At 39.7% G+C, this 57,671-nt stretch carries 44 protein-coding genes, 1 tRNA gene and 1 pseudogene (2 of these 46 cut by a window edge); 28 read left to right on the plus strand and 18 right to left on the minus strand.

Features of this window, described 5'->3' with window-relative positions; translation table 11 throughout:
- Both BLR27_RS09635 and BLR27_RS09640 read right to left on the minus strand, forming a co-directional pair.
- Nucleotides 1–59, minus strand: partial view of a FecR family protein gene (locus tag BLR27_RS09635; protein ID WP_090704272.1) — the 5' end (the start) only. 1,159 nt of this gene lie to the left of the window's left edge; 59 of the gene's 1,218 nt are visible here — the first part of the coding sequence; its start codon is at nucleotides 57–59; its stop codon lies beyond the left edge, outside the window.
- A 109-nt stretch (nucleotides 60–168) separates the two neighbouring features.
- The gene (locus BLR27_RS09640) at nucleotides 169–738 is read right to left on the minus strand and encodes an RNA polymerase sigma factor (RefSeq protein ID WP_090704274.1); all 570 of its coding nucleotides are present in this window, start codon (nucleotides 736–738) and stop codon (nucleotides 169–171) included.
- 354 nt (nucleotides 739–1,092) lie between these two features.
- Between BLR27_RS09640 and BLR27_RS09645 the strand changes: the two genes are divergently transcribed.
- Nucleotides 1,093–2,382, plus strand: coding sequence for an ROK family transcriptional regulator (locus BLR27_RS09645; RefSeq protein ID WP_090704276.1), 1,290 nt, complete (start codon nucleotides 1,093–1,095; stop codon nucleotides 2,380–2,382).
- A gap of 50 nt (nucleotides 2,383–2,432) precedes the next feature.
- Here BLR27_RS09645 and BLR27_RS09650 read toward each other — a convergent pair whose 3' ends face one another.
- The gene (locus tag BLR27_RS09650; protein ID WP_090704278.1) at nucleotides 2,433–3,422 is read right to left on the minus strand and encodes an aspartate-semialdehyde dehydrogenase; all 990 of its coding nucleotides are present in this window, start codon (nucleotides 3,420–3,422) and stop codon (nucleotides 2,433–2,435) included.
- Between the two features lie 228 nt (nucleotides 3,423–3,650).
- Here BLR27_RS09650 and BLR27_RS09655 point away from each other — a divergent pair, with 228 nt between their 5' ends.
- The 4 genes from BLR27_RS09655 (at nucleotide 3,651) to BLR27_RS09670 (ending at nucleotide 14,527) form a co-directional block, all read left to right on the plus strand.
- Nucleotides 3,651–12,056 (plus strand): lamin tail domain-containing protein, encoded by an 8,406-nt coding sequence (locus BLR27_RS09655; protein ID WP_090704281.1) that lies wholly within the window; start codon nucleotides 3,651–3,653, stop codon nucleotides 12,054–12,056.
- Between the two features lie 70 nt (nucleotides 12,057–12,126).
- The gene (locus tag BLR27_RS09660; protein WP_090704283.1) at nucleotides 12,127–13,071 is read left to right on the plus strand and encodes an NAD-dependent epimerase/dehydratase family protein; all 945 of its coding nucleotides are present in this window, start codon (nucleotides 12,127–12,129) and stop codon (nucleotides 13,069–13,071) included.
- A 144-nt stretch (nucleotides 13,072–13,215) separates the two neighbouring features.
- Nucleotides 13,216–13,941: a YebC/PmpR family DNA-binding transcriptional regulator gene (locus BLR27_RS09665; RefSeq protein WP_090704285.1), complete on the plus strand. Its 726-nt coding sequence runs from the start codon at nucleotides 13,216–13,218 to the stop codon at nucleotides 13,939–13,941.
- Between the two features lie 13 nt (nucleotides 13,942–13,954).
- A complete protein-coding gene (locus BLR27_RS09670; protein WP_143007722.1) occupies nucleotides 13,955–14,527 on the plus strand; it encodes a hypothetical protein in 573 nt (190 codons plus the stop codon).
- Here the strand turns inward: BLR27_RS09670 and BLR27_RS09675 are convergent, their stop codons facing one another.
- The 4 genes from BLR27_RS09675 to BLR27_RS09690 form a co-directional block, all read right to left on the minus strand.
- On the minus strand, nucleotides 14,528–15,307 hold the full coding sequence (locus BLR27_RS09675; RefSeq protein WP_090704289.1) for a carboxylesterase family protein: 780 nt from the start codon (nucleotides 15,305–15,307) through the stop codon (nucleotides 14,528–14,530). It lies immediately after the preceding gene.
- A 45-nt stretch (nucleotides 15,308–15,352) separates the two neighbouring features.
- Nucleotides 15,353–15,724 (minus strand): DMT family protein, encoded by a 372-nt coding sequence (locus tag BLR27_RS09680; protein WP_090704291.1) that lies wholly within the window; start codon nucleotides 15,722–15,724, stop codon nucleotides 15,353–15,355.
- Between the two features lie 3 nt (nucleotides 15,725–15,727).
- Complete coding sequence (trhO, locus tag BLR27_RS09685) at nucleotides 15,728–16,681, minus strand: oxygen-dependent tRNA uridine(34) hydroxylase TrhO (RefSeq protein WP_090704294.1); 954 nt, start codon at nucleotides 16,679–16,681, stop codon at nucleotides 15,728–15,730.
- 100 nt (nucleotides 16,682–16,781) lie between these two features.
- Nucleotides 16,782–19,235: a DUF5686 and carboxypeptidase regulatory-like domain-containing protein gene (locus BLR27_RS09690; RefSeq protein ID WP_090704296.1), complete on the minus strand. Its 2,454-nt coding sequence runs from the start codon at nucleotides 19,233–19,235 to the stop codon at nucleotides 16,782–16,784.
- Between the two features lie 132 nt (nucleotides 19,236–19,367).
- Between BLR27_RS09690 and kbl the strand changes: the two genes are divergently transcribed.
- From kbl to BLR27_RS09730, 8 genes are all read left to right on the plus strand, one after another.
- Nucleotides 19,368–20,558, plus strand: coding sequence for a glycine C-acetyltransferase (gene kbl, locus BLR27_RS09695; protein WP_090704298.1), 1,191 nt, complete (start codon nucleotides 19,368–19,370; stop codon nucleotides 20,556–20,558).
- Nucleotides 20,559–20,605: 47 nt separating this feature from the next.
- On the plus strand, nucleotides 20,606–21,640 hold the full coding sequence (gene pheS, locus BLR27_RS09700; protein ID WP_176767660.1) for a phenylalanine--tRNA ligase subunit alpha: 1,035 nt from the start codon (nucleotides 20,606–20,608) through the stop codon (nucleotides 21,638–21,640).
- Nucleotides 21,640–22,056, plus strand: coding sequence for a Rieske (2Fe-2S) protein (locus BLR27_RS09705; protein ID WP_090704301.1), 417 nt, complete (start codon nucleotides 21,640–21,642; stop codon nucleotides 22,054–22,056). Before pheS ends, BLR27_RS09705 begins: the two co-directional genes overlap by 1 nt.
- A gap of 1 nt (nucleotide 22,057) precedes the next feature.
- Entirely contained in the window at nucleotides 22,058–22,633 is a 576-nt protein-coding gene (locus BLR27_RS09710) for a TetR/AcrR family transcriptional regulator (RefSeq protein WP_090704303.1), read from the plus strand.
- 283 nt (nucleotides 22,634–22,916) lie between these two features.
- On the plus strand, nucleotides 22,917–24,356 hold the full coding sequence (rlmD, locus tag BLR27_RS09715; protein ID WP_090704306.1) for a 23S rRNA (uracil(1939)-C(5))-methyltransferase RlmD: 1,440 nt from the start codon (nucleotides 22,917–22,919) through the stop codon (nucleotides 24,354–24,356).
- 30 nt (nucleotides 24,357–24,386) lie between these two features.
- Nucleotides 24,387–24,785 carry a hypothetical protein gene (locus tag BLR27_RS09720; protein WP_090704308.1) on the plus strand — a complete coding sequence of 133 codons (399 nt, stop codon included), beginning with the start codon at nucleotides 24,387–24,389 and terminating at the stop codon, nucleotides 24,783–24,785.
- Between the two features lie 90 nt (nucleotides 24,786–24,875).
- Complete coding sequence (locus BLR27_RS09725; protein ID WP_090704373.1) at nucleotides 24,876–25,385, plus strand: phosphoribosyltransferase family protein; 510 nt, start codon at nucleotides 24,876–24,878, stop codon at nucleotides 25,383–25,385.
- Nucleotides 25,386–25,513: 128 nt separating this feature from the next.
- A complete protein-coding gene (locus tag BLR27_RS09730) occupies nucleotides 25,514–26,605 on the plus strand; it encodes a Fic family protein (RefSeq protein ID WP_090704310.1) in 1,092 nt (363 codons plus the stop codon).
- A gap of 630 nt (nucleotides 26,606–27,235) precedes the next feature.
- Here BLR27_RS09730 and BLR27_RS09735 read toward each other — a convergent pair.
- The 3 genes from BLR27_RS09735 to BLR27_RS09745 all read right to left on the minus strand — a co-directional run bounded on the left by BLR27_RS09735 (nucleotide 27,236) and on the right by BLR27_RS09745 (nucleotide 29,592).
- Nucleotides 27,236–27,739, minus strand: coding sequence for a shikimate kinase (locus BLR27_RS09735; RefSeq protein WP_090704312.1), 504 nt, complete (start codon nucleotides 27,737–27,739; stop codon nucleotides 27,236–27,238).
- An 80-nt stretch (nucleotides 27,740–27,819) separates the two neighbouring features.
- Nucleotides 27,820–28,974 (minus strand): BT_3928 family protein, encoded by a 1,155-nt coding sequence (locus BLR27_RS09740; RefSeq protein ID WP_090704314.1) that lies wholly within the window; start codon nucleotides 28,972–28,974, stop codon nucleotides 27,820–27,822.
- A 66-nt stretch (nucleotides 28,975–29,040) separates the two neighbouring features.
- Nucleotides 29,041–29,592 (minus strand): DUF1599 domain-containing protein, encoded by a 552-nt coding sequence (locus BLR27_RS09745; RefSeq protein ID WP_090704316.1) that lies wholly within the window; start codon nucleotides 29,590–29,592, stop codon nucleotides 29,041–29,043.
- A 54-nt stretch (nucleotides 29,593–29,646) separates the two neighbouring features.
- Between BLR27_RS09745 and folP the strand changes: the two genes are divergently transcribed.
- On the plus strand, nucleotides 29,647–30,519 hold the full coding sequence (folP, locus tag BLR27_RS09750) for a dihydropteroate synthase (protein ID WP_090704318.1): 873 nt from the start codon (nucleotides 29,647–29,649) through the stop codon (nucleotides 30,517–30,519).
- A 27-nt stretch (nucleotides 30,520–30,546) separates the two neighbouring features.
- Nucleotides 30,547–31,338, plus strand: a complete 792-nt coding sequence (gene cdaA / locus BLR27_RS09755; RefSeq protein WP_090704320.1) for a diadenylate cyclase CdaA — start codon at nucleotides 30,547–30,549, stop codon at nucleotides 31,336–31,338.
- A 33-nt stretch (nucleotides 31,339–31,371) separates the two neighbouring features.
- Here cdaA and BLR27_RS09760 read toward each other — a convergent pair whose 3' ends face one another.
- The gene (locus BLR27_RS09760) at nucleotides 31,372–32,643 is read right to left on the minus strand and encodes a metal-dependent hydrolase family protein (RefSeq protein WP_090704322.1); all 1,272 of its coding nucleotides are present in this window, start codon (nucleotides 32,641–32,643) and stop codon (nucleotides 31,372–31,374) included.
- A 100-nt stretch (nucleotides 32,644–32,743) separates the two neighbouring features.
- A complete protein-coding gene (locus BLR27_RS09765) occupies nucleotides 32,744–33,154 on the minus strand; it encodes a BrxA/BrxB family bacilliredoxin (protein WP_090704324.1) in 411 nt (136 codons plus the stop codon).
- Between the two features lie 349 nt (nucleotides 33,155–33,503).
- Here BLR27_RS09765 and ahcY point away from each other — a divergent pair, with 349 nt between their 5' ends.
- From ahcY to BLR27_RS09810, 9 genes and pseudogenes are all read left to right on the plus strand, one after another.
- Nucleotides 33,504–34,820, plus strand: coding sequence for an adenosylhomocysteinase (ahcY, locus tag BLR27_RS09770; protein WP_090704326.1), 1,317 nt, complete (start codon nucleotides 33,504–33,506; stop codon nucleotides 34,818–34,820).
- A gap of 255 nt (nucleotides 34,821–35,075) precedes the next feature.
- A pseudogene (locus tag BLR27_RS18910) lies at nucleotides 35,076–35,345 on the plus strand (four helix bundle protein); the annotation flags it as partial.
- A 77-nt stretch (nucleotides 35,346–35,422) separates the two neighbouring features.
- Nucleotides 35,423–36,142, plus strand: coding sequence for a pyridoxine 5'-phosphate synthase (locus BLR27_RS09780; protein WP_090704330.1), 720 nt, complete (start codon nucleotides 35,423–35,425; stop codon nucleotides 36,140–36,142).
- A gap of 47 nt (nucleotides 36,143–36,189) precedes the next feature.
- Nucleotides 36,190–37,248 (plus strand): tRNA 2-selenouridine(34) synthase MnmH, encoded by a 1,059-nt coding sequence (gene mnmH / locus BLR27_RS09785; RefSeq protein WP_090704332.1) that lies wholly within the window; start codon nucleotides 36,190–36,192, stop codon nucleotides 37,246–37,248.
- A 62-nt stretch (nucleotides 37,249–37,310) separates the two neighbouring features.
- Nucleotides 37,311–38,360 carry a selenide, water dikinase SelD gene (gene selD, locus BLR27_RS09790; protein ID WP_090704334.1) on the plus strand — a complete coding sequence of 350 codons (1,050 nt, stop codon included), beginning with the start codon at nucleotides 37,311–37,313 and terminating at the stop codon, nucleotides 38,358–38,360.
- 85 nt (nucleotides 38,361–38,445) lie between these two features.
- Entirely contained in the window at nucleotides 38,446–39,015 is a 570-nt protein-coding gene (locus BLR27_RS09795; RefSeq protein WP_090704336.1) for a hypothetical protein, read from the plus strand.
- A gap of 150 nt (nucleotides 39,016–39,165) precedes the next feature.
- On the plus strand, nucleotides 39,166–42,048 hold the full coding sequence (gcvP, locus tag BLR27_RS09800; protein ID WP_090704375.1) for an aminomethyl-transferring glycine dehydrogenase: 2,883 nt from the start codon (nucleotides 39,166–39,168) through the stop codon (nucleotides 42,046–42,048).
- A gap of 265 nt (nucleotides 42,049–42,313) precedes the next feature.
- Entirely contained in the window at nucleotides 42,314–44,521 is a 2,208-nt protein-coding gene (locus tag BLR27_RS09805) for an ABC transporter substrate-binding protein (protein ID WP_090704338.1), read from the plus strand.
- Nucleotides 44,522–44,613: 92 nt separating this feature from the next.
- Entirely contained in the window at nucleotides 44,614–45,195 is a 582-nt protein-coding gene (locus BLR27_RS09810) for a YceI family protein (RefSeq protein ID WP_090704341.1), read from the plus strand.
- Nucleotides 45,196–45,337: 142 nt separating this feature from the next.
- On the opposite strand, the gene BLR27_RS09815 is transcribed toward BLR27_RS09810, so the two are convergent.
- Nucleotides 45,338–46,102, minus strand: coding sequence for an MBL fold metallo-hydrolase (locus BLR27_RS09815; RefSeq protein ID WP_090704343.1), 765 nt, complete (start codon nucleotides 46,100–46,102; stop codon nucleotides 45,338–45,340).
- A gap of 57 nt (nucleotides 46,103–46,159) precedes the next feature.
- On the opposite strand from BLR27_RS09815, the gene recJ reads away from it, so the two are divergent.
- From recJ to BLR27_RS09830, 3 genes are read left to right on the plus strand one after another with little or no spacing between them, the layout of a single operon-like run.
- A complete protein-coding gene (recJ, locus tag BLR27_RS09820; RefSeq protein WP_090704345.1) occupies nucleotides 46,160–47,878 on the plus strand; it encodes a single-stranded-DNA-specific exonuclease RecJ in 1,719 nt (572 codons plus the stop codon).
- A complete protein-coding gene (gene lptB / locus BLR27_RS09825; protein ID WP_090704347.1) occupies nucleotides 47,875–48,618 on the plus strand; it encodes an LPS export ABC transporter ATP-binding protein in 744 nt (247 codons plus the stop codon). The genes recJ and lptB overlap by 4 nt, the downstream gene beginning before the upstream one ends.
- Before the next feature lie 14 nt (nucleotides 48,619–48,632).
- The gene (locus BLR27_RS09830) at nucleotides 48,633–50,141 is read left to right on the plus strand and encodes a GH3 auxin-responsive promoter family protein (RefSeq protein ID WP_090704349.1); all 1,509 of its coding nucleotides are present in this window, start codon (nucleotides 48,633–48,635) and stop codon (nucleotides 50,139–50,141) included.
- Nucleotides 50,142–50,699: 558 nt separating this feature from the next.
- Here BLR27_RS09830 and BLR27_RS09835 read toward each other — a convergent pair.
- Together BLR27_RS09835 and BLR27_RS09840 are read right to left on the minus strand one after the other, a co-directional pair.
- Nucleotides 50,700–51,740 carry a TerC family protein gene (locus BLR27_RS09835; RefSeq protein WP_090704350.1) on the minus strand — a complete coding sequence of 347 codons (1,041 nt, stop codon included), beginning with the start codon at nucleotides 51,738–51,740 and terminating at the stop codon, nucleotides 50,700–50,702.
- A gap of 2 nt (nucleotides 51,741–51,742) precedes the next feature.
- Nucleotides 51,743–52,714 carry a polyprenyl synthetase family protein gene (locus BLR27_RS09840; protein WP_090704377.1) on the minus strand — a complete coding sequence of 324 codons (972 nt, stop codon included), beginning with the start codon at nucleotides 52,712–52,714 and terminating at the stop codon, nucleotides 51,743–51,745.
- Nucleotides 52,715–53,025: 311 nt separating this feature from the next.
- Between BLR27_RS09840 and BLR27_RS09845 the strand changes: the two genes are divergently transcribed.
- Nucleotides 53,026–53,112, plus strand: a tRNA-Ser gene (locus BLR27_RS09845).
- A 67-nt stretch (nucleotides 53,113–53,179) separates the two neighbouring features.
- On the opposite strand, the gene hsdR is transcribed toward BLR27_RS09845, so the two are convergent.
- The 3 genes in view from hsdR to BLR27_RS09860 are tightly spaced (each overlapping or abutting the next) and all read right to left on the minus strand, a layout consistent with a single transcriptional unit that may run on beyond the window.
- Nucleotides 53,180–55,549 carry an EcoAI/FtnUII family type I restriction enzme subunit R gene (gene hsdR, locus BLR27_RS09850; protein ID WP_090704352.1) on the minus strand — a complete coding sequence of 790 codons (2,370 nt, stop codon included), beginning with the start codon at nucleotides 55,547–55,549 and terminating at the stop codon, nucleotides 53,180–53,182.
- Nucleotides 55,546–56,760: a restriction endonuclease subunit S gene (locus tag BLR27_RS09855; RefSeq protein WP_090704354.1), complete on the minus strand. Its 1,215-nt coding sequence runs from the start codon at nucleotides 56,758–56,760 to the stop codon at nucleotides 55,546–55,548. The genes hsdR and BLR27_RS09855 overlap by 4 nt, the downstream gene beginning before the upstream one ends.
- Nucleotides 56,757–57,671 carry the 3' portion of a class I SAM-dependent DNA methyltransferase gene (locus BLR27_RS09860; RefSeq protein ID WP_090704356.1) on the minus strand. It continues 540 nt past the right edge of the window, so only the last 915 of its 1,455 coding nucleotides appear in the window; the start codon falls outside the window, past its right edge — the gene reads right to left on this strand; its stop codon occupies nucleotides 56,757–56,759. Before BLR27_RS09860 ends, BLR27_RS09855 begins: the two co-directional genes overlap by 4 nt.

The following is a 57,671-nucleotide window of genomic DNA, read 5'->3' on the forward strand; positions in this document are numbered from 1 at the left end:
CTGCTGATCTCGCCATCAACAAAAAGCCTTAAAAGTTCTTCCAACCTATTTTGATTCATAATTACAATAATCGTGACCAATTGAATTATAGCTAATACACCCAAAAATGAAAAGAGGACTAGTCTATACTTAATTATTTTAAAAGAAATTTCAGAATACGGCTAAAACCTAGAAAAAGAAGATGGTAAATGCCTTATAAAATTGGGTACGGAGAGTTTTTAATGCCGCTACTAAATGGTTCTTAACCGTATTTCTGGATATATTAAGTTCTTCAGCAATTTCATCATAGCTTAACTCCTGATGCCTGCTCATTCGAAATATCAATTGTTGTTGTTTAGGCATTCTGGACAGTACCTGCTCTGTGAATCGGGATAGATCTTCTAATAGGACCTCCTCCTCAGTCTCATTACTAACCTTTTGAACATTAAGCCACATCTTATTCATTGCACACTGGGATGTTGCAACATGACGTAATACGTTCAGAGTCAGTCTGCGGGTAATGGTATAAAGGTATGGAGCAATGGGATATTGACTGTCAAGCTTAGCACGGTTAACCCAAAGACTTAAAAAGGCCTCCTGCACAACCTCCTGACAAGGCTCTTTCTCTTTCAGAAAGCGGTAACTGAAAGCATACAATTTACTGGAATACAAGTCAAAAACAATTCGAAATGCTGATTCATCACCCTCTTTTATTCGGGAAATAAGCTCAAAATCACAGATCTGTCCTTTCTTTTGCATAGGTGTTCAGTACACAACATAAATATAATGTAAATTTTATGTAATAATTGTAATAATCCTATTGCTTTTCCTAACGGCATGATTAATACAATTTCTTAAAAATTTACTGAGCAATATTTATATAAAAAATGAGCAACTACTTTATGTTTCTATTAAATCATAGCCTTAAACAGCGTTTGTTTCATACAGCATTTTTCCAAATCCGGAATGTAAATCCCTCAGATTTACTCAGCAGATAAATCTAATTATGGCATTTTTTAATAAATAAAAATTAGCTTAACTTCCATCCAAAATAAGTTCAAATGTTTTTTTTAACTATTCATAAATATGCTCAAGCACTATATCGGCCATTAAATGAAATCGTTAATTATTGATAAAATACATCTGGACTTATTAAGCAATATTGAAAAAAAGAAGTATCTGCAAAAGGTCAGATTAGTTAAGCTGCTCCATGCGGATGGCGCTAATTCTAATGCAGATATATACAATATCTTAGGGATCAGTTCACCTACCTCATTCACTCTGATTAATGAACTTGTCTCTGAAGGTCTGATTGAAAAAAAAGGCAAAGGCCAATCAATCGGAGGTCGAAAACCAGAATTATATTCTCTTCAGAATAGTTCATTCTTTGTGCTATGCATAAAGATGGAGCAATTCAAAACCGATATCGCCATTCTTGATAACAACAACAATAATATTTCAGGAATAAATAGTCTGCCGCTTCACATTACCAAAGAAAAAGACTCGATCATAGAAATTCATGAATTTGCTGAACAATTAATTCATTCTTCCGGGATCAACAGGAACAAACTGGTCGGGGTTGGAATTAGTATGCCTGGCCTTGTCGATTCAAACACAGGACAAAACTTCACTTATCTTACTTCACCCAAAGAACCCAAAACATTAAAGGATATTTTCGAGGAAAAATTTCAAAAACCAGTTTATATTCAGAATGACGTCAAAACCAATGCTTTAGCAGAGTATCATTACGGACTTGCCAAAAATAAAAAAGACGTACTTGTTCTGCTCATGGACTGGGGAATAGGCTTAGGAATTATCATGGATGGAAAACTGCAAAGCGGAACTTCAGGCTTTGCAGGCGAAATTGGCCATATCCCATTCGTTAGTGACGGTGAACTTTGCCATTGTGGAAAAAGAGGTTGTCTGGAGACTGTAGTATCAGGAATTGCTATGGCAAAAATGGCAAGGGATGGAATCAGATCCGGGCAAGCATCCATTTTAAAGAAACTTTCAGAAGAAGAAATTGAACAGATCGTACCCTTTAATGTTATTGAGGCTGCCAATCAGGGAGATCAATTTGCTATAAATATCTTATCGCAGGTAGGACAGAGCCTGGGAAAGGCAGTGGCAACATTAATTCAACTTTTCAATCCGGAATTGATTATCCTTGGAGGAATAATGGCTCAGGCAAAGCAATATATTTCAATTCCTATGAAACATGCCATCAATACTTATAGCATGGCTCAGGTTAGAGAAAATACAAAAATTGTTCTGTCGGAATTGGGAAATGATGCAGGATTATTAGGTTTAGCCGACATTGTTATGGAAGGCACCTTTAAAAAGCAAATTGAACTGGTATGTCAAAAAAGCACCCTGTCAGACAATTCCAAAAAAGCCTGTTAATAAAAAAGCCCGACGAATTTCGCCGGGCTACATACGATGATCTATAAATATTAGATCAATTTTTTAGCCATAAGGTATTCCGCTATTTGAACGGCATTTGTCGCAGCTCCTTTTCGTAGATTATCTGCAACGATCCAAAGATTCAGTGTTTTGTCCTGAGATTCATCTCTTCTGATTCTACCAACAAAAACTTCATCTTTCTCGTGTGCATCCATTGGCATTGGGTACTTTAAGTTTGCCGGATCATCAACAACAATTATTCCTTCTTCTTTTTCCAGAATTGAACGTACTTCATCCAAATCGAAATCATTTTCAAATTCAATGTTTACAGCCTCAGAATGGCCTCCCATAACCGGGATACGAACAGTTGTGGCAGTAACACGAATTGAATCATCGCCCATGATCTTTTTTGTCTCAAGGATCATTTTCATTTCTTCCTTGGTGTATCCGTTATCCTGAAACACATCGATCTGAGGAATAACATTGAGATCAATCGGATAGGCGTATGCCATTGGTCCGACAATACCTTTGCGCTCGTTCATCATTTGATCCACGGCTTTAACGCCAGTGCCGGTAACAGACTGATAGGTGGAAACAACCACACGTTTAATCTTATATTTATCATGAAGCGGCTTCAAAACCACTACCATTTGTATTGTCGAACAATTCGGATTGGCAATTATCTTATCCTTTGCTGTAAGCTCATTTGCATTTACTTCAGGAACGATTAATTTTTTATCCGGATCCATCCGCCAGGCAGATGAATTATCAATTACTGTTGTTCCAACCTCTGCAAAACGCGGCGCGCTTTCCAGGGAGGTTCCTCCACCGGCAGAAAACAATGCTACATCTGGCTTCATAGCAATAGCATCATCCATGGTCACAACAGTATACTTTTTCCCCTTGAATTCAATCTGTTTACCTGCACTCTTTGCAGAGGCAACCGGGATCAATTCACTAACGGGGAAATTGCGCTCTGCTAAAACTTTTAACATCACCGAACCTACAAGGCCGGTAGCGCCTACTACTGCGACTTTCATTTTTTTAATTGTTTTTTTGAAAAATTTGAACTTTTTTATTTTTTAAACAAATATGAGAAATTGTTTGATCATTTTATTGGTTTAAATAGCCTTATGAGCAAATTCATGTTCCAAATCATGGATTTTAGCAATAATATTACCGTTAACTATATAGAACTTACCGTAAACTCATTCCATTTGAATGTAGGTTTCCAGAATCCTAATTTAATTCTGCTTTAAGGAGCAGAAATGAGAAAGATCTTAATAATAGTACTTCTTTTATACAGCAACTTAGCACATTCCCAACTGAATGATGATTTTAGTGATGGGAATTTTTTATTAAATCCAGTTTGGAGTACCGGGAATAGCGGATCTGATTTTATTATTCTGAATAATCGGCTCAGATCAAATTCCAGCCAGAGCTCTGGCAGCTTTTATATCAGTACACCTAATTCTCTTGCACTAAATTGCAAATGGGAGTTTTGGGTAAACCTTCAATTTAACACTTCAGGAGCAAATTATGCCGACATCTATCTGATTGCAGACAAAGCGGATCTTAAAAGCACTCTGATCAATGGATATTTTATACGAGTTGGGAATACGGATGATGAAATCTGCCTGTATAAACGATCTGGCCTGAGCAACAGCAGTGTCAAGATAATTGATGGTATAAACGGAACAACAAATTTAAGTAATAATACGATCAGAGTGCGTGTTACAAGGAATAACGATGGCCTGTTTAGTCTTGAAAGGGAATTAACAGGAAATAATAGCTCTTATTTTACAGAAGGAACATTTACAGATCTAAGCTTTACAAATTCCTCTTTCTTCGGCATTTACATTCAACAATCTACCTCATCCTTTTTTCAGAAACATTTTTTTGATGATTTCAGTATCGAGCCATTGATATCAGACACAAGTCCGCCGGAGTTAACAAGTGTTTCTGCGATAGATTCAAATATATTGGAGGTGACCTTCAACGAGGAAATGGACAGTATTGGGGTGAAAAATTCGACAAATTTCAGCATAAATAATTTCAATGGCCAGATAGTTAACATACAAACAAGCACTGATCCGGCAAAATTCAGGGTCAAATTAGCCACTGAATTGAATACCGGCACCTACACCCTGACTGTATTAAATGTAAAAGACAAAAACGGAAATCTAATTCAAAGTAAAAACAATGCTTCATTTAGTTACATAAAACCTTATAAGACTAAATTCAGAGATATAATTATCAACGAAATCTTTGCAGATCCCGCACCGCAGATCGATCTGCCATCGGTTGAATATATCGAACTGCTAAATACCACCAATGAAACCATATCAATGCATAACTGGAGACTTAGCGACCCATCAAGTTCAGGGGTTTTAGGAAACATCAGTATTTCTCCCCACTCCTATTTAATTCTTTGTGCAAAGGCGGATACCGCTGAATTTAAGAAATTTGGAAAGGTATTGGGTATCTCACCCTGGCCTTCATTGAACAATTCGGGTGATGTGATTCAAATAAAGGATCAATTCAATCTATTAATCGATTCCATCTCCTATTCAGACAATTGGCACCGTGAATCTTCGAAAAACCAAGGAGGATGGAGCCTCGAACGTATAAGTCCGACAACCGTATGCGAGGGAATTTTCAACTGGACCGGCTCCAAGGACCCTTCAGGCGGCACACCCGGAAAGCAAAGCTCTGTTTTCATTCTCAATTTTGATCAAATGACCTTTAAGACTGATAGTTTAAGCCGTTTATCAGATTCTACAATTCTGATCTATTTAAACAAACCACTCAATATTGGATCAATAATAAATGACCGATTCACTCTGCTCCCAAATGCAGGACAGATCAAAGGGAAAGTAATTAAACCAGAATTGGGACAGATCACATTAACATTCAGCGAAAAATTCAAAGCGGGCACAACTTATCAACTAAGCATAAGCGGAATAAAAGACTGCAGCGGAAATACAATAAACAATACATCTCCCTTCAGTTTTAGTATTCCTGCGCTTCCCGCACCACCACCGGCTCCTCCGGCTCCACCGGTCAGGATTGATACCGCACAGGTATTCATCACCGAAATATTTGCAGATCCATCACCAGAAGTTGGTCTGCCGCTGGTTGAGTTTATTGAATTGTTCAATCCCGGAAAAGACACAATAGATCTGGAAGGATGGAGTATTAATGATCCTCAATCAAAGGGCATCTTGAAAAAACACCTGCTGCCACCAAATCAATATCTTATTCTTTGTCCCGCAGCGGATACAATTCAGTATAAAAGCTTTGGAAGAACATTGGGTATTTCACCATGGCCATCATTGAAAAACAGTGATGATCAGATATCGCTAAAGAGCTTTAAAAACAGAGTTGTTGATTCTATCTCATATTCCGATACCTGGTATGCTGATCCGATGAAGAAACAAGGTGGCTGGAGTCTGGAACGGATTGATCATTTGTCTAAATGTTCGGGGCAATTCATTTGGACTGCTTCAAAAGATCTTTCTGGCGGAACGCCTGGCAAACAAAATAGTATCTATGTTCCCAATTATGATAAATTGATTTTGAAGGCTGATAGTATGAATCGTATGAGCGATTCTACTTTGCTAATATATTTCAATAAACAATTGATTATTAATACCTTAATTAAAGAAAACTTTACATTATCGCCAATTTCAGGTCAGATTAAAGAAATTAACAACAGCGGAGATTTTAGGCTGGTCACATTAAAGTTCAGCGAAAAATTCAAAGCAGGCGCAATTTATCAATTAAGTATTACCGGAATAAAAGATTGCAGTGGAAATACCTTCAGCAGTTCAACTCCATTCAGCTTTAGCATTCCTGCACTTCCGGCACCGCCACCGCCTCCACCGGTCCCACTAATCAGGATTGATACCGCCCGGATATTCATCACCGAAATATTCGCCGATCCATCACCTGAAGTTGGCTTGCCGCTGGTTGAGTTTATTGAATTGTTCAATCCCGGAATGGACACACTTGATCTGGAAGGATGGAGTATCAACGATCCCCAAACAAAAGGCATTTTGAAAAAATACCTGCTGCCGCCGAATCAATATCTGATTCTTTGTCCCGCAGCAGATACACTACAGTATAAAAGCTTCGGAAGAACTTTGGGTATCTCACCCTGGCCATCTTTAAAAAACAGTGATGATCAGATTGTCTTGAAAAGTTTCAAAAACCGAATGATCGATTCGGTCTCTTATTTTGATATCTGGTATGCTGATCCGATAAAGAAACAAGGTGGATGGAGTCTGGAAAGGATCGATCAGTTATCAAAATGCGCAGGGCAGTTCATCTGGACCGCTTCAAAAGATCAGTCTGGCGGAACACCAGGCAAACAAAATAGTATCTATGTTCCCAATTATGACAAATTGATTTTGAAGGCTGATAGCTTGAATCGATTATCAGATTCTACTCTTTTAATCTACTTCAATAAAGCATTGAATAATAGCACATTAACAAAAGAAAGCTTTTCCTTATTACCCATCTCTGGTCAGATCAAAGAAATTAGCAGCAGTGGGGATTTCAGGCTGGTCACATTAAAGTTCAGCGAAAAATTTAAAGCAGGCACAACTTATCAATTAAGTATTAACGGAATAAAAGATTGCAGTGGGAATACCTTCAGTAGTTCAACTCCATTCAGCTTTAGCATTCCTGCGCTTCCTGCACCACCGCCGCCTCTACCAGTTAGAATTGATACCGCCCAACTATTCATCACAGAAATATTTGCCGATCCTTCACCAGAAGTTGGTCTGCCACTGGTTGAGTTCATGGAACTTTTCAATCCCGGTAAAGACACAATTAATCTGGAAGAATGGAGCATTCAAGATCCCCAAACCAAGGGCACTTTAAAAAAATATCTGCTGCCGCCGAATCAATATCTAATTATTTGTCCCGCAGCAGATACAACGCAGTATAAAAGCTTCGGAAGAACTTTAGGGATCTCGCCTTGGCCATCTCTAAACAATAGTTCAGATCAGATCATTTTGAAAAGTTTCAGGAGCCGGACAGTTGATTCTGTCTCTTATTCAGATATCTGGTATGCAGATCCAATTAAGAAACAAGGAGGATGGAGCCTGGAAAGGATCGATCATTTGTCCAAATGCACAGGACCCTACATCTGGACCGCTTCGAAAGATCAGTCTGGTGGAACACCGGGCAAGCAAAATAGCAGCTATGTTGCCAATTATGATAAATTGATTTTGAAGGCTGATAGTATAAACAGAAGTTCAGATACATCAGTTTTTGTTTATTTTAATAAACCAACTGACCCCAATTTGATCAACAAAGAGCAATTTTCTCTTCTTCCAAACTCCGGGCAGGTCAAGCAAATCAGTACTAATGGTGAATCCAAAGGAGTTCAGGTTATATTCAGCGAAAAATTCAAAGCGGGCACAACTTATCAATTGAGCATTACCGGAATAAAAGACTGCAGCGGGAATGCCGTTAGCAATACTTCACCATTCAGTTTTAGTATTCCTGCGCTGCCACCTCCTCCACCGACCCCTCCGGTTCCACCGGTCAGGATTGATACCGCAAAGGTATTCATCACCGAAATATTCGCCGATCCATCTCCCGAAGTTGGCTTGCCACTAGTTGAGTTTATTGAATTGTTCAATCCCGGTAAAGACACAATAGATCTGGAAGGATGGAGTATTAATGATCCGCAATCTAAGGGTATCTTGAAAAAATACCTGCTGCCACCGAATCAATTTCTGATTCTTTGTCCGGCAGCGGATACAACCCAATATAAAAGCTTTGGAAGAACATTGGGTATCTCGCCATGGCCATCATTGAAAAACAGTGATGATCAGATATCGCTAAAGAGCTTTAAAAACAGAGTTGTTGATTCTGTCTCTTATTTTGATTCCTGGTATGCTGATCCTATAAAGAAACAAGGAGGCTGGAGCCTGGAAAGGATAGATCATTTATCCAAATGCTCAGGGCAATTCATCTGGACAGCTTCAATAGATCAGTCTGGCGGAACGCCTGGCGAACAAAATAGTATCTATGTTCCCAATTATGACAAATTGATTTTGAAGGCTGATAGCTTGAATCGATTATCAGATTCTACTCTTTTAGTCTACTTCAATAAAGCATTGAATAATAGCACATTAACAAAAGAAAATTTTTCCCTATTACCCATTTCTGGTCAGATCAAAGAAATTAACAGCAGCGGGAATTTCAAGCAGGTCACTTTAAAATTCAGCCAAAAATTCAAAGTGGGCACAAGCTATCAGTTAAGCATAACAGGAATAAAAGACTGTAGTGGAAACACCTTCAGCAGTTCAACTCCATTCAGCTTTAGCATTCCTACACTTCCGGCACCGCCACCGCCTCCACCGGTTCCACCAATCAGGATTGATACCGCAAAGGTATTCATCACCGAAATATTCGCCGATCCATCTCCCGAAGTTGGCTTGCCACTGGTTGAGTTTATTGAATTGTTCAATCCCGGAAAAGATACACTTGATCTGGAAGGATGGAGTATCAATGATCCGCAATCTAAGGGCATTTTGAAAAAATACCTGCTGCCACCGAATCAATTTCTGATTCTTTGTCCGGCAGCGGATACAACCCAATATAAAAGCTTTGGAAGAACATTGGGTATCTCGCCATGGCCATCATTGAAAAACAGTGATGATCAGATATCGCTAAAGAGCTTTAAAAACAGAGTTGTTGATTCTGTCTCTTATTTTGATTCCTGGTATGCTGATCCGATAAAGAAACAAGGAGGGTGGAGCCTGGAAAGGATAGATCATTTATCCAAATGCTCAGGGCATTTCATCTGGACCGCTTCAAAAGATCAGTCTGGCGGAACGCCAGGTAAACAAAACGCTGCTTTTATTGCCAATTATGATAAATTGATTTTGAAGGCAGATAGCTTGACTCGGTTATCAGATTCTACCTTGCTGATACATTTCAATAAACCACTGATTATTAATATTTTAACTAAAGACAACTTTACCTTATCGCCAATTTCAGGTCAGATCAAAGAAATTAACAGCAGCGGAGATTTCAAGCAGCTCACTCTGAAATTCAGCGAAAAATTTAAAGCAGGCACAATTTATCAATTAAGTATTACCAGAATAAAAGATTGCAGTGGAAATACCTTCAGCAGTTCAACACCCTTCAGTTTTAGTATTCCTGCGCTGCCACCGCCGCCTCCGACCCCACCGGTTCCTCCAGTCAGGATTGATACTGTCCGCGTATTCATCACAGAAATATTCGCTGATCCGTCCCCGGAAGTTGGCTTGCCGCTGGTTGAGTTCATCGAACTTTTCAATCCCGGAACCGATACCCTTGATCTGGAAGGATGGAGTATCAGTGATCCGCAATCTAAGGGCATCTTGAAAAAACACCTGCTGCCACCGAATCAATATCTGATTCTTTGTCCCGCAGCGGATACAATTCAGTATAAAAGCTTTGGAAGAACATTGGGCATTTCACCATGGCCATCTCTAAACAATAGTTCAGATCAGATCGTATTGAAAAGTTTTAAAAACAGGACTGTCGATTCTGTGAACTATTCAGAGAAATGGTACAAAGACCCAAAAAAGCAAAGGGGAGGATGGACACTGGAAAAAATCGATCTCACCAAAAACAAATGCGATGGATTTTATAACTGGGCCTCATCTGCTGATGGCGCTGGCGGTACACCTGGCAGGAAAAACAGCAGGGATTACCCCGGATTTTCGGACCTGGAATTAAAGATCGATTCCGTACATATATTCTCAGAAAATAGTATCGATGTATATTTCAACCGAATCCCAGATACCAGCTATTATAAAGCTTCGAATTTCAGCATCAATAATGGAGCAGAAAATGCTCTGCAAATAAGCATTGATTCTACCTATAAACGTATTCGATTGACCTTTAAACAAAAATTCAGTGAAGGCGAAAAATATATTTTATCAGTCGATTCACTCTTCACCTGTTCAGGAATATCCATTAAAAGGAATGATGCCAGTTCAGCATTCGGGATCGCTTCGATAACAGAGCTCGAATACCCCATTTTGATCAATGAGATCTTTGCAGACCCTTCTCCCGTAATTGGTCTACCAGAAGCAGAATTTATTGAATTATTCAACCCTACTGAAAATATTGTAAAGCTCAAGGGACTATCATTCGGGAAAAATTACACATTTCAATTCGGAGAAATTGCTTCCGGATCATACCTGATACTATGCTCAGAAAAAGACACTCTGGAATTCAAACCTTATGGAAAAGTAATCGGCATACCGGGGTGGTCCAGTCTGAATAATCAGTCGGACACTCTAAGATTAAGAAATAATAAAGGAAGGTTAATTCAGCAGATTAATTATGTTCCGGGCTGGTTCAGAGATTCAGAAAAAAGAAAAGGCGGATATTCCCTTGAATTAATAGATCCAAAATCAATTTGCCCCGACTTTCAGAATTGGATCAGCAGCAGTGATAGCACAGGCGGAACACCTGGAAAGAAAAATTCAATGTTTCAGCAAAATGCTTCAACTGAGCCTTTGAAATTAATAGAAATTGAATTCCTGGATAGCATCAGTATTTCTCTAAGCTTCAACAGGACCATCGATAGTCTAAAAGGAAGTATTCCAATAAATTTCAACTTTAATAATGGCGTAGGAAATCCTGAATATGCTTTACCACAAGCCCCAAATTTCGACAAAGTGGTATTAAAACTTAGAGAACCTCTAACACGTGGACAAACATACCGCATCACGGCAAGTAATATCGGAGATTGCAGAAACATATCGATCACAACAGAATTCAATTTTGCTGAATTTCAGCTAACTCCAAAAATTGAGAAGAATGATGTGATATTAACAGAGATTCTTTTCAATCCCAGGGCAGGCGGGTCAGACTTTGTCGAAATTTACAATAATACCAGCCACTCAATTGATCTCAAAGAGCTTTCACTTGCACGAATCAGTGTTGATACTGTAAATTCTATTCGGGTAATCAGCAGGAAACAATTGCTTTTAGAGTCGGGAAAGTATTTAGCCTTAAGCACAAATCCGGATAATATTAGTAAGGAGTACATAGTAAAAAATAAAAGCGATCTATATAAAATGACCTTATTTCCTGCCTTCAATGATGATTCAGGGAGCGCAGCATTGGTAAGCAATGGAAAACTGATCGACCAGCTGAGCTACAATGAAAAAATGCACTTCCCTCTGATAAAATATGCAGAAGGCATATCCCTGGAGCGCAGTAAATTAAACAAACCAGCCAGTGAATCCGGAAACTTAAGGTCGGCCACTACCGCATCAGGAGGTGCGACTCCTGGTTATCAAAATTCTCAGAATTCCAACGATTTAATAACAAATGAAGATTTCAGTATCGTTTCAAAGACATTTTCACCTGACAATGACGGGTTTGAGGATCTATTTGAAATGAAATACAAATTCTCAACCGCAGGGGAAATTGCCAATATCAGCATCTTTAATGACCAGGGTGTTCTTATAAAGAAGCTTATAAAGAATTTCACGCTTAATTCTGAAGGAACATTCATTTGGGATGGTTTAAATGAGCAAAGCCAGCTAGCCTCTCCTGGAATATATTTGTTGAATGCCGAAATATTTAATCTGGAAGGAAAAATAAAAAGGTATAGAAGAAGCTTTGCACTTGTGTCAAAATTCAATTAAAGAAGCAGGACAAATCAATAAATTCCAATGCCCTCCATAAATTTTTTAACTTTGGGCAAAACCAATTAGAATGCTTGAAAAAATTGTAGTTATTGGCTCCAATGGGCAAATAGGAACAGAATTAGTGACCGAATTAAGGAAGAACTATGGCGATGGGAATGTCATAGCTTGTGATATTCGTCGTCCGGACTATGACATTAAAAATGCAGGTCCCTTTGAATTTGTCAATGTGCTGGAGAAAGATATTCTCAACCAGCTATTCAGAAAACACAAGCCCACTCAGGTTTATCTTTTGGCAGCACTACTTTCTGCAACGGGTGAACAGAATCCCAAATTAGCCTGGGATTTGAATATGAACGGCTTATTGAATGTGCTGGACCTTGCTTTAGAGTATAAGACTGCTCGTCTATACTGGCCTAGTTCTATTGCGGTCTTTGGGCCCAATTCACCAAAAGATAATACTCCGCAGTATTGTATCATGGATCCTAACACAGTTTATGGCATAAGTAAACTGGCCGGTGAACGCTGGTGTGAATATTATTTTCAACGCTATGGACTTGATATCCGCAGCATCAGATATCCCGGATTAATAAGCTGGAAAGCAGCTCCCGGAGGAGGAACTACCGATTATGCCATACATATTTTTCATGAAGCACTGAAAAAAGGCAGTTACCAGAGCTTTCTTTCTGCGGAGACAGAACTTCCAATGATGTATATGGATGATGCGATTCGCGGCACGATCGAATTAATGGATGCTCCGGCAGAAAATATCAGTATCCGTTCATCCTATAATTTAACAGGAATGAGCTTTACCCCTGAAGTATTAGCTGAAGAGATAAAAAAGCATATTCCTGCTTTTAAATTGGGATATACCGAATACGATCAGCGGCAGGCTATTGCAGCAAGCTGGCCCAGGTCTATTGATGACAGCAGGGCACAGTCCGATTGGAATTGGAAACCTGAATTCGATCTTTCGAAAATGACAGCCGACATGCTTAATAATCTAAAAAAGTAATGAAAAAATAAAATCGGGGATAAACCCATTAAGAATTTAAGATGCCCAATGCTAAAAAATCAGAAAAATAGGTGCAGATTCGACAGAAAATAAATAATAAATAAGAAATTCGTTTTTAGAAATAAATTAGAAAATAGTACAATAATGGGAAGAGCATTCGAATTCCGTAAAGAAAGAAAATTCAAACGCTGGGCGAAAATGGCCGTACAGTTTACACGTTTGGGTAAAGAAATTGTAATGGCTGTGAAGGACGGAGGATCAAACCCTGATGCAAACTCACGACTTAGAACTGCCATGCAGAATGCTAAAGCAGTGAATATGCCCAAGCATACCGTTGAAGCAGCTATCAAGAGAGCTACCAATAAGGATGAAAGCAATTATGAGGAGATCGTTTATGAAGGATATGCCCCTCACGGTATTGCAATACTGATAGAAACTGCCACCGACAATACAAACCGGACCGTAGCCAATGTGCGCAGTTATTTCAATAAAACGAATGGCACACTTGGAAAAACAGGCTCTTTAGACTTTATATTCAGCCGCAAATCAGTTTTCCGTTTTGATCCGGGTGAAATGGAAATCGATGAGTTGGAACTTGAATTAATTGATGCAGGCCTTGAAGATCTTTATGTGGAAGTTGATGAAACGGGGAAAGATATTGGTGTGATCCATACTTCATTTGAAGATTTCGGCAAAATGCAGAAAGCACTTGAAGAAAAAGGCATTCCGGTGATCAGTGCGAAACTTGAGCGCATCGCCGAATCAACTTCTGAAGTGACTGAAGAGCAGGCTGCAGATGTTTTTAAGCTGATCGATAAACTCGAAGAAGACGATGATGTACAGGCTGTATATCATAATATGGCCGAATAGTAAACCAAAAAAAATGACTTTTGAAGAATTCCTGATAAAGAAAAAGATCGATCCTGTTCAGCTTAAAAACACTGAACAGGCATTGTTTTCTGAATTCAGCAGTCATTTCAAGGAGATGGGCGAAAAAAGCTTCGACCATAGTAAGAAATTCTGGTTTAATAAACTTCGCCGTGCCAATCCCCTGAAAGAAGTACCAAAACCTGAAACCATTCCGATAGCAGCTCCGGTAAGCAGTACTAATTTAGCTGTAAATACTCCTCCACTAAAAGAGGATCAAATCAAAAAAGAAGTTGTCGTAGGTGAAATAACTAATCCTAAGCCAGCTTTCAAGCCCAGATTCAAAGCAAACATCATTGCTCCTTCAGCTGAACAGCTCGTAGAGCCTGTACCTTCCATTCCAACAGAAGAATCTGAAAAACCAAAGCCTGCTTATAAGCCCCGGTTTAAGGCAGCAATTCCAGCCACTGAAGAACCGAAAGCTGAAAATAAAAAGGAAGATATAACTGAACAAAGCATTCAGCCTAAACCTGTTTATAAGCCCCGATTCAAGGCAGCAATGATCAAAAAAGATTCGGAGCAGGACTAATTATTTTTTAAAAGAAAATAACCAGGACAAGAATTCAGGCTCAGCAAATGCAGAATCCCAACTGTTATGACCAGCTTCAGGATAAACACTGAACTTCACATTTCCATTCAGCCTCTTTAATTCATTGACCACTATTTCTGATTTTTCAATAGGTACGGTCGTGTCTTTGCCACCGTGGAATACCCATAATGGGATCCTTTTATACTTTTTTACATTTTCAACATGATCACCTCCGCAAATAGCAAATGCCGATGCAAAAGCTTTAGGTTTTCTTCTAAGTAACTCAAAAGTGCCCATTGCCCCCATCGAAAGACCACCAACATAAAAACGATCATTATCTGTAAATTTCTCTGACTTAAATTTGCTCAAAAGACCCATGAGTAAGCTCATCGCTTCTCCGGGTTTTCCACCCTTTTGAAAGCCGAAACGATCGTTTGTTTTTCCATCACCGAATTTCACATTTGCCCAAAAGTCGTTCTTCGGACATTGAGGGAAAATAACGATCGCAGGAAAATCCTTCCTGATCTCAGGTTTTAGAAAAAGTTTACTTCCATGCATCAGTTGGGCTTCATTATCGTTTCCACGTTCCCCTGCTCCATGTAAAAAGAACAAGACCGGATATTCCTTTGCAGGATCAAAGTTCTCGGGAAGCAGCATACGATATTGAAGAGTATCCCCTCCTTTTATAAATTGTTCTTTAGTAAACAAAGATTTATCCTGTGCAAAGGATACCTGAAGCATAAAAAATGCAAGTATGAAAAGAGATATTGATTTCTTCATCGAATTAATTTTAAGGAAAAATAGGTTTTTATTAACGGTATCGAACTATTTTTTGAGAAAAACAAAATAAACAGCCAGAATCAGGAAGCCGAAGCCAACGAGATGGTTCCAGGCTATCTTCTCATTTTTGAAAAAAAGCAAGGTAAAAATTAAAAAAATGCCAATTGATAGGGCTTCCTGGATCATTTTAAGTTCTAAAAGGCTAAAGGGACCTCCATTTTCTTTAAATCCATATTTATTAGCGGGCACCTGAAAAGAATACTCGAATAATGCGATTCCCCAGCTGATCAGAATGATAGCAAAAAGTCCAAGGCCTTTGCTCCACTCCATTTCTCTAAACTTCAAATGACCGTACCATGCCAGAGTCATGAAAATATTGGAGACACAAAGCAGAGAAATAGTAAAAAGGGCTCTCAAAAATTAGGCTTTAACTGGCTTTAATTTCTCTTTATTGATTGGCTGAGGGACTTTTACATAGTATCCTGTACCATCATAAACACGAATCCGGGGATGCGACTGACAGATCACAGAGCAAGCTCCGTCGAGTTTTTCACCACACGCATCACATTGAGTAAAATGCTCATTACACTCAGGATTTGCACAATTGATCATTTTGGTGGTATGAGTCCCGCAATTACGGCAGGTAGAAATAACAACAGGATTCACTGAATTGACATCAACTGCTACACGATTATCAAACACATAACATTTGCCCTCAAAGTCTTCTCCTCCGGCTTCCTTACCATATTTAATGATACCTCCATGCAGTTGATAAACATTTTCAAAACCCTCATGCAGCAATAAAGCTGATGCTTTTTCGCATTTAATTCCACCCGTGCAATAGGTGACGATCTTTTTGTTCTTATACTTTGCCAGCTCATTGATCTTTTCCGGAAAATCACGGAAGTTCTCAATGTCAAAAGTTATCGCATTCTTAAATCGTCCTATTGAATGCTCATAATTTGATCTGACATCGACAATGACTATATCGTCATCATCCTTCATTTTAACAAAATCTTCCGGCTCCAGATGTATGCCAGTTTTAAGTTCCGGATCAATAATGCCCGGATCTCTGAGCCCTGAATGCACGATCTCTGCTTTATAACGGCAATGCATTTTTATGAAGGAAGGTTCTTCCACATCATCGATCTTGAAATCAATCTTAGAAAAACGGGGATCCGCATGAAGGGTATCCATATAAATCTTACAGGATTCATCAGTACCGGAAACTGTACCGTTTAGTCCCTCATCTGCAACAATAATTCGCCCGACAAGATTTAAAGATTTACAAAATTGGAGATGGTCTGATGCGAATTGTTCTGCATCGGAAATTCTACTATAACAATAGTAGAGAAGTGTCTGGTATTTGATCATAATTCATTGATACTGTTGCAAACAGCGTTTAATGCGGTGCAAAGATACAGCTAGCGATTAAATAATGCAAGTGCTGTTAAAAACTGAACCAGCCAGAAGCTTAGAAGTTAATTGCGATCCTGAAACCTTTGTCAACTTTTTTTCCATCGGCATAAGACATTCCATATAAAGCCCGCAGGTTCATGAACTGAAGTCCGAAATAAACCTCAGAATAATTATTCAGAGACGGTGTGCTGAGGTAATTAAAACCAGCGATCTCACTTAATTTTAACTTGCGTAAGAGCGGCACCTTATTGGTCATAAAGCCTGAAAAATTATGTTCAAAATGCGCATCAAAATATTGATCAGAAGTGCTGAAATTGTAGTAATCCAGATAGAGAAAATTATTGGCCACAGGGGTATATGATAGTGTTTTATTGCCTTTAAAGTGCTTATAATCTGTAAAATAGAGGCTTTTAGCATTCAGGAACTTGCCTGCTCCGATCCAGAATGATGATTTCCCTAAAAGCCCCAGTTTAATATCCGATTTTGTAAGATCGAATGATATAAGATCATAATCTACATCCGAACCGAATATCCCGCTTATTCCTTTGGTATAATTTATTCCCAGTTGCGGATATTTCGAAGGCCTGAAAAATTTACCCGCCGGATAAGTCGCATAATCATTACTGAAAGCATAGGTCGCTCTAACACCTACCTTAAAGGCCTGGTTTTCCGGAAACATAGGAAGGTCAGAGGCAGGCCGGAGCGGATTGTTTGAAGTAAATACCCTTCTTTTCAGATCTCTCATTGTATAATCTGAAGTATTCTGAAGGGAGCGACGGTTTGCCCAGGATGCTGTAAAACTGGTTTGAACACTTCCAAAAGGCTTTGAAAATGAAAAGTTCAGAAACTTACTCTCATAAAGCTTGAGCAGATTACGCTCATAGAAAAGCGAGTTTATTGAGTTACCTAATTGAGAAATAGTTACATTATTATTCAGGTCTAATACGTCAGTTCCTATATTGAACCCAATTCTTGAACTTTCTAGCGGGATGGTTCCAAAAAAGCTGCCGTATAACTTTTCACTGGATAATCCATATCTCACTTTGCCGGTAAGATTAAGAAACTTATTGGTAAGTGAATCGATCTGTTTTGAATAAGAAGCCTGATAGTTTAACCCAAAGCCTTCCACAGTATTATAAAAAACTGAATTGATCAGTGAGCCAAAACGATAATATTCCTTTTTGAATCTATTCCTTGGAGTATATCCTGATCCAACCAGTAATCTGAAAGGCTTTAATTTATTATTTACCTTATCTATTGAATCGAGATACACTTTCGACTCCCGTTTAGCTGCCAACTCTTCTTTTTTCACATAATCTATTTGCTCTTCATTCGTAAGAGGAATTGGTCGGACCTGTTTCCAATAGGCAGTATCTTTTTTATTAACCTCCCGTGTGATCTTCAATACTTCTATAAAGTCTTTCTTTTTCAGACTGGCTTCCAGATCATAATTTTTAAAGAGTGCTATATAATATCCGGAAAATCGAAAGCCCAGAACCCCACCCGTAAAATCGTATCTGATGGAAGATGGCATCCATACTTTTGAATTTACCGGAATAAATTCCTGCCGTATGTTCAGGGTGTCAACAAAATTGATATTTGCTTCTTTGGTAACATACAGATCTGCACTATGAATCCTCCAGCTATCTTCAAGAATATAGATCAGTCCCCTGAAAACAGGGTCTGCCGCACGTCTGGGTATAAGCTCGATCTTATTCACCATCTCGCCATTTTCTATACTTGTCCCAATCAGCCTGTATTTATAATAAAAAAGGGCATTATCAGCAATCGGTGAAATAAAAGGACGGTTACTCAAGCCTTCCAAATCAAGTTGATTTTCATAAAAATTAATCCTGATATCCGAGGCACGGTTAAAACTAAAGGCACGGTTACTGCCCGATACCTTGGAGGATATCATCTCTTCCCTTAGTTTATCTGGCTGCATGAAGCTGATCTTCGATTCAGACTCAGATAAATAAAGTATACCCTTTCTGTTTGAATCCAAACCCATTTGCTTGCCAATATCATCAATATTGCGACCCAGAAATTTTTTGGGTGCTGATAAGAGCTTCTGTAAACCTTTGATATAGACATCTGCTGTGTATTTATCAGGTTCTGTCAGATGGCGCTTTCGGGTACGGATCGCATTTTTGATCACTTCATAGGCAGGATCATCTGCAAAAGCATTTACAACCACATCATTCAGCTCATAAACTGCCGGATTTAATACAATATCCAAAGTCTGAGCGGCACCTAAATCAAGGTCTCTGCTTTCCTGGCTGAAACCTATTGCTTTAAATATAAGTGTATGCTTCCCGGGAGATAATTTAAGCTGATACTCACCCTCGCTGTTCGCTGAAGTACCACGTGTCGTACTTTTTTCGTAAACGCTGGCAAAAGGAACTGGTAGTCCTCCGGTATCCTTTACAGTACCTTTTAATATGATTGATTGGGAATAGGCATTAAATGAAAAGATCAGAAACAGCAGGCTAAGGTATAGTGATCTCATTTATATTTTTTTGTAAAGATGGAAATAATCTGATTATGGTTGCAATTCAAGTAAAATTTAGAACTTAACATCGACTAGTTTATCAGGAAGTCTTTAGAATTTGTAATTTTACAGATTCTAATCAAGGATATTATGTATAAAACCCTTCAACCGGTATTGGAGAAAGAGCTGGAAGAAATCGAAAAGGCCGGCCTTTATAAGCGTGAACGTATTATTATTACCCCTCAGGGTGCCGAAATAAAGATTCAGGGCGGTCAGGAAGTAATTAATTTTTGTGCGAACAATTACCTGGGCCTGGCATCACACCCAAGAGTGATCGAGGCTGCCAAAAAGACCATGGATTCGCATGGATTCGGAATGGCATCCGTTAGATTCATCTGCGGAACACAGGATATTCATAAGGAACTTGAGGAGAAGATCTCCAAATTTCTTGGAACTGAAGATACGATCCTTTATGCTGCAGCATTTGATGCGAATGGCGGTGTATTCGAACCTCTATTTGATGAGCAGGATGCGATAATTTCTGATTCACTGAACCATGCATCCATAATAGACGGGGTACGCCTTTGTAAGGCTCAGCGCTTCCGTTATATCCATGATGACATGGCGGATCTGGAAGAAAAGTTAAAGGAAACACAAAATTTACGTCATCGCATCATAGTTACTGATGGATCTTTTTCGATGGATGGGACAATTGCCCAACTTGATAAGATCTGCGACCTGGCTGATAAATATCAGGCACTGGTTATGATCGATGAATGCCATTCTTCCGGATTTTTAGGGAAGACAGGTCGCGGAACCCATGAGCACCATAATGTTATTGGACGAGTTGACATCATCACAGGAACACTAGGCAAGGCATTAGGCGGTGCATCCGGAGGTTTTACATCCGGACCCAAAGAAGTGATCAATATTCTCCGCCAGCGTTCAAGGCCATACCTCTTCTCCAATACCCTGGCACCTTCTATTGTCGGCGCTTCCATTGAAGTTCTTGACATGCTGAGCGAAAGCACAGAACTTCGGGATAAGCTGGAAGAAAACACCTTGTATTTCCGTGAAAAAATGACTGCCGCGGGATTTGACATTAAGCCCGGAACACATCCAATCGTTCCAATCATGCTTTATGATGCAAAACTTGCCCAGGATTTTGCCGCGGATCTTCTAAAAGAAGGAATCTACGTTATTGGATTTTATTTCCCTGTCGTACCAAAAGGAAAAGCAAGGATCAGAGTGCAATTATCCGCATCACATAACAGAGAACATTTAGATAAGGCGATCTCCGCATTTACAAAAGTTGGAGTCAAACTGGGTGTAATAAAATAAACAAGAGATAAGAAAAGGGAATTTTCAGCCCTTATATATAAAGTATCATGCAGGAAAAAATCAATCAGTATACCGCAGAAATCAACTCTTTTCAGCCAAAGAACGCAGAAGAACTGGAATCATTCAGAATCCGTTTTTTAGGCACCAAAGGGATCATTAAAGACCTGTTCGAAGAATTCAAAACGGTATCATCTGAAGATAAAAGGGTGTTTGGAAAGGTTTTAAATGAATTCAAACAACTGGCAGAAGCAAAATACCAGACTCTAAAAGAAGGTTCAGAAACAGAGGACTCGGGTTCAAAATCAGAACAGGACCTTACCTTACCGGGCGAAGGATTCGAACTGGGTGCCCGTCATCCTTTATCTCTTGTCAGAAAAGAGATCATTGAGATCTTCAAAAAATTAGGTTTCAATGTAGCTGAAGGACCAGAAGTTGAAGACGACTGGCATAACTTCTCGGCTTTAAACTTTCCGGAGGAGCACCCTGCCAGAGATATGCAGGATACCTTCTTCATAAAAAAAGGTGGAGAAAAAGGTGACATCGCCTTAAGGACACATACCTCCTCGGTTCAGGTTCGCATGATGGAAGCAGGCAAACCTCCTTTCCGTGCTATTATGCCAGGCAGAGTTTACCGAAATGAAGCTATTTCTGCCAGAGCACATTGCTTTTTCCATCAGGTTGAAGGATTGTATATCGATGAAAATGTGTCATTTGCAGACCTGAAACAAACGCTTTTCTATTTCGTTCAGGAGTTATTTGGTGAGGGAACAAAAGTTCGTTTCAGACCAAGTTACTTTCCTTTTACCGAGCCTTCAGCAGAAATGGACATATCCTGCTCCATCTGTAAAGGCGATGGATGCCAGTTTTGTAAACATAGCGGTTGGGTAGAGATTCTGGGTTGCGGAATGGTTGATCCGAATGTTCTTGAAAATACAAATATCGACAGTAAGAAATATACCGGTTATGCTTTCGGAATGGGAATAGAACGGATCACGAATCTGAAATACCAGATAAAAGACCTGAGACTGTTTTCTGAAAATGATATTCGCTTTCTAAAACAATTCCAGTCGGAAATGATCTGATGAGAGTTTACCTGGTCTATATATTCATTCTCAGTACGTTGATATCCTGTAGCAAGGATAACCTGGACAGGATTCCTGATGTGTATGTCAGCTATAAAATTACCCTTCAGGAATTTAATATCAGAAGTCAGAATGGGCTGTTAGTAGTTAATAATCAGGCAAATACAGGGGTTGCCGGACTGATCATATACCGTAGAGCCGATGGCGCTTATGTAGCATATGATCGCTGCAGTTCTGTAGATCCGCAGAAGAGATGTGCCATAGTACCTGACGATCCGAACCTCACTGCGACAGATCCATGCAGTGGCGCAAAGTTCTCCCTGTTTGATGGATCTCCGGTAAAAGCTCCTGCACAGAGAGCCCTGAAAGAATATAAAGTAATTATTACTAATTTTGACCTGATGGTAGTTAATTGAAATGGAAGTAGATAAGATCAAGGAAAGTATTAAAAAAGCTGCGCAGGACCTGTTTCGTAAATATGGCTACCATAAAACCAGTGTCAATGAAATTGCCAAACGTGCCAAAATAGCTAAGGCTACCATTTACAAATACTTTGAAAGTAAAGAGCTGCTCTTACAAGCAATCCTGATGGAATATATTCAGCATAGCGTGCATGAGATCATTCATAACCCTACCGAAGATCTTGATGAAGAAGCATACCTGAGTATGATCATTCTCAAAACCAGCAGACTCTCCTACACGGTTTGCAACGAATTTATCGGATGGGAATTTATCCGTGAATCTGCCAACTCCCAGGAATTTCTAAAAACCCTTTCCGACGATCTTGAAAATCTTTTAGTAGAATCGTTCAATAAAACCCCACTATTTAAAGCAGATGATTACATCGCGCGACTGCGTTTTTTGATCAAAGCAAGTAAAAGTATTGTATTCTCCTTCGCATTTACATCAGTAAGCGATTCGGATGTTCGTAAAAATTTCATATCCTTCCAAAAAGAGATCCTCCCTTATCTGGTTAAAGCTGCAGTAAAATAATTTTATGTCAATTAATTGTTAAACTATTATACCGATTTGGTTTTTGGTATAGATTAATGTATTTTGTGGATTCAGCTAAGAAAATAACCATGAGTCGTGAAATTTCAGAATTATCCAATTTAATTGATGCACTGTTTGAATTTTAAGAATCTGCAGTATTTCAATTAAATTTAATACCAATCCCCCTAAATATCCTGATCAATTTCAGGACATGGCCTTGTTCTGCCCCAATATCTGATCCTTTCCCCCTTTCCTAACATAAAAATATTTAATTTTGCCGCTCATGAAAAAAATTCCGGCCGACAAAAAATTTTTAAATAACATCCAGGTAATTGATATTGCTGAAGAAGGTAAGGGTGTAGGTAAATCAGACGATCTGGTTATCTTCATTGATAAAGCCGTTCCAGGAGATGTGGTAGATGTTGAACTCCTTCGAAGAAAGAAAAAATTCTACGAGGGCAAAATTCAGAAAATAGTAAAACCATCTGAGCATAGAACAGACCCATTTTGCGAGCATTTTGGAGTTTGCGGAGGCTGTAAATGGCAGCATCTTAATTATGATGCACAACTTCTGTTCAAGCAGAAAAGTGTTGTTGATGCATTGCAAAGATTGGCCAAAGTTGATACATCCGGAATAGAACCTATCCTGGGATCAAAGGAAACAAGTTATTACAGAAATAAGCTCGAATATACATTCTCTGATAAGCGCTGGTTAACAGATGGGGACATGCGCAGTGATGAGGAAATGGAAATGAATGCCCTGGGTTATCATATTCCGGGAAGATTTGACAAGATCCTTGATATTCAGCATTGCTATCTGCAGGCAGATCCTTCAAATGATATCAGAAATAAAGTAAGGGAATATGCATTGGCCAATAAGATCTCTTTTTATAATCTGAAAAATCATGAAGGCTCGCTCAGAAATTTAATCATTCGGACTTCCAGCACAGGTGAACTCATGGTGATCGTAGTTTTTGCATATGTTGAAGAAGAGCAGATCGCAGGAATGATGAAATTCATATCCAATGAGTTTAAAAGTCTGAAATCACTGCTTTATATCATTAATCAGAAGAAGAACGACACCATTTTTGATCAGGATATTCATGTTTTCGAAGGTGCTGATCACATATTTGAAAATATGAACGGACTAAAATTCAAGATCGGTCCGAAATCATTTTATCAAACTAATTCAGATCAGGCATTTGAATTGTACAAGATCACCAAAGATTTTGCTGGATTTAAAGGCGATGAACTGGTTTATGACCTATACACCGGCGCCGGTACCATTGCCAACTTTATCGCCGGATCTGTCAGATCAGTGGTCGGAATAGAGTATGTTCCGACGGCTATTGAAGATGCGAAGATCAATTCGGAGATCAATTCCATTAAAAACACCAGTTTCTTTGCCGGTGATATGAAGGATATATTGAATGCCGAATTTATCAATACCCATGGGAAGCCGGATGTGGTGATCACTGATCCGCCGCGCGCAGGTATGCATGCTGATGTTGTGAAGCGCCTTCTTGAAATGGAAGCCGAAAAGATCGTTTACGTGAGCTGTAATGCAGCGACACAAGCACGTGACATCGCATTGATGAAAGATAAATATGAAGTCAGCAGGATTCGTCCCGTTGATATGTTCCCGCATACCCAGCATGTTGAGAATGTGGTATTATTAACCCTGAATCTTAATCAGGTAAAAACAACAGAAACAGCCGAATAATTAATTTAAAGGCCCTTTCAAACCATTGCCATGGAAATAAAAGATCTGCTAAACCCTGATGAAAATTCTGATGGGAATAAAAAGGAAAAAGAAAGTCCGCTGAAAAGCCTCGAGCTCGATTTAAAATTCTACAACGAATCCATCAAGGAGGTTGCTGTTGAGATCATGGTCGAGGGCATTTCAGAATACCCGATCTTCGTTGCCCACCAGCATGAGGTAAAACTGGGTGAGCCTATTCTGGATAGAAATGAACTGAATACAGGCTGGAGCATTCATGCATCAACGGTAGAAGAGTTTGTGGAAAAAGGATTGATACAGGCCGATAAAAAAGATAGGTTTATTAAACAATACAAGGATCCATACGGCTTTATGTGTGTGTTCGTGATCGTTCCCGAGGGAGCAAATTTTATATTCTTTCCCTACCAATAGATACGCTTGCCTGAACTCCCAAATTAATTAGACAGAGAATCGCAGGAATTCAGTTAGAATATGTAATTTAAAATGAAATTTCAGAAGACAATGGCTGGCAAAAAATTACTGATACTCAATAAAAAGCAAATTCAACAACGAATAGATCGTATGGCCTATCAGATCCTGGAAGATAACCTGGGTGAGGAAGAGTTGATCATGGCGGGGATCGTTGATAAGGGTTATGTGATAGCCAAACGTCTTAAAACGGTCCTTGAATCTATTTCTGAAATTAAAGTCACCCTGATGAAGATTGAGATCAACAAAGATATCTCACATCTGGATGCCAATGCAGACCTGGACCTTGATCTGGTATCAAACAAGGTTGTCATATTAGTGGATGATGTTTTAAACAGCGGCCGCGCACTAGCCTACGGACTGGGAGTATTTCTTGATATCCCATTAAAAAAACTAAGAACCCTGGTTTTAATTGACCGCAGCCACCGCAATTTTCCCGTTTCCCCCGATTTTACAGGACTTGAACTTGCAACTATCCTAAAGGAGCATGTAGATGTAGTTCTTGATGAGAAATCGGAAGAGGATGCGGTTTATTTAAGTTAGGCTGAATCAATTTGTCATCTGGTGATTTCTATTATTTAAAAAAGAAATTATCGTTTTGTTATTTGATACTGGCTTGATGAATAGTTTCCAAATGGAATTCACGAACTTGCTGTTAAGGAATACTCAATATGGCTATTATAAAAGATAAAGCATATAATAATTTACCTTTTCTTCCTCCAAAGGAGTCTTCGGTAGAAACAGTTAAGGTTTTAAAACAAGTTAGCAAATCAGCTGTTGCATTGGCTGAATTAAAGGGACTTGCTAAAACATTACCCAATCCGAATATTTTGATAAATGCAGTTGTATTAAAAGAAGCGCAGGCAAGTTCTGAAATTGAAAATGTAATTACAACTCAAGATAAACTATATCAGGCTTTATTCGCAAAATCAGTAAAGCCTGATATTGCAACAAAAGAAGTTTTGCGTTATCGAGAGGCCTTACTAATGGGAACACAACTTATAAAGGAAAGAGGGTTTCTTAATACAAATGGCATTATTGATATTCAAAGTGAATTAGAAGAGAATAATGCTGGTATTCGAAAACTTCCGGGAACAGCTTTAGTAAATGATTTAACCAATGAAATTATTTATACTCCACCGGATAAATACGATACCCTATCTGACTTAATGAAAAATTTAGAAGAATATCTAAATGATGATTCAGATGATATTTCACCACTAATTAAATTAGCCATTCAGCATTACCAATTTGAAAGTATTCATCCATTTTATGACGGGAATGGTAGAACTGGAAGAATAATAAATGTTATTTATTTGATTTTAAAAGGACTTTTAGATGAACCTGTTTTATACTTAAGTTCGTTCATTATAAAAAGGAAAGCTGATTATTATCGGCTTCTCCAAGAGGTTAGGACTAAAAATAATTGGGAAGATTGGATACTATTTATTTTAAAGGGCGTTGAAGAAACAGCAATTGAAACCATCAAACAAATAAATAAAATCAATACAACATTCAGCGAAACACAAAAATTAGTTCAGGAAAAGTTGCCTAAAATTTATTCAAAAGATTTAATTGAGCAATTATATATTCATCCTTATTGCAAAATAGAATTTCTGGTATCCAATCTTAAAATTGAACGCAAAGCAGCTTCTCGTTATTTAGCTAATCTTGAAGAAATAGGCATTCTAAAATCACAACAAAAGGGTAAAGAGACAATTTACATCAATTCAAAACTTTACGATCTGCTTAAAAAAGGATAAAAATAACATGTACCAACTTGTCTCACGACTACGATGTCATGTACCAAAAAATAAATTATTGGTACATGAAAAACAAATATGTAATAAATGGCCTATATGTAAAAAGTGTATCCCAGGAGGCTAAATAGAGTACCTTAAAGACAATTTCCATAAAACAGTTTTATCAAATCCAATTTTTCAAATCTGTTTTCAAAGACAGAGAAGATGTGTTTGCGATTAGTTGTCTATTCCGCTGATGCTGATCAGTGATCTGGAATTTTGAGCACCACTCTGTAAGGTAATTTGCTCTTCCTGAATGGCAGCAAATTTGAAGGCCTTTTTTATATAAAGGCACACATAATCAATTATTCCCTATTGTCCGTGGAGTTTCTACCGATTTTTTTAAATAGATTTATAAGTACAAGAGGTTGGGCTGTTATATAGTTTAGCGAAGCTTGCAATTGATTGTAAGAATAACTCGCACCAGAGCAGGGCCAATGTTTATATGTGTTTTACACATAAATGATAAAAACCCAATGATTATTGAATTGCAATGTAGGCATTATCAACCTGAACTCGATTCTGTCAACCTGAACTCGATTCTGTCAACCTGAACTTGATTCTGTCAACCTGAACTTGATTCAGGTCAGGTCACCCCAAATTCAAATAAAACGCCAACCTCTCTGCAGTCAGATCACTGGCGCTCACTACAAATTTCGACTGGTTATAAAATGGTTCCCGTTCTGCCAGTTTAGTACTGATAAAACCTTCAAGTTCATCACCTTTTAAATGGCGGATCAGAGGGCGGTCGGTCTTTGAATTCTCCAGTCTGTTGGCAAGTGCCTTTGGAGAGAGAGAAAGATAAGCCACCAGACCGTTTTCATTCATCCAGGACATATTATCAGCAAAACATGGCGCTCCGCCACCGGTGGCTATAATTACATTCTCAGGGAATTCAGTTTTCTGTAATACATCTTTTTCCAGATCACGAAAAGCGTTCTCACCATGAAGTTCAAAATACTCAACAATACTCATTCCAACCTTAGATTCAATTAATTTATCTAAATCGATAAAATCATATTTTAAATAGTTAGCTAATTTTTTTCCAATAGTAGTTTTGCCACTACCCATAAATCCAACCAGAAATACCTTCATAAATTACTAATTACAATTTCTAAGCAGAGAAACAGTTCTGCTTTTTGTGTTAAAAAAAACAGCATTTAAGCTGTAAAAAATCAATTATTACCAAAGTATTTGGCAACCAGTTCATCGTAAGATGGTACATTATGAAAATGCCATTTATTGATAACGGTCCCCTGCTTCAATAAAAGCACTCCGGGGTTTGCCCTGACCATGCTCTTCAAGGGGATGCCGTCGGCATAAAAAACCTCCATGACGAGTTTATTCTTTTTACTGAACGATTCAGCATCCTGAGCTGAATTTGAGGTAAGCAGGACCGTACGAATATTATAATTTTCGGCAGCATTGATAGCAAGAGCATTTAAATTTCCAATACCTGTTGCATCGGTTTTGGCAAGATCATACGCAACGATAACCAGATTATAGTATGGATTTTCCAGGATCTCCTGGTTATAATCGGTCCCCTGACTATCGGTGATCTTCAGATCCTTGATCTTGAGATCAAACCCCTTTTTGATGAGTTTAGTGACCGGTTCCCCTGTTATCTCCCAGTTTTTATCCTTCCATATCTCAGTTTTGAGGTATTCCTTATCGGTCATCGACTTCGTTCCACCGGTACTCTTATTTTTAAGATTATAAGTGATCTCATACACATCCGGTGCAGCTCCCGGAGGAGTGATCATCAGTTGGGGAATATTGTTCCCGATCTTATACGGTAGAAAATCAAGTATTGGAAGGTAGTTATAGGTAAACAATCCAAAACCAAGAGATAAGATCAACACAAGTCCAGCAACAAGTTGTTGAGCCTTTTTACCAGCGATCACCGGCAAAATTTCTTTGCGTTTTATAAAGATCTGCAGGATCATAGAAAACAGGACAATATCCTTAATAAAAGACTGCCATGGTGTTAGGGGTATCGCATCTCCAAAGCAGCCACAAGAGGTCACGACTTCAAAAAATGCAGAATAAAATGTAAGGAAAGTGAAGAAAATTATAATGATGAGCAGTCCCCATGCCACTTTAGAGCTCCAGAATCCTAATAAAAGCAATGCACCAAGAACAATCTCCAGCGTACAAAGTAAAATAGCCAGTGCTACAGCAAAATCATTCAGAAAGCTGATATGAAATACCTCGAAATACTCCTGAAGCTTATATCCGAATCCCAAAGGATCATTGGCTTTGATCAGCCCTGAAAATATAAAGAGCAGTCCTACGATCGCTCGTCTGATATGGAAAAAGGCATTTTTCATGTAGGAATGTATAGAATAAATTTAAAAATGAATGTCTGGAAAAGAATTATTCAGAATGATGTCTGCTTAGGAATCCTTGTGAAGGCCAAGCTTAATCAATGCAAAGACCGCATAATTCAGCATGTCCTGATAATTTGCACGCACACCTTCAGATGCTAATGTCTGCCCGAGATTATCTTCGATCTGTTTCACTCTGAGTATTTTCATCAGGATAAGGTCGGTCAATGAGCTGATCCGCATATCTCTCCAGGCTTCTCCGTAGTCATGATTTTTGGCAAACATCAGTTCCTTGGTCTCGTTGACCTTTTTATCAAAGTACATTTCAACCTCATCTACCGGAAGTTCAGTCCGCTCATCATTTTCCAGGTCGATCTGCATCATCGCAATGACGCAATAGTTAACGATACCAATATATTCGGAGGTAATATCCTCCCCTACTTTTGATACTTTCTTCTCCTCAAGCGTCCGGATCCTTTGTGCTTTAATAAAGATCTGGTCGGTTATTGAGGAGATCCTCAGGATACGCCATGCAGTACCGTAATCAGTACTTTTCTTTAAAAATAGCTCCCTGCACACCCTGATCACACCATCATATTCTACTGAAGTTTTGTTTATCAAAGCCTTAATATTTTATTTGTTAGAACCATGAATTAATCGGTATTTTGCCCTGATATGGCGGATAAAAATACAGTTTTTCAGCAAAAATTAACGTTAAATGTTCGCGGAACCCTTCTGGATCTCTCAAAGCCAAAGATAATGGGGATCCTGAATCTCACGCCGGATTCCTTTTATGACGGCGGGAGGAACAACAGTTTGGAGAACGCATTGAGAAAAACTGAACAATTAGTATCTGAAGGTGCCGACCTGATCGACCTGGGAGCTTATTCATCAAGGCCCGGAGCTGAGCATATTTCGGAAGAAGTTGAATTTGAACGTATGATTCCTGTGATCAGGGCAATAGCGAAAGAATTTCCAAAGGCTTTACTTTCGGTCGATACATTCAGGTCAGGAATAGCCAGAGCAGCGATCGGTGAAGGTGCCGATATGATCAATGATATCTCTGCCGGGGCAATGGATGATGCCATGTTCCGGACCATAGCAGAATTGAAAGTGCCCTATATTCTGATGCATATGAGAGGCACTCCTCAGACCATGGCCTCAGAAACAAATTATACAGATCTGATCGTGGAATTAGCGCAGTATTTTGCCGAAAAAATTCATAAGCTAAAAGAATTGGGCGTTAAGGATCTGATCATTGACCCTGGATTTGGCTTTGCCAAAACATTGGAACAGAATTATGAACTTCTGGGAAAGCTGGAACATTTAAAAATTACGGGGCATCCGGTTCTGGCAGCGCTTTCACGTAAATCAATGGTATATAAACTACTCGAAACTGATGCAGAACATGCCCTGAATGGTACTACAGTAGCAAATACCATCGCACTAATGAATGGAGCAAATATTTTACGGGTACATGATGTTCTTGCTGCAAAAGAGGCTGTTAAGATCGTGGAACAGGTAGCATCCTCAATCAAAAGAATATAAATCGTAATTAATCTTTACTTTAGTAAGATGGAAGGTTTTGATTTCAGTTTCCTCAATTTGCGTTTCCTTGATGTATTAGATATCATTCTGGTTGCTTTTATAATTTATTACGTTTACAACCTGATCAGGGGAACCATTGCCCTTAATATTCTACTCGGATTAGTGATCATTTATGCGGCTTACATGATGGTAAAGCAGGCAGAAATGCGCCTTCTTACCGAACTTTTAGGAGGATTTGTCAGTGTTGGTTTCATCGCTTTGATCGTTGTATTTCAGCAGGAGATCAGGCGTTTCCTCTTATTGATCGGAAGAAATGCATCCCTTCAAAAAAACAAGGCATGGTGGTCCTTCCTCTTTGGCAGTAAAGAGGTTATAAAAAATAATTCAGCTCGTATTAAACCAATTATTGATGCCTGCAAGAGTATGCAGAAAAGCCGTACAGGTGCCTTAATTGTTTTCGCTAAGTATTATGATGAACAATTTTATCAAAACAGCGGAGAAATAATTGAGTCGAAAATATCAAAACGTTTATTGGAGAGCATCTTCCAGAAAAACAGTCCGCTGCATGATGGCGCAGTGATCATTTCCGAGAACCGCATCAAATGTGCTAGCAGCATCTTACCCCTCACAGAAAACGATAAACTACCACCACAATTCGGACTGAGGCACAGAGCTGGTATTGGTATTTCAGAAATGAGTGATGCCGTAGCTGTGATCGTATCTGAAGAAACCGGCGAAATATCCTATGCCAAACAGGGCCGTGTACGAATGAACCTTACTTTTACGGAGCTTGAAAAATTGCTGAATAAAGATTTTTAATTCTCTATTTAAAAACACCAGGCATTTAACTCCTTACTGCTTATACACCACTCCTTCTTTCATCACAAAGTTCATTGAACTCAAAACTTTAATATCCTTTAGCGGATCACCGTTTACGGCAATTATATCTGCAGATTTTCCTCTCTCAATTGAACCAATAAGAGCAGAAATACCTAAAAGATCGGCGGCATTCATAGTCGCTGATTTGATAGCCTCCATTGCCGGCATTCCCGCCTCAACCATATATTCAAACTCTTTATAGTTCTTACCATGAGCAAATACGCCCGCATCGGTACCAAAGGCAATTTTAACGCCTGCTTTATATGCTTTAGCAAAGGTGCTTTGAATTTTCGGCCCGGTTGCAATTGCTTTGGGAACTACCAGCGGAGGGTAATATCCCGGAATTTTAGCTGAATCAGCTACTGATTTTCCAGCTGTAATTGTGGGAACATAATATGTACCTTTTTCCTTCATTAATGCGATTACCTCATCATCCATGAAAGTCCCGTGTTCAATAGAAGAAACACCCGCCCGTATGGCCCTTTTCATTCCTTCAGCACCATGAGCATGTGCTGCAACTCGATAACCATAATCTTTGGCGGTACTGACCACCGCCTTAATTTCATCTTCTGTAAATTGTGCACCTGCACCATCCTTCGCATTACTTAAAACGCCGCCAGTCGCAGTTATTTTAATTACATCTGAACCTTCTTTATAACGTTGTCTAACTGCTTTTCTTGCTTCCTCCGGACTGTTAACTACCCCATCTTTCGCCTCGGGATCTCCAATTAATGCCCTGCTGTACCCATTTGACGGATCAGCATGGCCACCCGTAGTAGCAATACTTTTACCTGCGGCTAAAATCCTCGGACCTTTAATATCTCCCCCATTGATCGCATTTCTTAGCGATACCGCTACAAAACCACCAAGGTCTCTAACCGTTGTAAAACCTGCCATGAGCGTACGCTCAGAAAACTTCACTGCCTTTAAAGCATAGTCATCATCGTTAAGAGTAAACTCTTCCATATACTGATTCTTGCTTGTCTCTCCTGAAAGATGAACATGAGAATCGATAAATCCGGGCATCACGGTCTGATTTCTCAAATTAATGAGCTTATCATTAGCAGCGCCCGACTGATAGCCCTTTCTGACATCTATAATTTTATTGGATTCCACTACGATGGTCACCTCAGTTTGAACCGAGCTTAATTTTCCATCGATCAGGCGACCACATTGAATAAATGTTTGCTGTGCAAAAGCAGGAACAGCTAAAAAAGCAGAAAAGAGAATAGCAATAAGTTTCATACAGGGTTTTTTGGTTAATCTAAACTATCTAAAAAAAGGCATAAAACAAAAAATCCGGCCTGAGACCGGATCTTATTATTAATAAATGTTTTGATTTTGTTTAGCAATATTGATCAAAAGCCTGGCTCAGGTTATCAGCGATCATTTGAGCAGGGCGACCTTCAATTTGATGACGTTCGATCATATGTACTAATTTACCATCCTTAAATAAGGCAATGGCAGGAGAAGATGGAGGGTAAGGAAGCATATGAGCTCTTGCCGTGTCTACCGCTTCTTTTTCCATACCGGCGAATACCGTAATAAATCTATCCGGGTGTTTTTCATTCTGGGTGGAGATCCTGGCAGCAGGACGGGCATTGGCAGCAGCGCAACCGCAAACCGAATTAACCATTACTAATACCGTGCCTTCTGATTTTATAGCCTGATCAACTTCTTCAGCTGTTCTCAGATCCTGAAATCCGGCATTGGTCAGTTCCTGACGCATTGGTGCCACTAAATATTCTGGATACATATCTTATTTAAATTAATGAGTAAAAATTGAAATTAAACAAAGTTAAGTATTTGAAAGTCATACATCCTAAATCATCGGACTTTTGACGTTGCAATTACTAAAACCTTTTACCTGATTTAATAAAAACAGCATCAGGACGGTTTAAAAAAGGCCTTTTACCATTCGATTGTAATAAAATTAAATTACTTATTTCCCATAAGCCAGTTTTATTGAATTAGTCAAAAAAACTGTACTTTTGCGCAACGTTTTTAAAACCGGCCTTTTTAGATACTATCTGAAAAAAATCTGGCTATCAAAAAACTTAATTATTTATTTATCAATACGTTAAATCGTATTTAAACCACAAACTATGTCATCAGTAGAGACAAACTATGTGCCTTACAAAGTTAAGGACATCACATTAGCAGAATGGGGCCGTAAAGAAATCGGTCTTGCAGAAGCAGAAATGCCAGGATTAATGGCACTTCGCGAAGAATTCGGAGCTTCAAAACCACTTAAAGGTGCACGCATCGCAGGATGTTTGCACATGACCATTCAAACAGCTGTTTTAATTGAAACTCTTGTTGAATTAGGTGCTGAAGTTACCTGGTCATCATGTAACATTTTCTCAACTCAGGATCATGCTGCTGCTGCAATTGCTGCTGCAGGAATACAGGTTTATGCCTGGAAAGGTCTTAACGAAGAAGAATTTGACTGGTGTATCGAACAAACTTTACATTTCGGACCAGAGCGTCAGCCATTAAACATGATCCTTGATGATGGTGGCGATCTAACTAATATGGTATTTGACAGGTTCCCTGCACTTATCGCAGCGATCAAAGGTCTTTCTGAAGAAACAACTACCGGAGTTCACCGCTTATATGAGCGTATGAAGAACGGAACATTGCACTTACCTGCAATCAATGTAAATGATTCAGTAACAAAATCTAAATTTGACAATAAATACGGTTGCCGTGAATCATTGGTTGATGCGATCCGTCGTGCAACTGACGTAATGATGGCTGGTAAAGTTGCTGTTGTTTGTGGTTATGGTGATGTTGGTAAAGGTTCTGCAGTTTCTTTGAGCTCTCAGGGAGTTCGTGTAATTGTAACTGAAATTGACCCTATCTGTGCTTTACAGGCAGCAATGGAAGGTTATGAAGTGAAAAAATTAGCTACAGCAATTAAAGAAGCAGATATCGTGGTAACTACTACCGGTAACTGTGACATCGTTCGTGGCGAGCATTTCCTTGCATTAAAAGACAAAGCTATTGTTTGTAATATTGGCCACTTCGATAATGAGATTGATATGGCATGGTTAAACACAAATTATGGTCATACTAAAGTTGAGATCAAACCACAGGTTGATAAATATACGCTCAACGGTAAAGATGTCATCATTCTTGCTGAAGGCCGTTTAGTGAATTTAGGATGTGCAACTGGTCACCCATCATTTGTAATGTCGAATTCATTCACCAATCAGACATTGGCTCAGTTAGAACTTTGGACAAACACTGATAAGTATGAGAACAAGGTTTACGTTCTTCCAAAATACCTGGATGAAAAAGTAGCTCGTTTACATCTTGCAAAGATCGGTGTTGAACTTGAAACATTGGATCAGCATCAGGCTGATTACATTGGTGTTCCGGTTGAGGGTCCGTTTAAAGGGGATGCTTACAGGTATTAATTGAGGGCAGAGGACGGAAGACTGAGGTAGGAGGACGGAAGACTGAAGACTGAGGACGGAGGACGGAAAACAGAGGTCTGAGGACGGAGGTTACCGTTAAATAAGTTAAATACCACAAATTTGACGCATTTTATAAGAATGCTTACTTTCGGGTAAGCATTTTTTATGATCAAAACATTTTCAGATCTGGAGGTATATCGGCTATCCTATCAATTTTCAATTGATATTTTCCATCTCTCTTAGCAATTTCCAGTATCGGAGAAATATTCATTAACCAGCCAAATTATTCGCTCAACAAGATCAGTAAGTGCTAACATTGCAGAAGGTTTCGGCAGAAGAACATACCAGGCAGAATTTAAGAAATTTCTCATTTACTCGACAGGATCTTTGGAAGAAAGCAAGGTTTGGCTGAATTTTGCAAAAGACTGTGAGTATATTTCGCCTCAGCAATTCGATCTTTTACAAATGAAAACAGACGAAATCGGTGCGAAACTGTATAAGCTTTATATTAATTGGAAATCTTAATCTAATTTAGTGGCATCCTAAACAAATATACCCCTAACCCTCAGACTTCATACCTCAGACTTCAGACCTCATACCTCATGACAAAACTATCCGTCAACATCAATAAAATAGCTACTCTCCGCAATTCCAGAGGTGGCAATAACCCTGATCTGATTAAAGTTGCACTTGATGCAGAGCGCTTTGGTGCTGAAGGGATAACCGTTCACCCACGTCCGGATGAAAGACATATCCGCTATCAGGATGTATTCGATCTGAAAAAGGTGATCCAAACAGAGTTCAATATTGAAGGTAATCCTAAAGAACAAAAATTTGTCGAGCTGGTTTTAGCCAATAAGCCTGCACAGGTTACCCTGGTACCCGATACAGAGGGGCAATTAACTTCCAACCATGGCTGGGATACTATTAAGCATCAATCCTACTTAAAAGATATTATTGCGGTATTTAAAGCTGAAGGCATCCGTGTCTCCATATTTGTTGATCCTTCTGAAGAAATGGTAGAGGCCGCTCAATCCACAGGAACAGATCGCATTGAACTTTATACTGAAGCCTATGCTTCCGGATTTCATGAGGATAAAGAACGAGCTATTAAACCCTATATTAAAGCTGCGAAACTAGCCGAAAAACTAGGCCTTGGTATCAATGCCGGTCATGATCTCGACCTCCATAATCTTCAATATTTTTCACAAAATATTCCCGGTTTGCTGGAAGTCAGCATAGGTCATGCATTGATATGTGATTCCCTTTATTTCGGACTTGAAAACACCATACAGATGTATTTAAGGCAAAAAAATGGATGATCATCCCATTTATGGGTTCAAAAAAAATCAAATAATTATAACATAAAATGACTCAAACACTGGACATTGTTAAATTCCTGGAATTGGCTGATACTATACCTGTGGTAGACGTAAGAACGCCCCTTGAATTTGAACATGCCAGTATTCCGGGTGCGTTTAATCTTCCGATCTTCTCCAATGAGGAAAGGGTTATAGTTGGGACAACCTACAAACAAAAAGGTCGGGAGGAAGCTATTTTGCTTGGTTTTGATCTTACCGGACCAAAATGGTCGGGATTTATTCAGCAAGCCCTCAAGATTGCTCCCGGGAAAAAGATCCTGGTTCATTGCTGGCGTGGTGGTATGCGAAGCGGCGCAATGGCATGGGCATTGAACCTGTACGGTTTTGAGGTATATCTTCTGGAAGGGGGATACAAGCGATACCGAAACTGGGTATTGGCGCAGTTCAAAGAAAATTATCCTATCCTCATTTTGGGAGGAATGACCGGATCAGGCAAAACAAAAACCTTAGTTAAGCTAAAAGAACTTAACCAGCAGGTTATTGATCTGGAAGATCTGGCTCAGCATCAGGGCTCTTCTTATGGATCAATGGGGTATTTGAAACAACCCAGTCAGGAGCATTTTGAAAATTTACTGGCATCCCAGCTTATTAAAATAGATAAAACAAAGCCCCTTTGGCTGGAAGATGAAAGCCTGTCGATCGGGAAATGCTTTATTCCGAACCCTATTTTTCAGCAGATGCGTGAATCTGCCCTGCTGAAACTTGAAGTGCCCTTTCAGGAAAGAGTTGACTTTCTGGTGGAAGAATATGGAAAACTGGACAAGGAATTCCTGATCGAGAGCACCGTTAGAATTGGAAAAAGGCTTGGGCCCGAACAAACCAGAGATGCCATTGCCGCTATCCGGGAAGACCGAATGGACACTTTCATCAAGATCGTATTGGTATATTATGATAAAACCTATGCCAACGGCCAGGGAAAAAGAGAAAAAGAAAATATCCATATCATTGAGTGCAGCAGTACAGAAGCTGATGAAAACAGCTCTCTCCTGTTAAATTACATTCAATCAAATGAAATATTAAAACCAAATACAATCCTGAATATCTAATATCTCAACCTGATAGCTATCGGGTCTCTATACTCATATCTCAATACTCATATCTACAATAAATGAACCCTGAAGAAATAAAATTAACTCAATATTCACATGGTGCAGGCTGCGGATGTAAGATCAGTCCGGCAGTTCTGGATCTTATCCTGCACAGCCCAATAAAACATGCCGTAGATCCATCTTTATTGGTTGGCAATAACACGCGTGATGATGCCGCAGTTTTAGACCTGGGTAACGGTACAGCTTTAATTTCAACTACAGATTTTTTTATGCCGATCGTTGATGATGCCTATGATTTTGGCAGGATCGCTTCAGCAAATGCCATCAGTGATGTGTACGCTATGGGTGGTAAGCCGGTGCTTGCCATTGCCATTCTGGGCTGGCCCATCGATAAGCTCTCTCCTGAAGTAGCTCAAAAAGTTCTGGAAGGTTCGCGTTCTATTTGTGCCGAAGCAGGAATTACCCTTGCCGGTGGACACAGTATTGATAGTCCGGAGCCTATATTCGGACTCGCAGTAAATGGCATGGTTGATATTCAGAACTTAAAACAAAATTCAACAGCCATTGCAGGATGCAAACTATATTTAACCAAAGCATTAGGTGTTGGCATATTAACCACCGCACAGAAAAAAGGCATTTTGAAACCTGAGCATGCTGATATTGCACCTAAAAGCATGTCGATGCTGAATAAGATCGGCGAAACGCTGGGCAAACTTGACTATGTAAAAGCGATGACCGATGTAACCGGATTCGGATTATTAGGCCATTTATCTGAGATGTGTGAAGGAAGTAATTTGCAGGCTATAATTGAGTTTGACAAAGTTCCAAGAATAAATGAGATCGACGAATATCTGGATCAGAACTCTGTTCCCGGGGGCACCAACAGGAATTGGGCCAGCTACGGGCATAAGGTGAAAACCATTACAGATAGACAGAAGCATATTCTGGCAGACCCTCAGACAAGCGGCGGACTATTAGTTGCTATTCAGGAGGAAAAAGCAAGTGAATTTGAACAGATACTAAGAGACAATGGAATTCCTGAAAAGAACATCGTTTGTTTCGGGACTCTATCAGAAAGAAATGGGGAGAAGCTCATTGAAGTTATTTAATAAAACGAATTCGATATGAATGCCACTCTTTCATATTTAAAAAGCGGCATATTTTTAGTACATCTTCTTAAATAAGATAAAAGCTATGAAAAGATCAGCAACACTCCTGTTTATTTTATTCAGCACCATTTTTATGAATGGATGCGGAAGTGAAACCAGTATCAATGAAAATGAAGCATCGGCAGTGATCGCCGACTATCTCGAATCAAATCCGGAGTACAAAACGACTTCTTTTAATTATGGTGAGATGAGTTTCAAAGGTGAAAAAGATCAGGAAGAGCTCCGTAAGTACGAAGCTTTAGAAGATAATGGCCTCATCAAAATGGAACTGATTGAAGGAAAGAAACGGTTTTTATCAAAAGACAGCACATTTGTTTATCAGATCAGCCTTACAGAGAAAGCCGCACCACTGGTTATCAGTCAGGGTAAGGACAAGGCAAAAGTTAAGACTGTAACCTATATTCTGGATGAGGAAAAACCCGTAAATTTTGTAAAATCAGCTAACAAAACTGCCAAAGCTACCGTAACCTTAAAAAGAGAAGAGACCGATTTTTATTCTTTTGACAACAGCAAGGCATCCAATAGTGAATTCATCACTAAGACCTATAAGCTTAAACTTAAAAAAGAAGCCGGCTGGGTTGTTACCGGAGAATAATATCTTTCAAAGACTATCTATTCGTAATCCTGGAGGGTAATTTACTATGAACTCTGATCTTACAAATATTTTTCTCGTGAAAATAATTCACGCTCAATGAAATATGGGGAAAATGCTTATTTTTGCGGCACCAAAACTCCCCCTATTTTAATGAAATTGAATATAGATTATCAGGAAAAATTTGAGCAACGTCATATCGCTCCAAATGAGAAAGATATTGACAAAATGCTTGATGTTATTTGTGTGGATTCTATCGATGAATTGATCGAGCAAACAGTGCCGGCAAACATCCGATTAAAAAAAGCATTAGATCTGCCGGCTGCAAAAAGTGAATTCGATTACCTGAATGATCTTAAATTAACAGCCTCAAAAAATAAAGTTTTTAAATCATACATCGGCCAGGGATATCACGATGTGATCGTTCCAGGGGTTATACAACGCAATATTCTGGAAAATCCGGGATGGTATACCCAATACACTCCCTATCAGGCAGAAATTGCACAGGGCCGTTTACAGGCATTGTTAAATTTCCAGACCATGGTGATCGACCTCACAGGAATGGCAATAGCAAATGCCTCCCTTCTCGATGAAGGGACAGCCGCCGCCGAAGCGATGTTCATGCAATACAGCCTTCGTAAAAATGACGATGCCAAAGTATTCTTTGTTTCTCAGGAAGTACTGACTCAAACAATAGATATTTTAAAGACCCGCTCTGCTCCCTATGGAATAGAGATCCGTATTGGTGATCATCAGACAGTTGAACTGGATGAAACCATGTTTGGAGCAATGGTTCAATATCCGGCAGGTAAAGGAGAAGTGTATAATTACTCTGATTTTGCCACAAAAGCACATGAAAAAGGCATCAAACTAACCGTTGCAGCCGATATCATGGCGTTAGCGCTTTTAACTCCTCCGGGAGAATGGGGTGCTGACATTGTAGTTGGTTCAACACAGCGTTTCGGAATTCCGATGGGCTTTGGGGGACCACACGCAGCATTCTTCGCTACAAAAGAAGAATACAAGCGTTCTCTGCCGGGGAGAATTATCGGAGTCACCATTGACAGTGCCGGAAATTATGCACTCAGAATGGCCTTGCAGACACGTGAACAGCATATCCGTAGAGATAAAGCCACTTCAAATATTTGTACAGCTCAGGCTTTATTGGCAATTATGGCCAGTATGTATGCCATTTATCACGGACCTGCAGGAATAAAACTGATCGCAGAACGCATCCATGGCCTGACAGTATTTCTGTCAAAAGCTCTGGTAAGTTTAGGATACAAACAAGACAATCAGTTTTTCTTTGATACACTGAAATTAGATCTTGGCGAACTAAAAAATTCGATCCACGCTGAAGCCATAAATAATGAGGTTAACCTGAACTATGAAGGTTCATTGGTTAGCATCACACTTGATGAAACTACTTCAACAGAAGATGTGTTAACCCTGATCAAATTTTTCGCAAAAGTTAAAGGCAAAAGCATTCACGACCTTGACCTTGATGGATTAAAATCTGATATCAGATCACAGATCCCGTCTGAACTGCAAAGAAAATCAAGCTATTTAACACACCCGGTATTCAATTCGCATCACTCAGAACATGAGATGCTCAGGTATATCAAGTCGCTGGAAGCAAAAGACCTTTCACTTTGCCATTCAATGATTGCATTAGGATCTTGTACCATGAAACTGAATGCAACTACCGAAATGGTTCCGGTTACATGGGCAGAATTCAGTAAGATCCATCCATTTGCTCCAACAGATCAGGTTGGGGGATATATGCAGATCTTCGCCGAATTAAATGAATGGCTCAGCGAGATCACAGGCTTTGCAGCAATGAGTTTACAGCCTAATTCAGGTGCTCAGGGCGAGTATGCAGGCCTGATGGTTATCCGCGCTTATCATCTGGACAGAGGCGACAAACAACGGAATGTGGCTTTAATTCCTTCTTCGGCACATGGCACCAACCCTGCTTCTGCAGCAATGGCTGGCATGAAGATCATCATTGTAAAATGTGATGAGCGTGGAAATATTGATGTTTCCGACCTGAAGGAAAAAGCAATTGAACATGCTGAAGATCTATCTTGCCTGATGGTAACTTACCCATCTACCCATGGGGTATTTGAGGAATCGATCGTTGAGATCTGTGAGATCATTCACCAATATGGCGGACAGGTTTATATGGATGGGGCCAACATGAATGCTCAGGTAGGATTAACAAGTCCTGCAACCATTGGAGCCGATGTTTGCCACTTAAATCTTCATAAAACATTTTGTATCCCTCATGGAGGGGGCGGCCCGGGAATGGGACCCATTGGAGTTGCAAAACATCTGGTACCATATTTACCGGGACATGCAATTGTAAACATGGGTAACAGTAAATCTATTTCTGCTGTTTCATCTGCACCATGGGGCTCAGCATCTATCCTGTTAATATCACATGCATATATTGCTATGATGGGTGGCGACGGATTGGCCAATGCAACTAAATTTGCTATCCTGAATGCCAATTATATCAAAGCCCGCTTAGAAGGCTCCTACCCTGTTCTATATTCAGGAAGCCAGGGACGATGTGCACATGAGATGATCCTTGATTGCCGTGCTTTCAAGAATTTTGGCATTGAAGTTACTGATATTGCCAAAAGACTGATGGATTATGGCTTCCATGCACCAACAGTGTCCTTTCCGGTAGCAGGAACTGTGATGATCGAGCCTACAGAATCAGAACCTAAGCATGAACTTGATCGTTTCTGTGATGCAATGATCGCCATCCGATCAGAAATTGAAGAAGTAGAGAATGGCATAATGGATAAAACAGACAATCCATTGAAAAATGCGCCTCATACTTCAGCTGTTGTAACTGCAAATGGCTGGGCACACCCATATTCACGTCAGCAGGCAGCCTTCCCACTGCCTTATGTTGCAGCATTCAAATTCTGGCCTTCTGTTGGAAGAGTCAATGACACGCATGGCGACAGAACACTTATTTGTTCTTGTCCACCAATTGAGTCTTATGCTGAGGAAGTTGTATAAAATAAATAATATAAATAGTAAATAATATTGTGATACCCCGCCGTAAAAGGTGGGGTATTTTTAATTACTAATAATCCCAATAATAATTGAGGGGTAATACTTATTAATCAAAGATTATCTTTACTTTGATTAAGTTAATAAATAGTAGAGATAGTAAATGCACTAATCCATTTAAGCATACACCTGATTTTAGATATGCCAGACAATGAGGCTTATTTATCGCAGCCTGCCGGCCATTTGAGAAGCATAAAATCGTAATGTGCATATGAAAATAAATTTTCAGTTTCATTTACTTTTTAAAACCCTCCTGTTTCTGAGCATTTCCTGCTCTTTGCCTGCTATTGCTCAGAATTTAAAACCACTAAAGCTTCAGCTTAAATGGCATCATCAATTTCAGTTTGCCGGTTATTATGCGGCTAAAGAAAAAGGATTTTACAAAGAGGCTGGTTTCGATGTAGAATTAATTGAAGGTGGAATTACAAGACCTCCGGTTAGTACTGTCTTGTCAGGTGAAGCTGATTTCGGCATAACAGGCTCCGATATCCTCAATGATCATATCAATAAAAAACCAGTAGTAGTTGTTTCAGTGATATTTCAGCATTCGCCATATGTCATTATGACTATGGCCGACAAGAAAATAAATTCGCCATCAGATCTTGCAGGGAAGAAAATCATGGCTTCCGAAAGCCAGGGCTGGCCCCTATTAAGGGCTTTATTCTTAAAAGAAGGAATTCCCGAAGAAAGCGTCAAACTAATAGATCATTCATGGAACAGTATGGATCTGATCAGCGGAAAAGTAGATGCTGTAACTGGATATATCACAATGGAACCGCAGCTTGTCCGCGAGAAGGGCTATGAGGTATCTTTGATCAACCCCATCGATTACGGGATTGATTTTTATGGCGACCTGATCTTCACGACAAGTGAAATGGCAAGCAATAATCCTGAGATCGTTGAAAAATTCAATCAGGCAAGCATTAAAGGCTGGTATTATGCCATGAATCACCCTGATGAGATGGCAGACTATATCATTAATCTTCCGGGTGTAAAAGAACGTGGCTTAAGCCGTGAAAATTTATTGAATGAGGCGAAAGAGATGAAAAATCTCATTCTGCCAGATCTCATTGAGATTGGGCATACCAATTCAGGCCGTTGGCAAACAATGCTTAGAATATACAAACAATTGGGAATTGCTCCGGATGATACCAGCCTTGATGGATTACTTTTCACTTCCACGATTACAAGAAAGATCAAATATTTTGATGAACTTCTTTATGCTATCGGCATTGGCGCCTTCCTCTTTATCCTCGCACTTATTGGAAACTGGCAATTGCGCAAACTGGTTCTGAAGAAAACTCAGGACTTGCAGGATGAAATAGTAAACAGAACAAAAACAGAAAGACGTTTAGAGTTGGCAATAGAAGCAGCCGACCTTGGAATATGGGATAGAAACCTGGATACGAACGAAATTAGATTTGATGAAAAATGGTTCCTGAATTTAGGCTGTGATCCTAAATTATTTGCCAGTCACGATGGCTGGATAGACGCCATACATCCGGATGATAAAAAAAGTATTCAGAATTCAGTACTCGCTCTTAGAGCTGGCAATTCAAACTACAATAACTTAACCTATCGAATTAAAACCAATCAGGGTTATTGGAAATGGATCTTATCATTCAGCAAGATTTTCCAGGCAAACGATGGCAGGCATGTCGTTGGGGCAATCCTTGATATCGATGTAATTAAAAGCAGAGAAATTGAATTGCAGGAGCTAACTAAAGCACTTACAAAAACCAATAATGAACTTGAAAAATTCGCATACATCACCTCGCATAATCTGCGGGCTCCTGTTGTCAATTTATTAAGCCTCACTGAAATGCAAACTGATGAAACTCTGTCTAAAGAAATTAAGGAAGAAATCAATAATAGTATCCATCAATGTGTATTACAACTGAATTCTACTTTAAATGATCTTGTTGAAATTGTAGCCAGTAAATCAGGCGAGAATACTCAATGCGAAGATCTTGACCTGCAAACTGAACTCAACCTTGTGCTGAGCAGCATAGAAAATCAGGTTCGGCAATCCGGCATGCATATTGAAACAAACTTCACTGAATGCAAAAGCATCTATTTCCCAAGACATTTCCTGAATAGTATTCTGATCAACTTATTAACTAATTCGATCAAGTATAAATCGAATGATAGAAAACTGGTGATCAGTTTAAAAACAAGAAAGAACAAAGACCAAACCGTATTGTATTTCAGCGATAATGGTATTGGTATTAATATGGAGAAATTCGGAAAAAAGATATTTGGTCTTTACCAGCGCTTTCATACCAAAATTGAAGGTAAGGGTCTTGGACTATATATTATTAAATCACAAATAGAAGCCATGAACGGGAAGATTGAAGTGGATAGTTTGCCTGATGTTGGAACTACCTTCCGTATTTACTTCAACAATAAAGGCTCCTAGGCAATTGTCAACGAGAGGTAATTTCTAAGCGACAATATGGGATTTGCAAAAAACACGTTTATATTAGGTTAGATATAAATTTATTATAAAAGATGAAAAAAAGCATTACAATCCTAAGCCTTATTGCTGGCATGTTCTTCATGACGGCTTTTAATCCTATTAAGGACGATATTTATACTGTCGATGTAGAACGTTCAACTATTGAATGGACAGCTAAAAAAGTAGGTGGCGGCCATGCCGGTACAGTTAAAATTGCTGATGGAAAGCTGGTTTATAGTGGAAAAGCATTAAAAAGCGGTAACTTTCAAATGAACATGTCAAGCATTACTTCCGATAATGCCAGGGTAACAACGCATTTAAAATCTGATGATTTCTTTTCAGCAGAAAAGAACCCAATGTCTAAATTCGAGATCACCAAAGTAACAGCTGCAGGTGCAGACCGCGTAAATATCACAGGAAACCTAAGCATTAAAGGATTTACCCACTCCATCACATTTCCTGCAACCGTAAAACAACAAAAAGGAGTAGTAGTTGCAGTGGCAAGTGGCATCCGCGTTGACCGTACTAAATATGATATCAAATTCCGCTCAAAGACTTTCTTTGGCGATATCGGCGACAAAGCAATTGATGATGAGTTTGAGCTGAGTATTAATTTGACTGCGAAGAAAAGCTAAATAGAAACAAAGATCAGGGACGTTTTGATTTAATTGAACAAGAGGTTCCTGATTTTTGAGGTAGGAGGTAGGAGGTAGGAGGTAGGAGATCTGAGGTCTGAAGCCTGAGTAACTATCATCTAACCATCTAGCTACTAACCAACTACAAAATTCGAAAAGCCTCATTCTCAAACCCCACCCTGGCAATAGCTTTGCTTTTTGCGTGATAGAAAAGACATTGCCAATTCTCTTCCACTGCCCTCATACCGTATTCCTGTCTTAATTCCATGGATCTTCGGCCATCAAAGTCATATTTGGCAATGAATTTCCGCAATAATTGTTCAGGTTCGGGAAGTATATCGGCACCAAAGAAAATAGTTTCATCATTTTCTCTTATCAGGAATACCTGGTGATTCTCACAATGTCCACCGGTAAACTCATACGAGATCTCATTATTAAATTGTCCGCTGCCCTCAATAAAATGCACCGAACCACTCCGCTGCATGAAATTAAATATTTCGGTTTTGTAGGAGCGTGATGGCTTACTGTATGCGGCTTCCCACTCACCACGCTGAATCACATACTCGGCATTCGGAAAGGTCAGGGACACTTGTCCATCCGTATTATTCACCATGCCGCCTGCATGATCAAAGTGCAGATGCGACATCAGCACTAAACTCACATCATTCGGATCATAGCCGGCACGACGGATATTCTCATGGATCAGCAGCTCTCCCGACTCGCCCTTAAAGCCAAGACCGGTATCCAGAACGATCAGATCATTCTTTGTTTCAACAAGAAAAGGCTGAACAAAAATAAAGAGAGAAGCGGGTCTGTCTTTGGGATTATGGATGGCTGGATCGAAGGGAATGAATGTCTTTGAGCTGTCTACAGAATAAGATCCTTCATATAAGGCTAAAGCTTTCAACGTTCTTTGTATATTATAAGGTTAAATTCTATTTTTACAGATTACTAAGGCAAAGATATGCAAAAAAGGTGGGTGGAACGGGAGGTTGAAAACCTTACTGCAATAGCAGAATTGCAGGAATCTCTGAAAATTGACAGCATTCTGGCAGATCTTCTGGTCAAACGGGGAATCAACACCTATGAGGAGTCCCGTTATTTCTTCAGACCGGCACTTGAGCAGCTTCATGACCCCTATTTAATGAAGGATATGGATCTGGCAATTGCCCGTATAGAGCTTGCCATTCAAACGTGCGAAAAGATCCTGGTCTATGGAGATTATGATGTGGATGGAACCACCTCTGTCGCACTTACCTATAGTTTCCTTAAAAAACACCATTCAGAAATTGATTTCTATATCCCCGACCGCTATCTTGAAGGATACGGTATTTCAACCCAGGGTATTGACTATGCTTTTGAAAATGGATACTCGCTCATCATCGCACTCGACTGCGGAATAAAATCAGTCGATAAGATCGCTTATGCCAATGAAAAAGGCGTTGATTTCATTATCTGTGATCATCACCTCCCGGGAGATATTTTACCGGCGGCAATTGCTGTCCTCGACCCAAAACGATCGGATTGCGATTATCCCTATAAAGAATTATCAGGATGTGGCATTGGGTTCAAGCTCATCCAGGCATACGCCCTAAAAAATGATCTTCCGTTTGAGGATGTAAGTACTTATCTCGATCTTGTTGCCTGCAGTATTGCATCCGATATAGTTCCCATAACAGGTGAGAACAGGGTTTTAGCCTGGTTCGGACTTCATAAGCTGAATACTGATCCATGCAAAGGCTTAACCGCCCTCATGAACCTCTCAGGAAGAAAAGACGATCTCACCATCACCGATGTGGTCTTCACCATTGGTCCCAGAATAAATGCAGCCGGCAGGATTGACGATGCAAAGCATGCCGTAAACTTACTAATTGCTGATAATGATGCCTTTGCATTCGAAAAAGGTCAGATCATTAATACGAAGAATACCGAACGAAAAGAACACGATAGCCTGATCACGGAACAGGCGCTGGCTTTGATCGATACAAATCCTGAGCTCATAGCCAGGAAAACTACGGTTGTTTATAATCAGGACTGGCATAAAGGCGTTATAGGGATTGTGGCTTCCCGCCTGACAGAAAAATACTACCGCCCAACCATTGTCATGACCAACTCGAACGGAATGGCAGCAGGTTCAGCACGATCTGTCATTGGATTTGACCTGTACGAAGCATTAAGCGAATGCAGCGACCTGCTCGAACAGTTCGGAGGGCATAAATACGCAGCAGGTCTGACCATGAAAACGGAGAATATTCCCGCATTTCAGCAACGCTTTGAAGAGGTTGTATCCAGAACAATTACCGATGAACAACTGATTCAGTCCATAAACATTGATGCCGAAATTGCTCTCCAGCATATTGACGCGAAATTTTTCCGCATCTTAAAACAGTTTGAACCTTTCGGTCCGCAAAATATGGCCCCCGTTTTTCTTAGCAGAAATGTTTATACTTACGGAAGTGCATCCCTGGCAGGAACCAATCATTTGAAAATGTGCGTCCATCAGGATAATCAGACCTATTATAATTGCATTGGATTTGGTTTGGGAGAATTTCTTCCGATGATCAATTCAGGTGCCCCATTTGACATTTGTTATACTATTGAAGAAAACGTATGGAAAGAGAAACGATCGATACAACTGAACATCAAGGGAATACGAGCGACTCTTCCGGTCCTAAACGAATGATACTCAGAGCAGAGAACCTTGTAAAAAAATATAAGCAGCGGACCGTTGTGAACAATGTGTCGTTCCATGTTTCACAGGGAGAGATCGTTGGTTTACTGGGTCCGAACGGGGCAGGTAAAACAACCTCCTTTTACATGATCGTAGGGCTCATCAAACCCAATGAAGGTCATGTTTATTTAGATGATGAGGATATCACTGAAGATGCCATGTACAGGAGAGCCCAGAAAGGGATCGGTTACCTGGCGCAGGAAGCTTCAGTTTTCAGGAAGCTAACTGTTGAAGACAATATCAAAGCAGTGCTTGAAATGTCAAAACTCAGCAAAGAGGAACAAAAACATAAACTGGAGGAGCTGATCGATGAGTTCAGTCTGCATAAGGTCAGGAAGAACCGTGGCGACCTCTTATCAGGTGGAGAGCGCCGCAGGACAGAGATCTCCAGAGCGCTTGCAGCAGATCCTAATTTTATCCTCCTGGATGAGCCCTTTGCAGGAGTTGACCCAATTGCGGTTGAAGAGATCCAAAGCATTGTAGCCAAGCTTAAACTGCGCAATATCGGCATCCTGATCACCGACCATAATGTGCAGGAAACCCTTTCCATCACAGACAGAGCCTACCTTCTGGCAGAAGGAAAGATCATGCTAACCGGCACCCCGCAGGAGATCGCTAACAATGAAATGGCCAAAAAATTCTATCTTGGACAGAATTTTGAATTACGTAAAAAGAAAATTTTAGCCCGGTAAACAGCTCTTATAAAATGACAATTGTAAATTCCATTTTTACCTGGATTATGAAAAAGCGGATGCACCAGATCGAGCTTTTCATAAAATATCCTTATGATGTTCAGGATGAGTGGTTCCAGAATTTAATATCTACTGCACAAAATACAGAATGGGGCAAAATGCATGGTTATGAGTCGATCTATAACCAGGAACAGTTCAAAGAACGGGTTCCGATCCAGACCTACGACAGCCTTAAACCCTACATAGAAAAAATGCTCAGCGGTGAGCAAAACGTACTCTGGCCTTCAGAAATAAAATGGTTTGCCAAATCTTCGGGCACTACCAATGACCGAAGTAAGTTTATTCCTGTCAGTGAAGAATCACTGGAGGAGTGCCATTTTAAAGGCGGCAAGGATCTGCTGTCGATGTATTGCAATAACCGGCCGGATACCCGAATATTTACAGGGAAATGCCTGGTTTTGGGTGGCAGTCACCAGATCAATCAGCTGAATGCCGATTCCTGCTTCGGCGACCTATCTGCGGTGCTGATCAAGAATTTACCTTTCTGGGCTGAGTTCTACCGTACTCCTGACATGTCGATCGCTTTGATGGACAATTTTGAGGAGAAGGTCGAAAAGATGGCCAGGGCAACCATCGATGTGAATGTCACCAATATTTCGGGGGTACCTACCTGGAACATCGTTCTTGCCAAACGGATTCTGGAAATTACCGGCAAAGACAACCTGCTTGAAGTCTGGCCCAACCTGGAATTTTATTTCCATGGTGCAGTAAACTTTAATCCATACCGCGAGCAGTTTAAAAAGCTGATTCCTTCTGATGATATGTATTATCTGGAAACTTATAATGCATCGGAAGGTTTTTTTGGGATACAGGATCAGTCGAAGTCGGAAGAGATGCTGCTGATGCTGGATTACGGCATTTACTATGAGTTCCTTCCCATGGAAGACCTGCATAAGGAAAATCCTAAAACCCTGCGACTTGACGAGGTACAGCTCAATAAAAACTATGCTCTTATCATCTCTACCAATGCCGGTCTATGGCGGTACATGATCGGGGATACCATTAAATTTACTTCACTTTCACCACACCGCATACAGATCACCGGCCGCACCAAACATTTTATTAATGCCTTCGGTGAAGAGCTGATCATTGACAATGCTGAAAAGGGCCTTGCCAGAGCCTGTCAGGAGACGGGAGCGATCATTCGCGATTATACTGCTTGTCCCATTTATTTTAAAGGCAATAATGCCGGAGGACATGAATGGATCATTGAGTTCGAGAAAAAACCTGATGACATCGAGCGTTTCACCGACCTTATGGATCAAACCCTGCGTGAGATCAATTCAGATTATGATGCCAAACGTTACCGTGATATGGCCTTAGGCCGCCCACTAGTCCACATTGCTCCAGACGGAACATTCTATGAATGGATGAAAAGCCGCGGCAAACTTGGCGGTCAGCATAAGGTACCTCGATTAGCTAATGACAGGGCGTATGTGGATGAGATATTGAAAATGCTTTAGGCAGAGCCAGGAACCTGGAAGAGCCAGGAACCAAGAGCCAAGAGTCAGGATGATGAAGTGGTTTTTGAAATTACTGGTATTTCTTCAGATAATTGAATTCCTAGCCACCCAGTGTCCACCGCTGGTCCGTGGGACTCCATTGGAGCGGGGGAATAAAAGGGGGTGGTTCTTTCTAAATAGGAATAATTTTCACACGCTTTTAGTTTGTTAGTAGCTAGTTGGTTAGTTGGCTAGGCTCAGACATCTTACCTCATACTTCAGACCTCCTACCTCAGAAATATAGCATTCCGAACCACCCCCTTCCAGCGCTCTGGCCAACACACCCCCCGCCAGCGGTGGACAGTATGGCGGATAAGAAAATTTCGAAAATGGATTGAAATTTCAATATTACAACATATTCCTAGCCACCCAGTGTCCACCGCTGGCGGGGGAATAAAAGGGGGTGGTTCTTTCCTAAATAGCAATAATTTTCACACGCTTTTAGTTTGTTAGTAGCTAGTTGGTTAGGCTCAGACATCATACCTCCGACCTCAGACCTCCTACCTCAGACTTCTGACCTCAGTCCTTCTTCGGAAACACCAGCGAAGCCACAATACTCGTCGTAAGAATAAACAAAATCACAAACAAAGAATGCATGGTTGTAAAGCCCCAAAGGCTCAGCCAGTGGTGGGCAAGCATTTTAACACCGATAAAGACAAGCAAAAAGGCTAATCCCACCTTCAGGTAATGGAATTTATGGATCACATTAACCAACAAGAAGAACATGGAACGTAATCCCAGGATGGCAAAAATATTGGAGAAAAACACAATATAAGGGTCTTTCGTTACCGCAAAGATTGCAGGAATAGAATCTACAGCAAAGATCAGATCTGTGAACTCAACGATCAACAGCACAATAAAAAGAGGGGTTACCATCTTTGCACCATCCACCTTAATAAAGAACTTATTACCGACATATTCCGGGTAGACAGAGAAGTATCTGGAGGCAAAACGAACAACCTTATGATTCTCCGTATCGATCTTCTCCTCTTCGTCCCTGCTGATGAACATCGTGATACCGGTATAGATCAGGAATGCCCCGAAAATATACAGGATCCAGCCGAACTCATTGATCAGGGTAGAACCAAGGAATATGAAGATAAAGCGCATTAATACAGCGCCAATGATTCCCCAGAAAAGCACCCTGTGGTAGTATTTTTCGTCGACATTAAAGGCTGTGAAGATCAGCACCATCACAAAGATATTATCTACTGAAAGCGCATATTCAATCACATAACCTGTGATGAACTCCAATCCCAGATTCTGCTTATAAATAGCCAGACTTTCGGCATAATTATTCGGATTGAGCGTAATGTTATGAAGATGGCTGGTCGTGACCTCCTGCAACTGTGCAAAATTATTGATCCCATGCAGGATCTCCCCATTCGTGATCAGTAAGAAATAAAAACCCAGTGCAAAGCTCACCCAGATAAAGCTCATTACAGCAGCTTCTTTCAGGCTTACTTTATGGTCTTTTTTATTGAAAAGTCCGAGGTCAATAGAAAGCATCAGGACAATAAACAGCAGAAAGCTGCCAAAAAACAGATATTCGTTAGACATTTTTATTTTTTACGTTCAGTGGTAAAGCGGACCAGTTGCTCGAGGGCCCTTCGTGATTCATGTTCCGGAAATTCATTTAAAATAGCAAAGGCTTCATTTTGATACATCTCCATCTGAGATCTGGCATAATCCATCCCTCCGCTATTGCGAACAAAATCTATGATCTCGGAAACCTTTTCAGCTTCCTCATTATGATTCTTAACCAAATTGATAACTCTCTTCTTCTCAGAGCTTCCCGACTTATTCAAAGCATAGATCAGGGGTAGCGTGATCTTTTTTTCCTTGATGTCGATTCCCAATGGTTTCCCGATGTCATCTGTACCGAAATCGAAAAGATCATCCTTGATCTGGAAGGCAATGCCCACCTTTTCACCAAAAAGACGCATTTTTTCAACCGTATCCTCATTGGCACCTGCAGAAGAAGCACCGCATGCACAGCATGAAGCAATTAAGGAAGCGGTCTTCTGACGGATCACCTCATAATAAACCTTTTCGTCGATATCCAGTCGGCGGGCTTTCTCGATCTGCAATAATTCTCCCTCACTCATCTGCTTCACCGCATCTGAAACCAATCTCAGCAAACCGAAGTCGCCATTATTGATGGAGAGCAGCAAGCCTTTGGATAACAGAAAATCACCCACCAGAACCGCGATCTTATTTTTCCATAAAGCATTCACAGAGAAGAATCCGCGTCTTTGGTATGAATTATCCACCACATCATCATGAACGAGGGTGGCGGTATGCAATAATTCGACAAGGGCTGCACCGCGATGGGTAGCTTCGGTAATTCCGCCGCAAAGACTGGCAGAAAAGAATACGAACATGGGACGGATCTGCTTCCCCTTACGTTTAACAATATAATGTGTTATACGGTCCAGAAGCGGAACAGAACTTTGCATGGAAGATTTGAACTTCCCTTCAAAGGTGTCCAGTTCTGCGGCTATGGGTTTTTTGATCTCGTCGAGACTCAGCATCAATTCCTGAAATCTTTGGTTTTTAAATAATGTTGCAAACATATTGAAATTTCAGCACTAAATGGTCGGGCGAAACGATTGTAAACAGCTAATATTTATAAAAGCCTGTAATGTTTACAGAATTTTGATACTTTTGCATCCCTTCCGAAAGGAAAGGTTGGTGATTTTGAGAGGTGTCAGTCCGAAGGACGAATCATCACGTGGTAGAAAAGAATAACAATAAGGCCCAATAAATTGGAGAGGTGTCAGTCCAAAGGACTCCCTTGGAGAGCAAAAGGGAATTATTATAATAATAACAAGGCCCAATAATTGGAGAGGTGTCAGAGTGGCCGAACGAGCGAGCTTGGAAAGTTCGTGTACTAGCAATGGTACCGTGGGTTCGAATCCCACCCTCTCCGCAGGTTGATCATTAAAAGAGCTACAAATTTAGGTTTGTGGCTTTTTTATTGGTCGCTTGCCCGGTAATTATGCTGTCTTCTGTTTATAAAGATGTTCCTGAAACTCTATGAACAAACGGCTGATATTAGCTACATCACCCAAAATGTTTTTGGCATCTTCCAGGGATTGATATTTGTTTGTCAGTAAGACTGGTAGTTTCTCCTGATCAAGTTCTTCAACGCCTGTTTCAATGTATTTACTTAATACGAATTCGATAAACTCTTTTTGTTTGTTGTCGAGCAATGCAAAAATGGTGGCTTGAGCCGCTGCAACTCTTGCTTCCCGCGTCATTGGCTTAATATCGCTGTTAAACACATATTCCAATACATCAAAGAGATCGCTTTTTTCAGCGTTAATAAGTTTTTGCAGGGTGGACAGTTCATCCTTTCCAAAACCTGCATCGTCTAGTTTCTCTAATAATGTACGTCTGGTAATTGGATTGCTCCAAAGTGTCCGCAACTCATCTTCATTCTTGAAAAGATTGGGCAATTCTCCAAACAGATTATTCAGGAATTCTTCTACCGAAATTGGCTTACCATCGGCACTCCAGAATGAAGTGGACATCATATGCTGAATTTCACGTTCCTTGCCATCCCGCAACTTGATTTTAATGCGCTTGGTCTTTTCGCTTTTTTCTCCACCTTCACCACCATCTACAGCTACTCCTGTTTCATAGGGTGCCTTTGGCTCATTCACCATGGGAATCTCTGGTTCCAATGGCTCTCCATCCCATTCAGGATCGGCAAAATGGTGGTAGGCATCCACAAAGTCATAGATTGTAAAAAAGTCCTTTCCATCAAATAAACGGGTACCGCGACCAACTATTTGCTTGAACTCAATCATGGAATTTACAGGACGCATCAAAACGATGTTACGAATATTCCGTGCATCAACTCCAGTGGAGAGTTTTTGTGAGGTAGTAAGTATAGTAGGTATCGTTTTCTCGTTGTCCTGAAACTCACGCAGAAATTGTTCTCCCATTTCTCCGTCATTGGCAGTAACCCGAACACAATAATTAGGTTCAGAGCTTCCTGAGCCCGGGACAGGTTTTTTCTTTTGGTTTACAAGCTCACGTACTGCGGCAGCATGGTCTTGTGTTGCACAAAAAATAATTGCCTTTTCTTTTTGATTGGCATCGTCCATATAGATCTGAACACGTTTTGCCTCTCTGGCTTTTATTTCAATAATTTTATTGAAATCAGGTTCAGTGTATAATTTTCCTTCTTCAATATCCCCTTCAATTATTTGATCATCGCTTGTATAGATATAGTCATCCAGCGTGGTTTTGATTCGTTTCACCTTAAACGGTGTAAGGAAACCATCGTTAATGCCTTCCTTTAGTGAATAGATGTAAACGGGCTCACCAAAATATTTATAGGTGTCTACATTGTCCTGTCGTTTAGGGGTAGCTGTTAAGCCTAACTGAACGGCAGGTGAGAAATATTCTAAAATCCCACGCCAGTTACCTTCGTCATTTGCCCCACCTCGATGACACTCATCAATAATGATGAAGTCAAAATAATCGGGAGCATATTGTCCGTAGTTTGGTATTGGATTTCCGTCTTCGTCTTTACCAGACATAAACGACTGGAAAATCGTGAAGAATATATTTCCATTGGTAGGAACACGACCATTCTTTTTTACTTCATTTGGTTTTATCCGAACCAGAGCATCTTCGGCAAAGGCAGAAAACGAATTGAAGGCCTGATCTGCTAAAATGTTTCGATCAGCTAAAAATAATATACGTGGTCTGCGTGATAAATATGGCTTTAAGCCTGCCTGTCCGGCAGACAGGTTCCAACGGGTTTGGAATAATTTCCAGGCAATTTGAAAGGCAATAGCTGTCTTTCCTGTTCCTGTTGCCAGGGTTAATAAAATACGGTCTTTATGATTGGCGACTGCCTCCAGAGTGTTTTTAACGGCAATCTCCTGATAGTACCGTAATTGCCAAGAGCCACTTTTATCTTCAAAAGGAACATTTGCAAATTTTTCTCTCCACTCATTTTGAATGGCAAAGGTTTTGTCCCATAACTCATCAGGGGTTAAATAAAAAGCTACCAAACCTTCTGCACCTGTCTTCATGCAGATGCTGTAAATTTCTTTGCCGTTGGATGAATAAGTGGTTTCTAATTTTAATTTTTCTGCATATTGTTTGGCTTGTGCTACGCCTTCACCTACACCCAGATCATCGCTTTTAGCTTCAACAACCGCCAGTTTAATTCCTTTGTAAACCAGTATATAATCAGCAATGATTTTCTTGCCTCTTATGCCCCCGGTTTGGATTTTACCAGCTGTAATATTGTATTCACGAAGGATTTTTGAGCCCTCTATAACGCCCCAACCACAAGCTTTTAATTGAGGGTCTATGAGTTCTGCTCTTGTTTCTGCTTCGTTCATACTAATGCTGTTGTTATTTTTAATTCCCCACTAAATGCCTTTTGTAAAACTGATTTTTTGAGTTCTTCTAAATCATTTATTTTCTGTTTGTAAATAGCTTCTAATTTTTTGGTTTCGGTGGATAGTGCATCTAATTTTTGAACGATAGTCTGTTGTTCTTCAATTGTTTTTGGAAAAGAAATTTGATATTTATTTAATTTTTCTATTGTCAAAGCACTATATGCAGCACCAATTGCAAGACCTTTAATTTTTTCTACAAATGCAGTCAAAGCAAATTTTAAATAATTCGTATCTAAACTTTTAAACCCTTTGAACCAAACAATGTTTCCATCCTTAAAATAAAATTCTTCACTATTTTCAATAACCATTATTTCGCCAATTGTTCCAACTGCCGACATGAGTAAATCATTAATCTGAGGAACGCCAAATGATTTTTTTATTTCATTGTATCTTTTTCTTGAAATGAATAATTCCAAGGTTATACTTTTTCCATTTGATAATTCCTTAATTTCCTTAGTTCTATAAAAAGGAACACCATCTTTTACATACTCGCTTTTGTAAATTCGTTTGCTTGAAGTAATTGTTCCCAATTCATCTAAGCTTTTCGTTTCCCAGTTTTCATTACCATTCTCAAACACCCCCTGCAAATAACTTTCAAAAAGTTCTTTAGCATTTTTGAGGTTTTGTTCGGCATTGGCTTTTGCCCTGGCTATTGCCTCAAAGGCTTCATCTAATATGGCTACTATGCGTTGTTGTTCGGGGAGGGGTGGAAGGGAAATCTCAAAATTCCTTAGATATCCTAAACCAACAAATTTTTGAGTAGCTCCCTTTGCATCGTTTGACATACAATCAATGACATTGCTTGAATCAAGGAAGTATTTTAAAAAAAAGCTGTCTTGACTTTTAGGAACTTTGAACAATGCAACATTTTTAATTGCAAAATCTGGTTCATCCTTAATTACTACTGGATTACCAATAGTTCCAATCATAGCAAATAAAATATCACCAATGTCAACTTTGCTTCTCTTATTGATATTGATGTAATCCTGTTCGGTTATATAGTTTACATTATCATAATTCAAACTGTCATTCTTTAGATTTTTTGATGTGATCAAAGCGTAACCCTCACTCACGTATTTTGGAGAATCGTGTGTGCCATCTCTAACATCATAAACTTCACCTAATTTCTTTATCTCCCAACCCTGTTTCATATCAATCCCAAAATTGAATTTAAAATGTCCGCACTTTCTTCGTCCAGGGCTTTCATCTCCTCCAAAATTTCTTCTGGTTGGCGTAAGGCGGCTTCTTCTTTTTTGTTGGGGTTTTTGGCTGACAGATCAAAGGTAGTTTGGTCAATGTTTTTTAAATCAATCGTCCAGGAGTTTTCGCCTTCTGCTTTTGTTTTTTGCAATTCTACAAAGTCTGACAGATCTTTTTCGTTCAGGGCATTGGTCTTGCCGAGGTTCCTGTCTAAGTTCAGCTGGTAAAACCAAACCTTTTTAGTGGAAGACCCTTTCTCAAAAAATAGCACCACGGTTTTCACTCCTGCACCGGTAAACGTTCCACCAGGCAAATCTAACACGGTATGTAGGTTGCAACTTTCCAGCAATTGTTTACGCAAAGCAACCGAAGCATTATCTGTATTACTCAAAAAGGTATTTTTAATCACTATACCTGCTTTACCTCCTGCCTTTAGTATTTTAATAAAATGCTGAAGGAATAGAGAGGCCGTTTCACCAGTTTTAATTGGGAAGTTTTGCTGCACTTCGGCACGTTCTTTTCCACCGAAGGGAGGATTAGCCAACACAATATCGTAGCGATCTTTCTCTTGAATATCCGCTAAGTTTTCGGCAAGGGTATTGGTATGGATAATGTTAGGTGCTTCAATACCGTGAAAAATCATATTCATGGTACCAATGATGTAAGCCAGTGATTTTTTTTCTTTCCCGTAAAAGGTTTTCTTCTGCAGGGTTTCTACATCAGAGGTAGTTAGTGTTTTGCTTTTTTGTAAAAAGTCGAACGCCTCACACAAGAAACCAGCACTACCCACAGCACCATCGTATACTTTATTTCCAATCTCTGGAGCTACTACTTTTACAATGGTTGTAATAAGCGGCCTTGG

Origin of the sequence: Daejeonella rubra, from assembly GCF_900103545.1 — a bacterium.
Classification (GTDB): Bacteria; Bacteroidota; Bacteroidia; order Sphingobacteriales; family Sphingobacteriaceae; genus Daejeonella; species Daejeonella rubra.

Bases quoted from the DNA above. Each gene is read 5' to 3' on its own strand.
- BLR27_RS09720 (WP_090704308.1), top strand. From the start codon at position 24,387: ATGGAAATAAAAGATCTGCTAAACCCTGATGAAAATTCTGATGGGAAT.
- pheS (WP_176767660.1), top strand. From the start codon at position 20,606: ATGCAGGAAAAAATCAATCAGTATACCGCAGAAATCAACTCTTTTCAG.
- gcvP (WP_090704375.1), top strand. From the start codon at position 39,166: ATGAAATTGAATATAGATTATCAGGAAAAATTTGAGCAACGTCATATC.
- selD (WP_090704334.1), top strand. From the start codon at position 37,311: ATGAACCCTGAAGAAATAAAATTAACTCAATATTCACATGGTGCAGGC.
- BLR27_RS09780 (WP_090704330.1), top strand. From the start codon at position 35,423: ATGACAAAACTATCCGTCAACATCAATAAAATAGCTACTCTCCGCAAT.
- BLR27_RS09710 (WP_090704303.1), top strand. From the start codon at position 22,058: ATGGAAGTAGATAAGATCAAGGAAAGTATTAAAAAAGCTGCGCAGGAC.
- BLR27_RS09675 (WP_090704289.1), bottom strand. From the start codon at position 15,307: ATGAAGAAATCAATATCTCTTTTCATACTTGCATTTTTTATGCTTCAG.
- trhO (WP_090704294.1), bottom strand. From the start codon at position 16,681: ATGATCAAATACCAGACACTTCTCTACTATTGTTATAGTAGAATTTCC.
- BLR27_RS09765 (WP_090704324.1), bottom strand. From the start codon at position 33,154: ATGTATCCAGAATATTTAGTGGCACCAATGCGTCAGGAACTGACCAAT.
- folP (WP_090704318.1), top strand. From the start codon at position 29,647: ATGGCGGATAAAAATACAGTTTTTCAGCAAAAATTAACGTTAAATGTT.
- BLR27_RS09645 (WP_090704276.1), top strand. From the start codon at position 1,093: ATGAAATCGTTAATTATTGATAAAATACATCTGGACTTATTAAGCAAT.
- rlmD (WP_090704306.1), top strand. From the start codon at position 22,917: ATGAAAAAAATTCCGGCCGACAAAAAATTTTTAAATAACATCCAGGTA.
- BLR27_RS09810 (WP_090704341.1), top strand. From the start codon at position 44,614: ATGAAAAAAAGCATTACAATCCTAAGCCTTATTGCTGGCATGTTCTTC.
- BLR27_RS09640 (WP_090704274.1), bottom strand. From the start codon at position 738: ATGCAAAAGAAAGGACAGATCTGTGATTTTGAGCTTATTTCCCGAATA.
- BLR27_RS09740 (WP_090704314.1), bottom strand. From the start codon at position 28,974: ATGAAAAATGCCTTTTTCCATATCAGACGAGCGATCGTAGGACTGCTC.
- BLR27_RS09760 (WP_090704322.1), bottom strand. From the start codon at position 32,643: ATGAAACTTATTGCTATTCTCTTTTCTGCTTTTTTAGCTGTTCCTGCT.
- hsdR (WP_090704352.1), bottom strand. From the start codon at position 55,549: ATGAACGAAGCAGAAACAAGAGCAGAACTCATAGACCCTCAATTAAAA.
- BLR27_RS09650 (WP_090704278.1), bottom strand. From the start codon at position 3,422: ATGAAAGTCGCAGTAGTAGGCGCTACCGGCCTTGTAGGTTCGGTGATG.
- lptB (WP_090704347.1), top strand. From the start codon at position 47,875: ATGATACTCAGAGCAGAGAACCTTGTAAAAAAATATAAGCAGCGGACC.
- BLR27_RS09840 (WP_090704377.1), bottom strand. From the start codon at position 52,714: ATGCTGAGTCTCGACGAGATCAAAAAACCCATAGCCGCAGAACTGGAC.
- BLR27_RS09805 (WP_090704338.1), top strand. From the start codon at position 42,314: ATGAAAATAAATTTTCAGTTTCATTTACTTTTTAAAACCCTCCTGTTT.
- mnmH (WP_090704332.1), top strand. From the start codon at position 36,190: ATGACTCAAACACTGGACATTGTTAAATTCCTGGAATTGGCTGATACT.
- BLR27_RS09855 (WP_090704354.1), bottom strand. From the start codon at position 56,760: ATGAAACAGGGTTGGGAGATAAAGAAATTAGGTGAAGTTTATGATGTT.
- BLR27_RS09835 (WP_090704350.1), bottom strand. From the start codon at position 51,740: ATGTCTAACGAATATCTGTTTTTTGGCAGCTTTCTGCTGTTTATTGTC.
- BLR27_RS09660 (WP_090704283.1), top strand. From the start codon at position 12,127: ATGCTTGAAAAAATTGTAGTTATTGGCTCCAATGGGCAAATAGGAACA.
- BLR27_RS09830 (WP_090704349.1), top strand. From the start codon at position 48,633: ATGACAATTGTAAATTCCATTTTTACCTGGATTATGAAAAAGCGGATG.
- kbl (WP_090704298.1), top strand. From the start codon at position 19,368: ATGTATAAAACCCTTCAACCGGTATTGGAGAAAGAGCTGGAAGAAATC.
- BLR27_RS09665 (WP_090704285.1), top strand. From the start codon at position 13,216: ATGGGAAGAGCATTCGAATTCCGTAAAGAAAGAAAATTCAAACGCTGG.
- ahcY (WP_090704326.1), top strand. From the start codon at position 33,504: ATGTCATCAGTAGAGACAAACTATGTGCCTTACAAAGTTAAGGACATC.
- BLR27_RS09725 (WP_090704373.1), top strand. From the start codon at position 24,876: ATGGCTGGCAAAAAATTACTGATACTCAATAAAAAGCAAATTCAACAA.
- BLR27_RS09735 (WP_090704312.1), bottom strand. From the start codon at position 27,739: ATGAAGGTATTTCTGGTTGGATTTATGGGTAGTGGCAAAACTACTATT.
- BLR27_RS09690 (WP_090704296.1), bottom strand. From the start codon at position 19,235: ATGAGATCACTATACCTTAGCCTGCTGTTTCTGATCTTTTCATTTAAT.
- BLR27_RS09655 (WP_090704281.1), top strand. From the start codon at position 3,651: ATGAGAAAGATCTTAATAATAGTACTTCTTTTATACAGCAACTTAGCA.
- recJ (WP_090704345.1), top strand. From the start codon at position 46,160: ATGCAAAAAAGGTGGGTGGAACGGGAGGTTGAAAACCTTACTGCAATA.
- BLR27_RS09730 (WP_090704310.1), top strand. From the start codon at position 25,514: ATGGCTATTATAAAAGATAAAGCATATAATAATTTACCTTTTCTTCCT.
- BLR27_RS09670 (WP_143007722.1), top strand. From the start codon at position 13,955: ATGACTTTTGAAGAATTCCTGATAAAGAAAAAGATCGATCCTGTTCAG.
- BLR27_RS09705 (WP_090704301.1), top strand. From the start codon at position 21,640: ATGAGAGTTTACCTGGTCTATATATTCATTCTCAGTACGTTGATATCC.
- cdaA (WP_090704320.1), top strand. From the start codon at position 30,547: ATGGAAGGTTTTGATTTCAGTTTCCTCAATTTGCGTTTCCTTGATGTA.
- BLR27_RS09795 (WP_090704336.1), top strand. From the start codon at position 38,446: ATGAAAAGATCAGCAACACTCCTGTTTATTTTATTCAGCACCATTTTT.